General features: G+C 66.0%; 43 protein-coding genes. 35 read left to right on the forward strand and 8 right to left on the reverse strand.

All coding sequences use genetic code 11. The annotated features are described in order from the left end of the window. The 13 genes from HMPREF1136_RS07210 to miaB form a co-directional block, all read left to right on the forward strand. Nucleotides 1-200, forward strand: a 200-nt coding sequence (locus HMPREF1136_RS07210) for a dihydrodipicolinate reductase C-terminal domain-containing protein (RefSeq protein ID WP_034505335.1), incomplete at its 5' end; no start/stop codon positions are given. Beyond that, on the forward strand, nt 197-730 hold the full coding sequence (locus tag HMPREF1136_RS07215) for a GNAT family N-acetyltransferase (RefSeq protein WP_009648708.1): 534 nt from the start codon (nt 197-199) through the stop codon (nt 728-730). The genes HMPREF1136_RS07210 and HMPREF1136_RS07215, both read left to right, overlap by 4 nt. Nucleotides 731-832: 102 nt before the next feature. Then, nucleotides 833-1,729: a 4-hydroxy-tetrahydrodipicolinate synthase gene (gene dapA, locus HMPREF1136_RS07220; protein ID WP_009648722.1), complete on the forward strand. Its 897-nt coding sequence runs from the start codon at nt 833-835 to the stop codon at nt 1,727-1,729. A gap of 157 nt (nt 1,730-1,886) precedes the next feature. After that, a complete protein-coding gene (locus tag HMPREF1136_RS07225) occupies nt 1,887-3,578 on the forward strand; it encodes a ribonuclease J (protein ID WP_034505338.1) in 1,692 nt (563 codons plus the stop codon). 121 nt (nt 3,579-3,699) lie between these two features. Beyond that, nucleotides 3,700-4,599 (forward strand): PfkB family carbohydrate kinase, encoded by a 900-nt coding sequence (locus HMPREF1136_RS07230; RefSeq protein WP_034505358.1) that lies wholly within the window; start codon nt 3,700-3,702, stop codon nt 4,597-4,599. Between the two features lie 56 nt (nt 4,600-4,655). Further along, nucleotides 4,656-7,517 (forward strand): DNA translocase FtsK, encoded by a 2,862-nt coding sequence (locus tag HMPREF1136_RS07235; RefSeq protein ID WP_034505340.1) that lies wholly within the window; start codon nt 4,656-4,658, stop codon nt 7,515-7,517. Between the two features lie 16 nt (nt 7,518-7,533). Further along, nucleotides 7,534-8,232 carry a CDP-diacylglycerol--glycerol-3-phosphate 3-phosphatidyltransferase gene (gene pgsA, locus HMPREF1136_RS07240; protein ID WP_009648728.1) on the forward strand — a complete coding sequence of 233 codons (699 nt, stop codon included), beginning with the start codon at nt 7,534-7,536 and terminating at the stop codon, nt 8,230-8,232. A gap of 170 nt (nt 8,233-8,402) precedes the next feature. Further along, on the forward strand, nt 8,403-8,717 hold the full coding sequence (locus HMPREF1136_RS07245) for a helix-turn-helix domain-containing protein (protein ID WP_034505361.1): 315 nt from the start codon (nt 8,403-8,405) through the stop codon (nt 8,715-8,717). A 3-nt stretch (nt 8,718-8,720) separates the two neighbouring features. Continuing rightward, complete coding sequence (locus tag HMPREF1136_RS07250; protein ID WP_009648726.1) at nt 8,721-8,945, forward strand: DUF3046 domain-containing protein; 225 nt, start codon at nt 8,721-8,723, stop codon at nt 8,943-8,945. A 276-nt stretch (nt 8,946-9,221) separates the two neighbouring features. Next, nucleotides 9,222-10,319 (forward strand): recombinase RecA, encoded by a 1,098-nt coding sequence (recA, locus tag HMPREF1136_RS07255; protein ID WP_009648705.1) that lies wholly within the window; start codon nt 9,222-9,224, stop codon nt 10,317-10,319. A gap of 3 nt (nt 10,320-10,322) precedes the next feature. Then, nucleotides 10,323-10,952, forward strand: coding sequence for a regulatory protein RecX (locus HMPREF1136_RS07260; protein ID WP_009648692.1), 630 nt, complete (start codon nt 10,323-10,325; stop codon nt 10,950-10,952). A 2-nt stretch (nt 10,953-10,954) separates the two neighbouring features. After that, complete coding sequence (locus HMPREF1136_RS07265) at nt 10,955-11,449, forward strand: CinA family protein (protein ID WP_009648690.1); 495 nt, start codon at nt 10,955-10,957, stop codon at nt 11,447-11,449. A gap of 11 nt (nt 11,450-11,460) precedes the next feature. Then, a complete protein-coding gene (gene miaB / locus HMPREF1136_RS07270; RefSeq protein ID WP_009648710.1) occupies nt 11,461-12,999 on the forward strand; it encodes a tRNA (N6-isopentenyl adenosine(37)-C2)-methylthiotransferase MiaB in 1,539 nt (512 codons plus the stop codon). A 414-nt stretch (nt 13,000-13,413) separates the two neighbouring features. Here the strand turns inward: miaB and HMPREF1136_RS07275 are convergent, their stop codons facing one another. After that, nucleotides 13,414-13,974 carry a histidine kinase gene (locus HMPREF1136_RS07275; RefSeq protein WP_009648718.1) on the reverse strand — a complete coding sequence of 187 codons (561 nt, stop codon included), beginning with the start codon at nt 13,972-13,974 and terminating at the stop codon, nt 13,414-13,416. After that, on the reverse strand, nt 13,967-14,413 hold the full coding sequence (locus HMPREF1136_RS07280; protein WP_009648703.1) for a histidine kinase: 447 nt from the start codon (nt 14,411-14,413) through the stop codon (nt 13,967-13,969). Before HMPREF1136_RS07280 ends, HMPREF1136_RS07275 begins: the two co-directional genes overlap by 8 nt. 60 nt (nt 14,414-14,473) lie before the next feature. Here HMPREF1136_RS07280 and miaA point away from each other — a divergent pair, with 60 nt between their 5' ends. Further along, nucleotides 14,474-15,463 carry a tRNA (adenosine(37)-N6)-dimethylallyltransferase MiaA gene (gene miaA / locus HMPREF1136_RS07285; RefSeq protein WP_034505344.1) on the forward strand — a complete coding sequence of 330 codons (990 nt, stop codon included), beginning with the start codon at nt 14,474-14,476 and terminating at the stop codon, nt 15,461-15,463. Between the two features lie 47 nt (nt 15,464-15,510). Continuing rightward, complete coding sequence (gene dapF / locus HMPREF1136_RS07290; protein WP_034505346.1) at nt 15,511-16,434, forward strand: diaminopimelate epimerase; 924 nt, start codon at nt 15,511-15,513, stop codon at nt 16,432-16,434. A 62-nt stretch (nt 16,435-16,496) separates the two neighbouring features. Here the strand turns inward: dapF and HMPREF1136_RS07295 are convergent, their stop codons facing one another. Then, nucleotides 16,497-17,111: a class I SAM-dependent methyltransferase gene (locus HMPREF1136_RS07295; RefSeq protein ID WP_009648720.1), complete on the reverse strand. Its 615-nt coding sequence runs from the start codon at nt 17,109-17,111 to the stop codon at nt 16,497-16,499. A gap of 86 nt (nt 17,112-17,197) precedes the next feature. Between HMPREF1136_RS07295 and hflX the strand changes: the two genes are divergently transcribed. The 3 genes from hflX to HMPREF1136_RS07310 all read left to right on the forward strand — a co-directional run bounded on the left by hflX (nt 17,198) and on the right by HMPREF1136_RS07310 (nt 21,758). Then, complete coding sequence (gene hflX, locus HMPREF1136_RS07300; RefSeq protein ID WP_009648729.1) at nt 17,198-18,730, forward strand: GTPase HflX; 1,533 nt, start codon at nt 17,198-17,200, stop codon at nt 18,728-18,730. Next, nucleotides 18,727-20,667, forward strand: coding sequence for an ATP-dependent DNA helicase (locus tag HMPREF1136_RS07305; protein ID WP_009648716.1), 1,941 nt, complete (start codon nt 18,727-18,729; stop codon nt 20,665-20,667). The genes hflX and HMPREF1136_RS07305 overlap by 4 nt, the downstream gene beginning before the upstream one ends. A gap of 101 nt (nt 20,668-20,768) precedes the next feature. Further along, complete coding sequence (locus tag HMPREF1136_RS07310) at nt 20,769-21,758, forward strand: L-lactate dehydrogenase (protein ID WP_009648713.1); 990 nt, start codon at nt 20,769-20,771, stop codon at nt 21,756-21,758. Between the two features lie 65 nt (nt 21,759-21,823). Here HMPREF1136_RS07310 and lexA read toward each other — a convergent pair whose 3' ends face one another. Continuing rightward, nucleotides 21,824-22,504 carry a transcriptional repressor LexA gene (gene lexA / locus HMPREF1136_RS07315; protein ID WP_009648719.1) on the reverse strand — a complete coding sequence of 227 codons (681 nt, stop codon included), beginning with the start codon at nt 22,502-22,504 and terminating at the stop codon, nt 21,824-21,826. Nucleotides 22,505-22,689: 185 nt separating this feature from the next. Here lexA and HMPREF1136_RS07325 point away from each other — a divergent pair, with 185 nt between their 5' ends. Both HMPREF1136_RS07325 and nrdR read left to right on the forward strand, forming a co-directional pair. After that, nucleotides 22,690-23,154, forward strand: coding sequence for a LysM peptidoglycan-binding domain-containing protein (locus HMPREF1136_RS07325; RefSeq protein WP_009648721.1), 465 nt, complete (start codon nt 22,690-22,692; stop codon nt 23,152-23,154). A gap of 55 nt (nt 23,155-23,209) precedes the next feature. Then, nucleotides 23,210-23,767: a transcriptional regulator NrdR gene (gene nrdR / locus HMPREF1136_RS07330; RefSeq protein ID WP_009648689.1), complete on the forward strand. Its 558-nt coding sequence runs from the start codon at nt 23,210-23,212 to the stop codon at nt 23,765-23,767. 53 nt (nt 23,768-23,820) lie between these two features. Here the strand turns inward: nrdR and HMPREF1136_RS07335 are convergent, their stop codons facing one another. From HMPREF1136_RS07335 to HMPREF1136_RS07345, 3 genes are all read right to left on the reverse strand, one after another. Beyond that, complete coding sequence (locus tag HMPREF1136_RS07335) at nt 23,821-25,773, reverse strand: AMP-binding protein (RefSeq protein WP_009648725.1); 1,953 nt, start codon at nt 25,771-25,773, stop codon at nt 23,821-23,823. 87 nt (nt 25,774-25,860) lie between these two features. Continuing rightward, the gene (gene serA, locus HMPREF1136_RS07340) at nt 25,861-27,066 is read right to left on the reverse strand and encodes a phosphoglycerate dehydrogenase (RefSeq protein ID WP_009648691.1); all 1,206 of its coding nucleotides are present in this window, start codon (nt 27,064-27,066) and stop codon (nt 25,861-25,863) included. A gap of 60 nt (nt 27,067-27,126) precedes the next feature. Continuing rightward, the gene (locus tag HMPREF1136_RS07345; RefSeq protein ID WP_009648698.1) at nt 27,127-29,400 is read right to left on the reverse strand and encodes a HelD family protein; all 2,274 of its coding nucleotides are present in this window, start codon (nt 29,398-29,400) and stop codon (nt 27,127-27,129) included. 181 nt (nt 29,401-29,581) lie between these two features. Here HMPREF1136_RS07345 and HMPREF1136_RS07350 point away from each other — a divergent pair, with 181 nt between their 5' ends. After that, nucleotides 29,582-30,658: a PAC2 family protein gene (locus HMPREF1136_RS07350; RefSeq protein ID WP_009648711.1), complete on the forward strand. Its 1,077-nt coding sequence runs from the start codon at nt 29,582-29,584 to the stop codon at nt 30,656-30,658. Nucleotides 30,659-30,755: 97 nt separating this feature from the next. Here the strand turns inward: HMPREF1136_RS07350 and HMPREF1136_RS07355 are convergent, their stop codons facing one another. Further along, the gene (locus tag HMPREF1136_RS07355; RefSeq protein ID WP_198002826.1) at nt 30,756-31,577 is read right to left on the reverse strand and encodes a spermidine synthase; all 822 of its coding nucleotides are present in this window, start codon (nt 31,575-31,577) and stop codon (nt 30,756-30,758) included. 48 nt (nt 31,578-31,625) lie between these two features. Between HMPREF1136_RS07355 and dinB the strand changes: the two genes are divergently transcribed. From dinB to ftsZ, 14 genes are all read left to right on the forward strand, one after another. Further along, nucleotides 31,626-32,963: a DNA polymerase IV gene (gene dinB / locus HMPREF1136_RS07360; protein ID WP_009648695.1), complete on the forward strand. Its 1,338-nt coding sequence runs from the start codon at nt 31,626-31,628 to the stop codon at nt 32,961-32,963. Between the two features lie 67 nt (nt 32,964-33,030). Further along, nucleotides 33,031-33,450, forward strand: a complete 420-nt coding sequence (locus tag HMPREF1136_RS07365) for a DUF3040 domain-containing protein (RefSeq protein ID WP_009648723.1) — start codon at nt 33,031-33,033, stop codon at nt 33,448-33,450. A gap of 574 nt (nt 33,451-34,024) precedes the next feature. Beyond that, nucleotides 34,025-34,456, forward strand: a complete 432-nt coding sequence (mraZ, locus tag HMPREF1136_RS07370) for a division/cell wall cluster transcriptional repressor MraZ (RefSeq protein ID WP_034505352.1) — start codon at nt 34,025-34,027, stop codon at nt 34,454-34,456. A gap of 114 nt (nt 34,457-34,570) precedes the next feature. After that, nucleotides 34,571-35,596, forward strand: coding sequence for a 16S rRNA (cytosine(1402)-N(4))-methyltransferase RsmH (rsmH, locus tag HMPREF1136_RS07375; RefSeq protein WP_009648688.1), 1,026 nt, complete (start codon nt 34,571-34,573; stop codon nt 35,594-35,596). Continuing rightward, nucleotides 35,593-35,985, forward strand: a complete 393-nt coding sequence (locus HMPREF1136_RS07380) for a membrane protein (protein WP_009648709.1) — start codon at nt 35,593-35,595, stop codon at nt 35,983-35,985. Before rsmH ends, HMPREF1136_RS07380 begins: the two co-directional genes overlap by 4 nt. A gap of 17 nt (nt 35,986-36,002) precedes the next feature. Next, nucleotides 36,003-37,736 (forward strand): peptidoglycan D,D-transpeptidase FtsI family protein, encoded by a 1,734-nt coding sequence (locus HMPREF1136_RS07385; RefSeq protein WP_034505355.1) that lies wholly within the window; start codon nt 36,003-36,005, stop codon nt 37,734-37,736. A gap of 18 nt (nt 37,737-37,754) precedes the next feature. Beyond that, entirely contained in the window at nt 37,755-39,152 is a 1,398-nt protein-coding gene (locus HMPREF1136_RS07390; RefSeq protein ID WP_009648702.1) for a UDP-N-acetylmuramoyl-tripeptide--D-alanyl-D-alanine ligase, read from the forward strand. Further along, nucleotides 39,149-40,234: a phospho-N-acetylmuramoyl-pentapeptide-transferase gene (mraY, locus tag HMPREF1136_RS07395; protein WP_009648700.1), complete on the forward strand. Its 1,086-nt coding sequence runs from the start codon at nt 39,149-39,151 to the stop codon at nt 40,232-40,234. Before HMPREF1136_RS07390 ends, mraY begins: the two co-directional genes overlap by 4 nt. Beyond that, a complete protein-coding gene (murD, locus tag HMPREF1136_RS07400) occupies nt 40,231-41,676 on the forward strand; it encodes a UDP-N-acetylmuramoyl-L-alanine--D-glutamate ligase (RefSeq protein WP_009648694.1) in 1,446 nt (481 codons plus the stop codon). The genes mraY and murD overlap by 4 nt, the downstream gene beginning before the upstream one ends. After that, entirely contained in the window at nt 41,663-42,919 is a 1,257-nt protein-coding gene (locus tag HMPREF1136_RS07405) for an FtsW/RodA/SpoVE family cell cycle protein (protein WP_009648712.1), read from the forward strand. The genes murD and HMPREF1136_RS07405 overlap by 14 nt, the downstream gene beginning before the upstream one ends. 34 nt (nt 42,920-42,953) lie before the next feature. Beyond that, nucleotides 42,954-44,078: an undecaprenyldiphospho-muramoylpentapeptide beta-N-acetylglucosaminyltransferase gene (gene murG / locus HMPREF1136_RS07410; RefSeq protein ID WP_009648714.1), complete on the forward strand. Its 1,125-nt coding sequence runs from the start codon at nt 42,954-42,956 to the stop codon at nt 44,076-44,078. Continuing rightward, entirely contained in the window at nt 44,071-45,462 is a 1,392-nt protein-coding gene (gene murC, locus HMPREF1136_RS07415) for a UDP-N-acetylmuramate--L-alanine ligase (protein ID WP_009648686.1), read from the forward strand. The genes murG and murC overlap by 8 nt, the downstream gene beginning before the upstream one ends. After that, nucleotides 45,459-46,571, forward strand: a complete 1,113-nt coding sequence (locus tag HMPREF1136_RS07420) for a cell division protein FtsQ/DivIB (RefSeq protein ID WP_051023537.1) — start codon at nt 45,459-45,461, stop codon at nt 46,569-46,571. The genes murC and HMPREF1136_RS07420 overlap by 4 nt, the downstream gene beginning before the upstream one ends. 127 nt (nt 46,572-46,698) lie before the next feature. Continuing rightward, on the forward strand, nt 46,699-47,952 hold the full coding sequence (ftsZ, locus tag HMPREF1136_RS07425) for a cell division protein FtsZ (RefSeq protein ID WP_009648701.1): 1,254 nt from the start codon (nt 46,699-46,701) through the stop codon (nt 47,950-47,952). Nucleotides 47,953-47,955 lie beyond the last annotated feature (3 nt).

Below are 47,955 nucleotides of genomic sequence, written 5' to 3' on the forward strand. Positions count from 1 at the left end.
GCGTCCCGGTGCACGCCGTGCGCCTGCGCGGCCTGACTGCCTCCGAGGAGATCCTCCTGGGCAACGAGGGTGAGCAGCTGGTTATCCGCACAGACTCCTTCGACCGCGTGTCCTTCATGTCCGGCGTGCTCCTGGGTGTGCGCCGCGTGATTGGCCGGACCGGCCTGACGATCGGTCTTGATCAGGTCATGGGCCTGTGAACGCTGCCCCGGACCGTTCCGTGAGGCCTGCCCAGCGCGGCGACGAAGGTGCTATTGCTCGTCTGCAGGTCGGTGCCTGGCGTACCCTCATGGGAGAGGAAGCACTGGCATCCCAGGGCATCACCGAGGAGCTGCTCGCCCGCCGCTGGGAGGCCACCCTGTCCGCCCCCTCTCCCGCGGGCAGCGCGCTCCTCGTCGCGCTGCACGCCAACACCATCGTCGGCTTCGCCCTGGCAGGGCCGGACGAGGCCGTGGACACCTCCTCCGGGCACAGTCCCGCGGGGGAGGGGAGCGAGAGGGCGACCCAGGTGTACGAGCTTGTCGTAGACGCGAACTTCCGGCGCGCCGGACACGCCTCGCGCCTCCTGGCAGCCGTCGCGGACCTGACCAGCGGCGTGCTGCACGTGTGGATCGGCGCGGACGATGAGGAACGTCAACGTTTCTACACCTCGGCGGGCTTTGCCCCCTCGGGGGGCGTGCGTACGCTCGGTGATCGGGCCCAGCACATGTGGTGGGCGCGTCGCGACTAAGGACCCACGACGGGCGGGAGGCATGGCGAGCCTCCCGCATCGTGGACTCTCCTCACGAACCGGTGGAGGCCTCGTCACGTGGCGAGTGCGTAAGATGGGGGCATGACGAATATTCCTCCTCGCCGATTCGGTTCCCTGGCCGCCGCCATGGTCACCCCCATGACCGAGGCCGGCGACATCGACCTGCCCTCTGCCCAGCGCCTCGCGATCAAGCTCGTTGACGAAGGCTGCGACACGATCCTCCTGTCCGGTACGACGGGTGAGTCGCCGACGACACACCAGCCCGAAAAGAACGACCTCACCGACGCGGTTCGCGAAGCCGTCGGAGACCGCGCCTTCATCCTGTGCGGTGCCTGCTCCAACGACACAGCACACGCCGTGCGCATCGGTGAAGGTGCCCAGGAACACGGCGCGGACGGTCTGCTGGTCGTGTCCCCGTACTACAACCGTCCCTCCCAGGAAGGCCTGCGCGCCCACGTGCGCGCCGTCACCGATGCTGTCGACCTGCCCGTCATGCTCTACGACATTCCCGGCCGCACCGGCATCGCCTTCTCCGACTCCACCCTTGACATCCTCGCCCAGCACCCGCGCATCCTCGGGGTCAAGGACGCCACCGGCGACGTCGAGACAGGCGTGGAGCGCATGCACCGCACCGGCCTGGAGTACTACTCGGGCGATGACGGCCTGAACTTCGCGTGGATGACGGGCGGAGCCTCCGGCTTCATCTCCGTCGTGACCCACGTGGCCTCCGCCCACTACCGCCGCATGATCGAGCTGCTCGACACCGACCAGGTGTGGGAGGCCCGCGAACTCTCCTACTCCCTGCGCCCCCTCGTCCACGCCATCATGGGCGGCGGCCAGGGTGCCGTCATGGCCAAGTACGCCCTGTGGCTCCAGGGCGTCATCGACAGCCCCGCCGTGCGCCTACCGATGGTCGGCATCAGCGACGACGAGGTCTCGGCCCTGCGCCGCGCCCTGTGCGCTGCCGACCTACTGTAAAGCGTCTACTTATCCGACGCCCGTGCGGCGGGGGCCAGTCACGGCCTCGTCGATGAGACGGAACACGGTCCCCTCCACGCCCAAGTGTGAGGGGGCCGACCCGCCTCAGGGATCTCCCGATGCGGGGAAAAGCTCTCTGACGTGGCAGACTGGCACCATGAAGTCTTTGTACGAGAATCTCAGCGAACCCGCGCCCCTGGAAGAGGGCGCACTGCGAGTGATCCCGCTGGGAGGTCTTGGCGAGGTCGGCCGTAACATGAACGTCCTCGAGTACCGGGGCAAGCTCCTGGTCGTGGACTGCGGCGTCCTCTTCCCCGAGGAGAGCCAGCCCGGCGTCGACCTCATCCTCCCCGATTTCTCCTGGATCGAGGACCGCATGGACGACGTCGTGGGCATGGTCCTCACCCACGGCCACGAGGACCACATCGGTGCCGTGCCCTATCTGCTTAAACTGCGCGACGATATCCCGATCTACGGCTCCGACCTGACCCTGGCTTTCGTCGCCCCCAAGCTGCGCGAACACCGCCTGCCCGACCCGGGCCTCACCGTCGTCGCCGAGGGCGACCGCCTCAGCGTCGGCCCCTTCGACCTCGAATTCGTCTCCGTCACCCACTCGATCCCCGACGCGCTCGCGGTCTTCGTGCGCACGGGTGCGGGCAACGTCCTGATTACGGGCGACTTCAAGATGGATCAGCTGCCGCTGGACCGTCGCCTGACCGACCTGCGCGCCTTCGCCCGCATGGGTGAGGAAGGCGTCGACCTGTTCATGGTGGACTCCACGAATGCCCTGGTCCCGGGCTTTATCACGCCCGAACGCGAGATTGGCCCGGTCCTCGACCAGGTCTTCGGTGAGGCCTCCGGCCAGATCGTCGTCGCCTCCTTCGCCTCGCACGTGCACCGCGTCCAGCAGGTCATTAGTGCCGCTGCTCACCACGGGCGTCGCGTCGCGTTCGTGGGCCGCTCCATGGAGCGCAATATGCGCATCGCCGAGGAGAAAGGATACCTGACGATCCCCGAGGGCATCGTCGTGGACCTCAAGGGTATCGGTGAACTGCCGCCCTCCCAGCGCGTCTACATGGCGACCGGCTCCCAGGGCGAGCCGATGGCCGCCCTGTCGCGCATGTCGGTAGGGTCGCACCGTACGGTGACGATTGAGCCGGGCGACATGGTCGTGCTGGCGTCCTCGCTGATCCCGGGCAATGAGAACTCCGTGTACCGCGTTATCAACGACCTGACCCGCCTGGGCGCGCGCGTCGTGTCGAAGGAGAACGCGAAGGTGCATGTGTCGGGCCACGCGAGCGCCGGAGAACTCATCTACTGCTACAACATCGTCCAGCCCAAGAACGTCATGCCCATCCACGGCGAGGTCCGCCACCTGGTGGGCAACGGCCAGTTGGCCGTCAAGACAGGCATCGACCCGCAGCATGTGGTCCTGGCTGAGGACGGCGTGACGGTCGACCTCAAGGACGGCGTCGCGCGCGTGTCGGGCATCGTGCCGTGTGAGTACGTGTACGTGGACGGCCGCTCCATCGGCGAAATCTCCGAGGACGAGCTGGAAACCCGCCGTACCCTGGGGGCGGAGGGCTTCATCTCGATCTTCGCTGTGGTCGAGCACGATTCGGGTATGGTCCTCGCGGGTCCCGAGATCCGCGCGATCGGCATGGCTGAGGATGACTCGGTCTTCGAGGAGATACTGCCCGACGTCACTAAGGCCCTCAAGGACGCGGCTGCGCCCGGCGGCCAGGACCCCTACGTCCTGCAGCAGGCGATGCGCCGCGTCATCGGTCGCTGGGTCGCGCGACGTCTGCGTCGTCGTCCTATGATCGTTCCGGTGGTCACCGAGCAGTAGGAGCTCGGCAGTTTTCAGTGACGAGGCCGTGGCTACCCGGGTGGTAGCGCGGCACACAGGGGAAGGAAAGTCCGTGGCGGGTCGCTTCATTTCGACGCACTCGGTTGCTCTGGTCTTGCCAATGCACATCGCCTACATTCCCGAGCGCGGGGGATCGGTGCACGCCGATGCCGCGAGCTCTCGGCCCGGCGGTGGGTTCACGACCCTGTGCGCCGCGGCGGCCATGGGCGTCCCGGCGGCAGCGGCCTCGCCACTGGGCACCGGCCCGAACTCCTTCCAGGTGCGTCAGCAGCTGGTGGAGGCGGGCGTGGAGGTCCTGACCCCCGAGCTGGTCGGCGATATCGGTGTCGTTATCCAGCTGATCGATAAGGGCGGAACGATGTGCTCGGTCGTCACCGCGGGAGTCGAGTCCGAGCCCTCGCGTACCACCCTCGACCGTATTGAGCTGCGCGAGGGGGACGTCGTGCACGTGGCGGCCTCAGACATGACGAACGCGCACGCGGCAGTCGAACTCAGCGAATGGGCTGCGGCCCTGCCTCCCTTCGTTACCCTCGTCGTCTCCGTGTCGCCCGCGGTCGTGCAGGTGCCCGTCGAGGCATGGGAGACGATCCTGCCGCGCGCCGACGTGGTGACGATGAACGACTGGGAGGCCTCGGCCCTGGCTGACATCCTAGACCGCACCCGTTGCGGCTCCACGATCCGTTCCTACATGCGCCCCGACGCTGCCACCGTGCGCCGCGTGGGCAACCGAGGCTGCGAACTCCAGCTCGGCGCGGATGCCCCCATCATCACGATTCCCGCATTCGAGGTGGCCATCGCCGACACCGCGGGCGTGGGGGACACCCACATCGCAGAGATGTGCGCTGGCATCCTCCTGGGCCACGACCTGGAGACCGCATGCCTCATGGCGAACGCTGGCGGGGCACTCGCCGTCTCTCACGAGTCTGCCCTGCCCGTGCCCACGCGCGAGCAGGTTGACAACGTGCTCGAAACCGGTGTTGTTACGAATATCCTGCGCTGAGCGCTCGCGGCGCGCCTCCTGAGCGGGGCCAGCGCGGGCGATATCGTGGAGCAATCATGGCACAATCGTCTCCACGCTCTTCCTCTGGTAAAGGTCCTGCGCGCCCGCGCGCCAAGACGGGTAAGTCTCGTCCGGCCGCCAAGCCCGAGCCTATGCCGCCACAGCAGCCCACCCAGCCCGGTTTGCTGGCCCGCTTGTTCGCGGCCATTGCTCGTGCTGGAGCCAGCATGGTACGTGGCTGGAAAGCGACGGACCCCCAGGTCAAGCGCGACGCCGCGGCCTTTATCGCTCTTGCCGCCGCGATCGTCATTGCTCTGCGCGAATGGTTCCAGATTTCCGGTGAGGCTGGGGACGCCATCCACTACGCCTCGGCGGGACTCGTCGGAATCTTCTCCGTCGTTCTCCCCCTGCTCCTCGTGGCGCTCGCCTGCGAGCTTGTCTCCGCGCGCTCGGGCCGCTCCGCGCTGCCCCACCGCGTGGCTGGCGGTGTCGGTATTGCGATGGCCCTCACCGGACTCGTGCACATCTCGCGTGGTAACCCCAGCATGGGTTCCGAGCCGGGCATCGACACAGCCGGTGGCGTTATCGGCTGGTTCATTGCGCGCCCCCTCATACTCCTCGTTTCCTCCTGGGGAGCCGGTGCCCTCCTCGTCCTGCTGCTGGCCTACTCCATCCTCCTGGCTACCCGCACCGCTGTTGCCGACGTTCCGGCGCGCCTGCGCGACCTCGCTGCCCACCTGAGCGGAACAAACGAGAAGGACTCCGACGGTGTGCCCGGCGATAGGGACACCGCAAAGAAGGCGCGCCGCAAGTCCCGCAAGAACCTCGCGGCCGGAGACGATGATTTCCTCGACGAATACGACGGCGACGAGTCCTTCCGTCAAGCCGCTGAAAAGGAATCCGTTGAACGGACCCAGCTCCTGGAGTCCGGCGCTGTCCCCGTGGCCAAGTCCTTCGTGCCGACCAAGCCCAGGCCTCGTCCCTCCACGCCGGACGCACCCACCGAGATGATCACCAAGATGCGTCCCGTCGTGGCACCCCACCAGGTCCCCGCTCACGAGCCTGAGCCCGAACCGACACCCCCGCCGATCACCGACGAACCCGATGGTGCCTTCCAGCCCAACCTGGACGACTCGATCAGCTACACGCTGCCCTCACAGGACCTGCTCGTCTCAGGGCCGCCCCACATGACGCGCTCCGCCGTTAACGACCAGGTCGTCGCCGCGCTCGCCCAGGTCTTCGAGGACTTTAACGTCGACGCACGCGTCACCGGTTTCTCGCGCGGCCCGACAGTCACCCGCTACGAGGTCGTCCTCGGAGCCGGCGTCAAGGTCGATAAGCTCACCAACCTGTCGAAAAACATTGCCTACGCGGTGGCCTCCGCCGACGTTCGCATCCTCGCGCCGATCCCCGGCAAGAGCGCCATCGGCATCGAGATCCCCAACGCCGACCGCGAAAACGTGGCCCTCGGCGACGTCCTGCGTTCCGCTGCCGCTCGCCGCAACCAGCACCCGCTCGTCGTCGGCGTCGGCAAGGACGTCGAGGGCGGCTACGTCGTCACCAACCTGGCCAAGACGCCGCACATGCTGGTCGCCGGCCAGACCGGCTCCGGTAAGTCCTCCTTCGTCAACTCCATGATCACCTCGATCATGATGCGCGCGACGCCGCAGCAAGTGCGCATGATCCTGGTCGACCCCAAGCGCGTGGAACTCACGATCTACGAGGGCATCCCGCACCTCATCTCGCCCATCATCACCGACGCCAAGAAGGCCGCCGAGGCGCTCGAATGGGTCGTCAAGGAGATGGACGCGCGCTACGACGACCTGTCGGACTACGGCTTCAAGCACATCGACGACTTCAACAAGGCGGTGGCCGCCGGACAGGTGCAGGCCAAACCCGGCCTCAACCGCACCCTGCACCCCTACCCGTATCTGCTCGTGGTCGTCGACGAGCTCGCCGACCTCATGATGGTCGCGCCGCGCGACGTCGAAGCATCGATTCAACGTATCACGCAGCTCGCGCGCGCCGCCGGCATCCACCTGGTCCTGGCCACTCAGCGCCCCTCGGTCGACGTCGTCACCGGCCTCATCAAGGCCAACATTCCCTCGCGCCTCGCGTTCGCAACCTCGTCGCTGACCGACTCGCGCACCATCCTCGACCAGCCCGGTGCCGAAAAGCTCATCGGCCAGGGCGACGCCCTCTACCTGCCCGCCGGTGCCTCCAAGCCCATGCGTGTTCAGGGTGCCTGGGTCGGCGAATCCGAGATCCATCAGGTCGTCGCCCACGTCAAGAGCCAGATGGAAACGCACTACCGCGACGACGTCGTGCCCGACAAGAAGGAAGCGAAAGTCGCTGAAGATATCGGAGCCGACCTCGAAGACCTGCTCCAGGCCGCCGAGCTTGTCATCTCCACCCAGCTTGGCTCCACCTCCATGCTCCAGCGCAAGCTGCGCGTCGGCTTCGCCCGCGCCGGACGCCTCATGGACCTCCTCGAATCCCGCGACATCGTCGGACCCTCCGAAGGATCCAAGGCCCGCCAGGTCCTCGTCACCCCCGAGCAGCTCCCCGAGGTGCTCGCGATGCTGCGCGGCGAATCCACCTCCATCAGCGAACCCGAACCCGAGCCCGCGGCGGTTTCCGCCGCGCCCGCATCCCCCGCGCCCGCTTCCAGCGCACCCTCGGGGACGCCCAGCCCCGCCACCGGTGCTGCGAGCGTCCGCGCTGCGGGGAAGGGGACCTCGTCGATTGACAGTACGAAGGCCTCCTCTGGTTACGAATCGGGCACGGGACACGCTGGCGATTCGCGCGCGGGCGGGTTAGACCCGTACTCTGGACATAACTTTGGCGGTTCCTCACCTGATTGGGTTGATGAGGAGCCGGACAACGACGAGGACGCTTGGCAGCTCACCGGCCGCTAAGAGAGAGGTACCAGCAATGACTGATAACGTGTCGCGCGTTCAACGGGGCTCCGCAGTCCCCGTCGTGAACCTGCCGAACGTGCTGACCATGGCGCGCCTGGTCTTCGTCCCCGTCTTCATCATTTTGGCCCTACAGGACTCCTGGCTCGCGAAGTGGGTGGCCTTCGTCATCTTCGCGCTTGCCTCGATCACGGATCATCTCGACGGGCATCTGGCTCGTTCATGGAACCAGATCACCGACTTCGGGCGCATCGTCGATCCCATCGCTGACAAGGCTTTGACCCTGGGAGGTTTCGTTCTCCTGTCCTGGCAGGGGTTCTTGCCCTGGTTCGTGACGATCCTGATCGCTGTGCGCGAGCTCGGCATCACCGCGATGCGCGCCTTTTTCCTGCGCCGTGGCGTCGTTGTCTCGGCGAATTGGATGGGTAAGCTGAAGACCTTCTTCCAGATCATTGCGCTGGGGACGCTGCTCATCCCATGGGAGCACTTCTATGCGATCGACAGGGCTAACCAGTGGTGGGTTATTCTCGTGATTCGCCTCGGTCTCGCCCTGTCCGGTATCGCACTGGCGCTGACCCTCATTTCTGGTGTCGCCTACGTGGTCGAGGGCGTCACACTGATGCGCACTCCTGCCATCGTCGACTCTCATGAGGCAGACGGCGGGCACGCGGCTTCCGCGGACTCGTCTCCTGCTGGGCAGCCCATTCAGAGTTGAGTCTGGGTGACGCAACCCATACGCGAATTGAATGCCCGGTGGAATAGGCCGGTTTGGGTGCGCGTTGACAGAACATGACAATAACCCGAGGCGTGCGCGCGCCCGGTTACACCGGTCCGATGCGCGAACTAACGATGCGCCCGACGATCAAGAACGGCTACAGTAACGATATGGAAAAGACACTGAGCGAAACTCCGCTGCTGCGCAGCGAACTGGGCGATGTCCTGCGTGGCATCCGCCAGCGCCAGGGTCGAACCCTGCGCGAAGTCTCCTCCGAAGCACAGGTGTCCCTGGGCTATCTCTCCGAAGTTGAGCGCGGGCAGAAGGAGGCGTCCTCCGAACTGCTCGAGGCCATTACCTCCGCTCTGCGCGTTCCGCTGTGGTTCGTGCTGCGCGAGGTCTCCGAACGCATGGCGATCATCGACGGTGCTGTCATTCCCGACGCGGTGCCCGACGATCTCGTACCCGTCACGCTGATCTCCTGACGCGTGAAGCACTCCGAGTTTTACGAAGCGGTCGAGGCGACCTTCGGGTCGGCCCTCGGCCGCTCGTACGTTTCTGACCTCTACCTCGCCTCGCTGGGGGCCACAGCCCGCGACGCTCTGTCTGCCGGGGCGAGTCCTGACGAGGTCTGGGCGCAGCTGTGCGAAGAAACCGGGCGTGAGGATGCGCGCTGGATTCATCGCCTCGACCCGCGCGAACGGAGCCGCTGACTCCTTTATCGTTTTCCATGCGCGAACGCGCATTGCTGCGCGTTTGTGTTCTCGCATGCCCTGCCTGGTGTCTCGGCGTGTCGCCGCAGTATCGAACATCTGTTCCATCTAAGCTGATGGGCGACGAATCGTCCTCGCGTGTCGTCCACAGGGGTGGCGCGTGCGGGACGCAGATGACGATGGCCGGTCGCATACTCGTCATGGCGCCTCGGAGAGGGGCGTCATTGAGGCCAGGACACTCGCAGGCCGGAGAGGCCGCAGAACGAAAGGACCATCATGGCAGCCCGTAAGGCACCCGCGGCAAAGACCGTCACGAACGACCGCAATAAGGCGCTCGAAGTCGCCCTGTCGCAGATTGATAAGCAATTCGGCAAGGGATCCGTGATGCGCTTGGGTGACGACAATCGTCCTCCCGTTCAGGTGATCCCCACCGGCTCTCTTGCTCTCGATGTCGCGCTCGGCATCGGTGGCCTACCCCGCGGGCGTGTCATTGAGGTCTACGGTCCCGAATCCTCCGGTAAAACTACGGTTGCTCTGCACGCCGTTGCGAACGCCCAGAAGGCCGGCGGCAACGCGGCCTTCATCGACGCTGAGCACGCGCTCGACCCCGTCTACGCTCGCGCCCTGGGCGTGGACACCGATTCCCTGCTGGTCTCTCAGCCCGACACGGGCGAGCAGGCCCTCGAAATTGCCGACATGCTGATCCGCTCGGGCGGCATCGACATTATCGTCATCGACTCGGTCGCGGCCCTGGTGCCCAAGGCAGAAATTGAGGGCGAGATGGGCGACTCCCACGTGGGCCTGCAGGCCCGCCTCATGAGCCAGGCCCTGCGTAAGATCACGGGTGCCCTCTCGGCGACCGGCACGACCGCGATCTTCATCAACCAGCTGCGTGAAAAGATCGGCGTGTTTTTCGGTTCCCCGGAGACCACGACCGGCGGTAAGGCCCTGAAGTTCTACGCCTCGGTGCGCATCGACGTGCGTCGCATCGAAACTCTCAAGGAAGCGGGTTCGCCTGTCGGAAACCGTACGCGCGCCAAGGTGGTCAAGAACAAGATGGCTCCGCCTTTCAAGCAGGCTGAATTCGACATCGTCTACGGCAAGGGCATTTCGCGCGAAGGCTCGATCATTGACATGGGTGTCGAAGCCGGCATCGTGCGCAAGTCCGGCTCCTGGTTCACCTACGGGGATGACCAACTGGGTCAGGGCAAGGAGAATGTGCGCCAGTTCCTGGTGGATAACCCCGAGCTGGCTAACGAGATCGAGCAGAAGATCCTGATCGCGCTCGGCATTGCCGAGGAACCGGAGCCGGAGAAGGAGAAGGGGTCCAAGAAAGCACCTGCGGTTGACCCGGACGAGGATGCGGGCTTCTGAGTCGTGGTCCGCTATCTGGATCCGGAGGAGCATCCGGAGCTGGGGGAGGAGCGACGCCACCGCTCCTCCCCGGGGCAGCGGCTGGCCCGCGTCCGCGAACGTAACGCCGCCCTGACGGGTTCAGCCGCCATCGAGGCAGCGCGTGAGGTCGCACTGCGGAAGCTAGATGCGCGCGCCTGTTCGCGCGCGGAACTGACCAGTGCCATTGAGGGGCGCGGTTTTAGTGCCGATCTGGCCCTCCAGGTCGTTGATCGGCTTGAAGCTGTGGGCCTGGTCGATGACCAGGCCTATGCCGATGCTCTGGTGCGCTCGCGCTTTTCAGGCACCGGGGCATCGGGCCGCGCTTTGCGTGAGGTGCTCGTGCGTAAGGGGCTGGAACCGGGCATCATCGAGCGAGCACTGTCCCAGATCAGCCGTGATGACGAGGCCGAGAGGGCCGCCCAGCTCGTGGCGCGCAAGCGCCGATCACTGGCGGGTGTTCCTCGGCAGAGCGCGTACCGGCGCTTGTGCTCGATGCTGGCGCGCAAAGGCTATTCCCCATCCGTGGCCTCCAATGCGGTGCGCGATGCCCTGGATGAATGGCATGCTGGTAGCTCGGACGATGACGAAGGCTGGGGCTGGGAGGTGTCCTGAGAATGGATGACGCACAGGTGACGGACCTGATCGGGCAGATGACGCGCCGTGGGCTGACGGTTGCGACCGCAGAGTCGCTGACCGGAGGGGGCCTCGTTGCCCGCATGGTTGATGTGCCCGGCGCATCCCACGTCGTGCGCGGAGGGGCGTGTACTTACGCGGTGGATACGAAGGCCTCGGTCTTGGGGGTCTCTCGCGCGCGCCTCGATCAAACCGGTCCGGTGGACGAGCAGGTGGCCAGGCAGATGGCTGAGGGGGCTCGCGTGTTGTTCGGTGCTGCCATCGGCCTGTCGACGACGGGTGTAGCCGGTCCCGGCCCCGCCGATGGTTTCCCTGCCGGCACCGTTCACGTTGCGTGCGCGCACGAGGGCGGGACGGAGCACAGGTTGGTGCACCTGGAGGGGGATCGAGCCCGCGTGCGTACCGGAGCCATCGACGCGGCTTTGGCGCTGTTGCGTGACGTGCTCGACTCCTCTGGTGGCCGCGAGCACGACTAGACTGTTGTGCGATGAATACGACGACACCGCAGGTAAATGCCCTGCCTCGCACCTATGCGGTGCGAACGCTCGGCTGCCAGATGAACGAACACGATTCCGAGCGTATGGCGGGTCTGCTGGAGCAGGCCGGCCTCGTCCCTGTTGACACCGTCCCCGAGGCCGCCGCTCGCGCGACCGACGCGGGCGACATGGGTGCAGACGTTATCGTCATCAACACCTGCTCGGTGCGTGAAAACGCCGCGACCCGCCTGTTCGGCAACCTCGGGCAGTTGGCCGCCGTCAAGCGCGAGCGCCCGGGCATGCAGATTGCGGTTGGCGGATGCCTGGCCCAGCAGATGCGCGACGGCATCGTCTCCAAGGCTCCGTGGGTGGACGCTGTCTTTGGCACCCACAACATCGATGTGCTCCCGGCGCTGCTGCGCCGCGCCGAACATAATCGCAAGGCCGCCGTCGAAATCGAGGAATCACTCAAGGTCTTCCCCTCGACGCTGCCTACTCACCGCGAGAGCGCGTTCGCGGCGTGGGTGTCGATCTCGGTGGGGTGCAACAACACGTGCACGTTCTGCATCGTGCCTCACCTGCGCGGCAAGGAACGCGATCGTCGCCCTGGCGACATCCTGGCTGAGGTCGAGGCTGTCGCCTCGCAGGGGGCCATTGAGGTGACGCTGCTGGGGCAGAACGTGAACTCCTACGGCGTGGGCTTTGGTGAGCGCGGTGCGTTTGCTGACCTGCTGCGGGCCGTCGGTCGCGTGGAGGGCATCGAGCGCGTGCGTTTCACCTCGCCTCACCCTGCCGCCTTCACGGACGACGTCATCGCGGCGATGGCGCAGACGCCTACGGTGATGCCGAGTCTGCACATGCCGCTCCAGTCGGGTTCTGACGCCGTGCTGCGCCAGATGCGTCGCTCCTACCGCCGCGAGCGTTTCATGGGCATTCTGGACCGTGTGCGCGCCGCGATTCCTGAGGCCGCCATCACGACCGATATCATCGTGGGCTTCCCCGGTGAGACGGAAGAGGACTTCCAGGCGACCCTGGACGTCGTGGAACAGGCGCGTTTCACGTCGGCCTTTACCTTCCTGTACTCGCGTCGCCCGGGTACGCCCGCTGCCGACCGCGAGGACCAGGTTCCCGATGACGTTGCTCTCGAGCGCTACCAGCGTCTCGTGAGGCTTCAGGAGCGTATCTGCGCTGAAGACAACGCAGCGTTGGCGGGTACCGAGGTCGAAATCCTCGTGTCCGAGGGGGACGGCCGTAAGGATGGTACGACCCATCGTATGTCGGGTCGTGCTCGTGATAATCGCCTCGTGCACGTCGCACTGCCCGAGGGCCTCGCTGAGGCCGACCGTCCCCGTCCTGGCGACATGATTCGTGCGACGGTGACCTATGGCGCTCCGCACCACCTGATTGCTGATTCTGGTGCTCAGGGTGGCCTCTTCGAGGTGCGCCGTACGCGCGCCGGTGACGTGTGGCAGGCCCGTCAGGCGTCGCCGGAACCCGACACTGCTGTATCGCTTGGTATTCCGACGCTACGCGTGGGTGCCTCGCGCTGACTCTCGTGTTGTGATCGGTCACCGCCCAGATGGCGCGTCATCTGGGCTGACCTGCATCGATGGGAGAGAAGGTGCGGGGAGCGCCTTCGTCGTCGTGGTGCGCTGCACATTTGCCCACGATTTTGGGGAGAAAATCGGGAAAATGTCCCATCTGAAACTCACATGAGACGAGCGTCGCAGCGTTACCTTTGAGTCGTGGCGGTCGTCACGATGTTGAGGCGGCCGACATACGGGAGCACTCTCGGTAGTGCGGGTCGATTCGAGCCCCCCTATGCGACCCGTGGCCCCCGCCGCGCAGGCGGTTCACGCTGCGCCGTCGCATGTAGTCGGCGCACACTCACCGAGAGTGCCCCGTTCCTCCGGCAAGGAGGAACGGGGCACTGTTGTGTGGATGCTCGAAGAGGGTGTGTCCGCCTACTGCGCCGAGGCCTCGGACCCCTCGAAGTAGGAGGGCAGCTCCTCGGCGGCCTGCAGGCCGATGATGAGGCCGCGGCGCGCCATCGCGTGAATCTGGCGATCTGACAGGCCTTCGCCCACGAAGAATCGGGAGGCTGCCACCAGGACCCAGCTCTCGCCATCCTCGACGGGGAAGACGGTGGGCTGGAGGTGCCCGACGTTCCAGCGGTTCGCGATCTCCTGCAGGGAGACCTCCGTGTGGCCCTCGCCCGGGGGCACGATCCGCGTTTCGACCTGTAGCCAGGGGGCGTCGGCGGGTTCACGGTGAATCTGGAGGGGCACGTCGTTGAGCTGGGTGGCGACGATGAACTCGTTGGAGCCGTGCGGCAGTCCGTCGCCGTCGAGGACCTTGGAGATACGCTCGATGGTGACCTTGGAAACCTCGGTGCCCCACTTGGCGGCGTACTCATCGGGTTCCATCGCAGACTTGGTGGGCGCAGCGGCATCGGGGGCGCTCTGCTCGGGGGCGAGGGTCGCCTCCCCGTCCTCGCCGAAGGTGAAGCTCTTCCACTCAGGCATTGTCGGCCTCCTTAGCCCACTGGTCGGTAAACATGATGTCGAGCTGGTTCATCATGGAGATGGCAGCCATGATGAACTGGTGGACCTCCGCCTTGACCTGGGCGTCGGACGCGCCGACAACCCAGTTGAAGGTGTGCTGCATCTGGATGGCGATAGCGCCGGAATCTGTGGTGGTGGAGGTGACCTTGGGCAGGTAGGTGGAGGCGTTGAGTCGGCGGACCGCGGAGGCAATCACATCGGCGTGGGCGGGGTCGAAGAAACGCGGGTAGTCGGCGACGCCTTGCGCGGGGCGGCCCTCGGGTGCCGCGATGCGCACGGTGCGGTTAGGCAGAATCGCCGCGACCTGTCCCGTGGAGGACACGAAGGGGATGAGTCCCACGGCCTCGACGGCTTCAATGATCCGGTCGAGGGTGACCGGGGGAGTATCTGTTGTGCTCATGGTGCTAAGCCTAGCCGTACTTGGGTGGTATCGGGGGGAGGCACCCGTACACTGGTGGGCATGGAATCTACTGTGACGTGTGCGTCGAACCTCGTCTGCGCGGTGGTGGGGCCCACGGCCTCGGGCAAGTCGGACCTGGCCCTGGAGTTGGCCTGTCGCCTGCCCGGAGCACTGGGTGCGCCCGGGGCGGGCGAAATTGTTTCCGCTGACGCGCTGCAGCTCTACCGGGGTATGGACGTGGGCACAGCGAAGACGCCGGTCGAGGAACGTCGAGGGATTGCCCACCACCAGATCGACGTGCTGGAGGTGCGCGACGAGGCCTCGGTGGCCGCCTATCAGAAGCATGCGCGCGCGGACGTGGCCGGTATTCACGCGCGCGGAGGCGTCGCGGTGGTCGCGGGCGGTTCGGGCCTGTATCAGCGCGCCCTCTTGGATGTCATCGAGTTCCCGGGGACGGACCCGCTCCTGCGTACCCGCCTGGAGGAGGAAGCTGCTGGTCCGTTGGGGTCGCGCGGCATGCACGAGCGTCTGAAGGCTCTAGACCCCGTGTCGGCCGAGCGCATCGACCCGCACAATGCGCGCAGGATCGTGCGTGCCCTGGAGGTCATCGAGCTGACGGGGCGTCCCTATTCGGCGTCCATGCCCCGCCATGAATTCGTGACCCCCGCCCTCATGGTGGCGCTGCGCCGACCGATGGAGGAGCTTGACGAGCGCATCGCGCTGCGCACGCGCGCCATGATGGACGGCGGACTCATCGAGGAAGTACGCGCGCTCATCGATGTCGGCCTGCGCGAAGCGAAGACCGCGTCCCGAGCGACGGGCTACGCGCAGGCGCTCGCGGTCATCGATGGAACCATGAGCGAGGACGAGGCCGTGGAATCCATCGCGCAGGCGACCCGTCAGTTGGCCCGTCGCCAGGTCAAGTGGCTGCGCCCGGACCCGCGCGTACATTGGCTGGACGTGGAGGAGTTCGCCTCGGACGAGGCCGTGGCCGCCCACGTGGTCGAGCTCGCCGAGCGTGAGGCGGAGGCGTCGCTGCGACGCTCGTAACGCGGTTCGTGGCTGCGGGGCCAGGGCGTGGGCGCTACCGTGGAGGCATGATGAACTCGCAGCTGCCCTCCCACGCCCGTGTCGTGAAGGCTCACGGTGCCGGTAATTCTTTCGTCGTCGCCACGGACCGCTACGACGACTATGACCCCAGCGAGGCCGAGGTCGCGACTCTGTGTTCCCCCGCGTTCGGGATTGGCGCGGACGGCTTCATCCGGGCCGTTGAGAGGGATGGAATGTGGTTCATGGACTACCGCAACGCGGACGGGTCGAAGGCAGAAATGTGCGGTAACGGCGTGCGCGTCTTCGTCGATCACCTGCGCCGCGAGGGCCTCGTGGACCTGCCCGTGGGTGCCCCGTTGGACGTGGCGACGCGCGGCGGTATCAAGCGTGTGACTCCTGAGGCTGAGGATGAGGGCGCGGGCGTGCGCTACCGCGTCGACATGGGTCCTGCCGCCTCACCTGCGCGCGAGACCATTGAGGTGAGTATCCCCGGTATTGAGGGGACCCTGGGCGGCATCTGGGTGGATATGCCCAACCCGCACACGGTCGTTGAACTCGCGGACCAGGACACCCTGCGCAACGTGTTCCTGCCGACTGTTGACGTCTCCCTGATTCCGCCCGCCGCGCGTCCCTCGTATGATCCCGCGCCGCACTCCGGCACGAACCTGGAGCTGGTTGTGGACCTGAGCGTGCCGGGACAAGCCACCGGACACATCGCGATGCGCGTCCTCGAACGCGGCGTGGGGGAGACCCAGGCGTGCGGTACCGGATGCTGCGCGGCTGCCCTGGCCACCGCTCTGCGACGCGGCCCCGGTGCCCCCACCCGGTGGGTCGTCGACATCCCCGGCGGCACGGTGAGCGTGGGCCTCGACGGCGTCATCGATTGGACGGGGGAGAACCCCCGCATCACTGACGCCTCCGTGTTTCTGACGGGTCCGGCCACGCGCGTCGCCGACATCCGACTGTCCTAACCCGGGCGGGAGAACACACTCCCCGGGGCGAGGCCACGGCCTCGTCACGGGGAATGAACCCCTCAGGCGGGCCGAACCTCGATGATGCGGTAGCCCTTCTTCGACGCGAACTTCGAGGCCTCAAAGCCCTGGCCGTTCAGCCACGTGATGAGAGAATCCGCGCCCAGGTTGCGCTGGACGACCAGGTAGGCGATGCCGCTAGGGGCAAGCCTGCCCAGCCACGACGCCAACATCTCGTGCATCGCCTCCTTGCCGATGCGCACGGGCGGGTTCGACCAGATGACATCAAAGCGCGTGTCGGACTCGACCGAGGCGGCCAGCGCCTCGTCGGCCTTGAGTACGCGCACGCCCTGCGCGCCATGTGCCTGGGCGTTACGAGCCGTCAGATCCAGAGCACGCGAGTTAACGTCGACCGCCCACACCACGGCTCCCGGTGCCTCCAACGACATAACCGTCGCGATCGGACCCCAGCCGCAGCCCAGATCCAGGAAGGTCCCCTCCTCGGGCAGATCGGGCGCAACCGACAGCAGCTGACGGGTCCCCAGATCCAGCTTAGAACCCGAAAAAACGCGCGAGGACACGCGCATCGACAGATCAAAGCCGCGCGCGCTCACATCGATGACGTGAGTCTCGTCGGCGCTCGCGGGGGCAGAGTCGGTGAAGTACTGTTCGTCCACGGAAGAAAGCCTATCGCGCCCGCGCGCGCAGGCGCAGATGAGGGTCCGCCGTGCGACACTGGAAGCCCCCCACGTGAAGGACGGACATGGACACGACCCCCACCGAATCGACCGCTTCTGCGCAGGAACGCGACCAGCGCGTCAACGACGTCGTCGCGCGCATCCTCGCGCGCTCGGGCACGGCGCTCGCCTCCACCGAAGGTCAGGACAACTCGGGGGACGCCGGAGCGCTCGAGCGCGAGGCCCGCGCAGGCACGCGCCGCGTCGACACGGGTGCCTCCGACCGCGAGGACATTTCCGAGGTCGAATACCGCCAGGTGCGACTCGAAAAGGTCGTCCTCGTGGGACTGCGCACCACCCAGAGCGAAGAAGAGGCCGAAAACTCGCTGCGCGAGCTGGCCGCGCTCGCGGAAACCGCCGGTTCGCGTGTCCTGGACGGCATCATCCAGCGCCGCATGAAGCCCGACCCGGCGACCTACCTGGGGTCGGGCAAGGCACGCGAGCTAGCTGACATCGTGCGCAGCGTCGAGGCCGATACCGTCATCGTTGACGAGGAGCTGGCTCCCTCCCAGCGCCGCGGGTTGGAGGATGTCGTCGACGCTAAGGTCGTTGATCGCACCGCCCTCATCCTCGATATTTTTGCTCAGCACGCCAAGTCTCGTGAGGGTAAGGCGCAGGTGGAGCTGGCCCAGCTTGAGTACCTGCTGCCGCGTCTGCGCGGCTGGGGCGAGTCCATGTCCCGTCAGGCCGGTGGCCGCGTTGCGGGCGGCGCGGGTATCGGATCGAGGGGTCCCGGTGAGACGAAGATTGAGCTGGATCGCCGCCGTATCCGCACGCGTATGGCGAAGCTGCGCGCGGATATCGCGCGCATGGAACCCGCCCGACGCACGCAGCGGGGTTCGCGTCGTCGCGGGGCAGTACCATCGGTGGCCATCGCCGGGTACACGAACGCTGGCAAGTCGACGCTGCTGAACCGTCTGACGGACGCGGGAGTCCTCGTCCAGGACGCGCTCTTCGCGACCCTCGACCCGACCGTGCGTCGGGCTCGCGCCGCCGACGGGCGCGAGTACACGCTCACCGACACGGTCGGCTTCGTGCGCAACCTGCCCACCCAGCTGGTCGAGGCCTTCCGCTCGACCCTGGAGGAGGTCGGCCAGGCGGATGTGATCCTGCACGTCGTGGACGCCGCGCACCCCGACCCTGTCTCCCAGGTGCAGGCCGTGCGCGCGGTCATCGACACGATTGAGGGGGCCTCGGACATCCCCGAGTTGATCGCCCTGAATAAGGCGGACCTGGCCTCGCCCGAGCAGATTGCCCTGCTGCGCACGGTGTTCCCCGGCGCGGTGCCGCTCAGCGCCCACACGGGCTGGGGCGTGGACGCGCTGCGCGCCGCTTTGGAGGACATGCTGCCGAGGCCCCGTGTAGCCATCGATGTGATCCTGCCGTATTCGGCGGGTTCGCTCGTCCACCGCGTCCACGAGGAGGGCGAGGTCGACCGCGAGGAGTACGTGGAGACCGGAACCCGGATCGTGGCCCGCGTCGACGAGGCCCTGGCTGCGCTCATCGCCCGTGAGGCGGTGGGTGGAACCGTGGGCGACCCGGCGGGGAGCGGGCAGTGAGCGAGGGCTTGGTCGAGGCCTCGTGCCGTGTCCTCGACACGGTTGTCGCCGGCATGGGCGGAACCGCGCGCGAGGGACAGGCCTCGATGGTCGCTGAAGGTGCCGCCGCGCTCGAGGACCGCGAGCACCTGCTGGTCCAGGCGGGCACGGGAACGGGCAAGTCGCTGGGCTACCTCGTGCCCCTGTTGACGCACTGCGCGACCAATGGAGTGCGCGGGGTCGTTTCGACGGCGACGCTGGCCCTCCAGCGTCAGATCCTGGTCAAGGACGCGCCGGTCGCCGTCGACGCGGTCGCCTCGGCGACGGGTGTGCGCCTGAAGGTTGCGGTGCTCAAGGGATGGTCGAACTACGCGTGCCTGCACAAGCTGGACGGCGGGTATCCCACCGAGGGAACCCTGTTCGATGATCGAGACATGAGCGTCGGCCCGACGGGTGAACTCGGCAAGGAGATCCTACGTATCCGCGAGTGGGTCGGTGACACCACGACGGGGGACCGCGACGACCTGGTGCCCGGCGTCTCGGATCGTGCCTGGCATCACGCGTCGGTCGCCAAGCCCGAGTGCCTGGGTAAACACTGCCCACTCATCGACGAATGCTTCGCCCAGGCAGCCCGATTGGAAGCATCTGAAGCCGACGTTGTCGTCACGAATCACTCCCTTTTTGGCATCAACGCATGCGGCGAGGGCGAGTTCTTCGGCGAGTACGACGCCGTCGTCGTCGACGAGGCCCACGAGCTGGCCGACCGCGTGCGCTCCCAGGCCGCGGCCGACCTGACGGTGGCACGCGTGAGCCGCGTGGCCCGCTCCCTGCGCTCGAACCTGTCCATCGACTCCACCGACCTGGACGAGGCCGGAGCCGGGCTGGGCGCTGCGATGGCACCTCTGCAGGAGGGCTTGCTGGAGTACAGGCCGGGGGCGCTGGTCGACGCGATGCTCATCCTGGACGACGCCGCGCGCCGCGCCAGCCACGAGGTGTCCGAGACGCAGGGAGAACCCGCCGCCAAGCTCCTGGCACGCGCAGCCGTCGACGAGCTGATCGGCGCGCTCGACGCATGGGGGCGCGACCCCGACCAGTCGATCACCTACATCACGAAGGACGAGTCCGACAACGCCCGGCTGACGGTGGGACCCCTCGACGTGTCCGCAGCAATCGGCGGCGTCGGCATCGGCGAGCGGGGCGCGATCCTCACCTCGGCGACGCTGGCCCTCGGTGGCAACTTCGACGTCATGGCTGCCGCCACCGGCATGGCGGTTTCCGGCGTACCCTGGCACGGCATTGACGTAGGTTCTCCCTTCGACCACGCCCGTCAGGGCATCCAATACGTGGCAACCCACCTGCCCCCACCTGGGCGCGACGGTCCTTCCGAGCAACTGCTCGACGAACTCGTTGACCTCGCCCAGGCCTCGGGCGGGGGGATGCTGGCTCTCTTCGCCTCGCGGCGTGGGGCGAACGCCGGAGCTCAGGCGCTGCGCGAACGAACCGATCTGACGGTCTACTTGCAGGGCGAAGAAACCCTCGCCCAGCTGATCCAGCATTTCCGCGACGAACGTGACTCGTGCCTGGTGGGGACCATGTCCCTGTGGCAGGGCGTCGATGTTGCCGGGGACGCGTGCCGCCTCGTCGTTATCGACAAGATTCCCTTCCCGCGCCCCGACGATCCGGTCTCGCGCGCCCGATCAATGGACGTGGAGCGCCGCGGCGGCAACGGTTTCATGTCCGTGTCCCTCACCCACGCCGCCCTCATGATGGCACAGGGCACAGGGCGTCTCCTGCGCTCGACGACCGACCGTGGCGTCGTCGCGATCCTTGACCCTCGGGTGGTGACAAAACGCTACGGATCCTTCATCATGCGCTCGCTTCCGCAGATGTGGCCGACCACGGACCCGCGTGTCGTTCGCGGCGCGCTTCGGCGTCTGAGCAAAGCAGAGGGCCAGTAGGTGGCAAGTGGTTTTCAACACGTGAAAAGTCGTGTAAATTAACCATTAGGCGTCCCGTGACCTGTCGCAAGGGAAACGCCTGCTCACACTAGGAGAGACACGTGGAAAACAAAGCGCAGACCCTGTACCCCTCAAAGTCCTCTGGACGTCCTTCGAAGATTGCCATCATCGGTGCCGGTGCCGTTGGTACGGCCGTCGCTTACGCGTGTGCGATGCGCGGCGACGCTCGTTCGATCGTCCTTCAGGACATTAATAAGCCTAAGGTCGAGGCCGAGGCCCTCGACATGGCCCACGGCATTCAGTTCACCCCCGCCGGATCCATTGAGGGTTCCGATGACGTCGAAATCGTTCGCGGTTCCGACCTCATCATCGTGACGGCCGGTGCGAAGCAGCAGCCCGGTCAGTCTCGCCTAGAGCTGGCTGGCTCGACTGTCAACCTCATGAAGAAGATCGTTCCGAACCTGCAGAACGTGGCACCCGATGCCCGTTTCATGTTCGTCACCAACCCGGTGGATGTCGTCACCTACGTGGCCCTGAAGCTGACCGGCCTGCCCCGCAACCAGGTCTTCGGTTCGGGCACGGTGCTCGACACCTCGCGTCTGCGCTACCTGGTTTCGCGCGAGACCGGCGTCGCCACGCAGAACATCCACGCGTACGTTGCCGGCGAGCACGGTGACTCCGAGGTTGCCCTGTGGTCCAGCGCCGAGATCGGCAACGTTCCGCTCTCCCAGTGGGGTCCGACCCTGTCCGGCGGCGTCTTCGACTCCGCTCTTCGCAACTCCATCGCTCAGGAAGTCGTCCAGAGCGCCTACAAGATCATCGAGGGCAAGGGCGCGACCAACTACGCGATCGGCCTGTCCGCCGCGAACATCGCCGGCGCGGTCCTGCGCGACGAGCAGCGCGTCCTGACCATCTCGACGCTGCTTGAGGATTGGGAAGGCATTTCGGACGTCGTCATGGCGGCCCCGACCATCGTGGGCCGCGACGGTGCCGGACGTGTCCTGAACCCGCCGCTGACCCTCAACGAGCGTGACGGCCTGACCGCCTCGGCGGAGCGTCTGCGCCAGGTGGCCCGCGACCTGGGCTTCTGATCCTGTCATAACGACGTCAATGGTGCCGACCCCGCGGGGTCGGCACCATTGCTATAAGCGGGGAATCAGAGGGATCGGATAACGGTGACGACCTTGCCGAGGATGGTGGCCTCGTCGCCGGGGATGGGGGAGTAGTCCTTGTTGTGGGGCAACAGCCACACGTGTCCATCCGTGATCGACAGCTCTTTCACGGTGGCCTCGCCGTCGATCATGGCTGCCACGAACTCACCATTGCTGGCGTCGTTTTGGGCGCGGATGACGACGTAGTCTCCGTCGAAGATGCCCGCGTCGATCATGGATTGGCCGGAAACCTCGAGCATGAAGAGGTCGCCGTGACCCGTCATGGAGGTGGGCAGGCGGAAAACCTCTTCGATGTGCTGCTCGGCGGTGATGGGAGAACCCGCGGCAATGCGGCCGACGAGCGGGATGGCGCTGCCCTCCTCCTCCACGTGGGACATCGGAATTTCGATGGGCACGATGGGGGACGAGGCCGGACCAGGCAGGGTGACGCCGAGCGCGCGTCGCGCCTTGTCTGTCAGGTCGAGGGCGCGCGGCAGCCCGGGTTCGCGCGCGAGGTAGCCCGAGGATTCGAGAGCATCAAGGTGGTGTTTGACAGTCGAGGGTGAAGCCAGCCCGACAGCGGATGCGATCTCTCGCACAGAGGGAGGGAAGCCGCTGGAGGTCAGCTTGTCGTTGATAACGCGCAGGATCGCGCGGTGTCGCTCACTGATCGCTCGCTCGCTCATGGTCCCTCCTTCGTGGGTGTGGACGCAGATGTGCATGGGTGGCCGTCCACTGGATACGTCAATTTTAAGCCGACAACGCGCAATATGAAACATATGTTCGAGTGGGTCTCGACATTTGCGGCGGTGCATGCTATCGTACAGGTGTTCGACGAACATATGTTCGATATCGTTGTTTGGAGGTTGTCATGAGTGTCTCGTACTCTCCCACGCCTGCCGTCTTCTTCCCCGCGCGTCGCTCGCCGATACGCCCGGCGCAGGATGCGCCCCTGGCGACGGTTCGTGACATTGCGTCGGCCCCGTCCGTCCGACGGCGCATCGAGGCGCAGCGGGCGGACGATCCCGCTTTCCTGCGACCTCCTGCGCCTCCTCGTCGGCCTGAGAAGCCTTCGCGCCGGGGCATGGTTGCAGGCACTTTCGCTACCCTCGCGCTCTCCGTGGGTGCGGGCATCCTGGGGCTGGCCCTCCAGCCCGATACCTATGACGGTCCGACCGTCATTAAGGCTGCCGTCAGTGGGGACTCCGTTTGGTCGATGGCGCAAAACGTTCGCAGTGAGCGTCCGCTCGAAGAGATTGTCGCGGATATCGAACGCCTTAATGACATCAGTGGTGCCATCCATCCCGGGCAGCGCGTCGTCGTGCCGGTTCGATAGGGGTGAGCCTGGGACTCCTGGGACAGGGGAGGGGGTGAGCGTGTACCGTTGAGGGGTGCACTGCCCTTTCTGTCATAACCCTGACTCGCGCGTCGTCGATACGCGCATCGCCGATGACGGTGCCTCGATCCGGCGCCGTCGCGAGTGCACGCACTGCAAGAAGCGTTTCACAACTCTGGAGACATCGTCGTTCCAGGTGGTGAAGCGTTCCGGTGTGGTCGAATCCTTCTCGCGCAACAAGGTCGTGTCCGGCGTGAAAAAGGCATGCCAGGGCAGGCCCGTCTCCGACGATCAGCTCGCGATCCTCGCCCAGCAGGTGGAGGAGCAGCTGCGCTCCACCGGTGTCTCCAACGTCTCCACGAACGAGGTTGGCAAGGCTATCTTGCCGTTCTTGCGCGACCTCGATGTCATCGCCTACCTGCGCTTCGCCTCCGTGTACCGGGCCTTCGACACCCTCGAGGACTTCGAGGAGGCCATTCAGGCGCTGCGTGAACGCTCGCAGGCGGGCGAGAGTGCATCTCCTGAGCAGACGCCGGTGGCCTCGAAGAAGGCGCGTAAGCCTCGTACTAGCCGCAAGCGTACTGCGGGGCAGGCGCTGCTCGGAGACGAGTAGCGCCCGCACCCCACGCCCTGCTGGTGACTCATCACTGCTGCGATGAACGAAGCCTACTTCTCGTCCTGATTGGCGCGGCCGCTCGTTGTCGTGGTCAGGCGGCGCATGGCTTCGCTCGACGCTTCGGCCACCGATTCGCGTGCCCCGGCCACGGCCTCGGACATGGATTCGCGGGCAACGGCGACCTTTTCGGACATCGTGTCGCGCGCTCCGGCTACGGCCTCGGACATGGATTCGCGGACGACGGCGACCTTTTCGGACATCGTGTCGCGCGCTCCGGCCACGGCTTCAGACATGGCCTCGCGTGCCCCGGCAACGGCCTCGGTCGCGGCTACCTGCGCGCCCATGATCTGCTCGCGTACCTTTTTGCGCATGACCTTGCCCAGCTGCGAGCGCGGCAGCTCGCTCATGACGACGATCTGGCGGGGCAACGCGTAGTGGGCGAGAGACTTTTCAGCCCACTTGCGCAGCTCAGCGAGCGTTACCGAGGCGCCGGCCTCGAGAACGATGGCGGCGACAACGTCTTCACCTCTCTCTCCAGCGGGCACGCCGACGGCGGCGACGTCGGCCACGCCCGGCATGGAGCGCACGGCGTCCTCCACCTGGGAGGGGTAGACGTTGAAACCGGAGGAATTGATCATCTCCTTGCGGCGGTCCGCCATGTAGATGAAACCGTCGCGCACCTGGACCAGGTCGCCGGTGCGCAGCCAGCCGTCGGAGGTGAAGACTTCGGCGGTTTCGTCGTCCTGGTTCCAGTAGCCGGAAAAGACCTGAGGACCCGATGCGATGAGTTCGCCGACGTCGCCGTCGGCAACGTCGCGGGTGGGATTCTCGGGATCGACGATACGCACGCGCGTGGAGGGGAAAGGCAGGCCGAGCGCCCCGCGTGCGCGCGAGGAAGCCAAGGGCGAGCCGAGGAGGACCGGAGAGGCCTCGGTCATGCCATAGCCCTCGATCATGAGACCGCCGGTCGCTTCCTCCCATTTCTGGGCTAGCGGTGCCGACAGAGGCATCGCGCCGGACAGGGAGAAATGGATGGAAGATAGGTCGGCGTCCGTGCCTTCGGCTGCTGCCAGAAGGCGTTCGTACATGGGGGGAACGCCCAGGAAGAACGTGCAGGGGAGGCGGCGCTGGGCGGCGAGCACGAGCGTCGTGTCGAACTTCGGGAACATGGCGATGGTTGCGCCCAGGCGCAGGCCAGCCAGGAAGCTCGCCGTGAAACCGAAGGCGTGGAAGAGGGGGAGGATGCAGTAGAAGACCTCGGCACCCTCGTGGAGGACGGATACCCACGCAATGCACTGTTCCACGTTGTCTTGTAGATTCGCGTGCGTGAGCGCGGCCGCCTTCGGTATGCCCGTCGTGCCGCCGGTGTGGATGAGGAGGGCGATGTCCTCCACGGAGGAGGCGCAGGGGTCCTCCCACGGCCTCGCGGCGCGCATTGCGCGCGTCCACGAGCGTGCCCACGCCGGGCGCGGGCTGCCGAGTTGATCGCGCTTCTCGCGCGCCGCCTTCAACGGCAGCTTGAGTGCCAGGCGTGAGGCAGCGGGTAGTGCGCTGGCCAGGTCCACGGAGAAGGTGGTGTGGCCTCGTCCGAGGAAGGTGAGCTTCTCCAGGGTCTTGGACCAGGCGATGGTGACGCGGGCACCGTGGCGCTTGTATTCGTTCTGGAGTTCGCCCGAGGGAGCTAGGGGGTTGTGTTCGACGACGATGGCCCCCAGTAGCATCGTGCCGAGGACGGCGACCGCATGCTGAGGACAATTCGGCATGACGAGGGCGACACGGTCGCCGGGGCGCACGCCCGCCTGATGCAGCGCGCCCGCGCATCGACGCATGTCCTGGGCCAGCTCGGAGTAGCTGAGCTGACGGGCGAAAAAGTCGATGGCTGCGCGAGTGGGGTAGCGGGAGGCGACCTCCAGGACCATGTTCGGGATCGGTTGATCCGGAGTTGCGATTTCGTAGGCGACCCCGGGCGCGTAGAACGCTCGCAGCCGTGACGTCAGATCCATCTCTGCTCCTTCGGTGATGCTGCCCCTACGATACCGTAAGTTAGGGCCGCATTTGACCAGCTGGCAACGCGACGAACGTGACAGTCTTTACAGCGGAGTCGCAATCAGTCGGATGGTCTCGGGCAGGTGGCTCAGCTCTTCGAGGGCCTCGCGTCCCAGACCCGCTGAGATGTCGGTGAGCACGTAGCCGACCTCGTCCATGGTGGCCAGAATCTGCGCGTCGACGTTGGCCTCGGAGGAGGCGAAGATCTGGTTGACGCGTGCCATGACGCCGGGCACATTGCGGTGGATGAGGCGCACGCGGTAGCGCGAGCGCTTGCCGATGTTCATCGTCAGGTTCGGCAGGTTGACGCTCATGTCGGTCGAGCCGCTGGCTTGGTACTCGCCGATCTTCGCGGCGACGAATCGGCCGATGTCGTACTGCGCTTCCTCAGTGGATCCGCCGATGTGGGGGGTGAGGATGACGTTGTCGAGGGTGGCCAAGGGGGACGTGAAGGGGTCGCCGTTGGCGCGTGGCTCCTCCGGGAACACGTCAATGGCTGCACCACCGAGGTGGCCGGAGACGAGTGCGGCGTGCAGGGCGTCCACGTCGACGACGTGTCCGCGCGAGAGATTGATGAACAGGGCACCGGGCTTCATGAGTTCGAATTCGGTGCGACCGATCAGGTTGGTGTTGGACTCCTGGCCGTCCACGTGCACGGAGATGATGTCGGCTTCGCGCAGCACGGCCTCCATGGTGGGCATCTGTGTGGCGTTGCCCAGGGCGAGGCGCTCGGCGGCGTCGTAGAAGATGACGTTGAGGCCCATGGCCTCGGCGAGGACGGAGAGCTGCGTGCCGATGTTGCCGTAGCCGATGATGCCGAGAGTGTGTCCGCGCACCTCGTGGGCACCGTCGGCGCTCTTGTCCCACACGCCGCGGTGCAGGCGCGAGTTCTTGACGGTGACGCGGCGCGACAGATCGATGATCTCGCCGATGGCTAGCTCGACGACGGAGCGCGTGTTGGAGTAGGGGGCATTGAACACGGCGATGCCCATCTCGGTGGCCGTAGCCAGGTCGATCTGGTTGGTGCCGATGCAGAAGGCACCGATAGCCTTCAGGTTCGGGCGAGCGCGCAGCACGCGCTCGGTGACCTCGGTCTTGGAACGCAGGCCCAGGTAGTCCACGCCGTCGAGCGCGTCAATCAGGTCGTCCTCGGACAGGGCACCCGTCACGCGGGTGACCTCAATGCCAAACTTCGCGAAGATGTCGTCGGCGATTGAGTGAGGATTTTCCAAGAGTAATGCTCGTGTCATGACTCCATCATGGCAGATGAAAGCGCAGTTAGTACGCCGTTGTCACTGTGTGGTCACTGATTACCACTCTTCCATGCCGGCGGGTAGCTGGCCGGCATGGACGACGTGAACGTCGTGGGTGGCGCGCGTCAGGGCGACAAACAGGTCGCCGATGCCGTCGCTCATGATCTCACCGGGTTCCACGAGGACGACGGAGTCAAACTCGAGCCCCTTTGACGCATTGGCGGACAGCAGGGCGACGCGCTCGGACAAGGCGGTCTCCCCGTCCACGTCGGCCCCCCACGCGCGGGCGCGCTGCGCGCCGACGATGATGGCGACGCGTCCGCGGGAAGCACCCGCCTCACGGTCAAGGCGTTCCTCGGCGACCTGCTGGGCCTGGTGCGCGGCCTCCCACAGGGGATCGGTGCTTCGGGACGAGGCCGTGGCATCCTCGGGTGCCTCCACGTGGGTGACGCGGTAGCAACCCTCGACGTCGCGCACGGCGGTCATAGGGTAGAGGACGGGTGCCCCCGCACGTGCCACGACGCCCTCAGCGAGGGTCGTGAGCGTCGCGGGGGTACGGTACGACACGGTGAGCGCATACTCGGCGGCGAAGGCTCGGGCCGCGGGACCCAGAGCCTTCTCCCACGAGCCGGGACGCTTTGAGCCGCGGCGCTGATCGAGGTCGCCGACGACCGTGAAGGAGCGAGACGGGCAGCGGCGCAGCAACGCACGCCACGCCATGGGGGAGAGCTCCTGCGCCTCGTCGACCACAATGTGGCCGTACGCCCACGCACGGTCCTTGGCCGCACGCTCGGCCAGGGGAGTCCACGTTTCCTGGACGGCCGTATGCTCGGCGAGCATCTGCGCGGTGACGATGCCGCCACCGAGGTTTTGCCCCTCAATCGCGGCGCGCGCACGCTCGATCTCGGCCGCGTCCGCCTTCTGCGTGGGTGCCGACGTGGTCGGCATGGGCCCCAGGAGTTCCTCGCACTCGTCCAGGATCGGAACATCTGAGATCGTCCAAGGCGCTGAGCGCGGGCGCACGAGGAGGGCCAGCTCGTCGGGCCGCAGAGGGGACTTCGCACGCCGATTCGCGGACGCCAGCACCTCCGGGCGGGCATACAGGCGACGCAGCAGCGTCTGCGCGCTGGTCGGCATCCACGCCGTGTTGATTGCACGGCGGCAATCCACCGAGTCACGGATCTCGATGAGCCACGAGCGCTTGACATCGGGATCGACGTGGCCTTCCGAGTCCGCGTCCCCGGCCTCGCGCGCCAGACGCAGCGCCAGCACGTCCATGAGTTCGCGTGCGAAAAACTCGCGCGCCACGTTGTGCGGGCGCCCCGAACGCTTGGCGCGCCGACGCGCCCCTTCGACGTCCGCCTGCGTCAGCGTCACCGTCCGGTTCCACACGCGCAGCTCCTGGTCCCCCTTGGGGAGCTTCGCGAGCTGACGCACCGCCTCCTTAATGATCGCCGCCCACGCCGGCAGTCCCTTAATCCGAGCCACGGCCTCGTCCTCAGACGCACGCGCGTGCACGCCCGGCACGAGGTCTCCCATCGTCACCGATACGACGCCGGTTTCACCCAGGGATGGAAGAACCTGCTCAATGTAGCGCAGGAATAGACGCGAAGGCCCCACCAGGAGGACACCCGAGCGCTCCAGGCGCTCGCGGTGCGCGTACAGCAGGTAGGCGATGCGGTGTAGCGCGACCGCAGTCTTGCCTGTGCCTGGGCCGCCCTGGACGACCAGGAGGCCTTTGTCGGAGGCGCGGATGATGCGGTCCTGCTCAGACTGGATGGTGGCGACGATGTCGCCCATACGGCCGTCGCGCGCCTCGCTCAGGGCGTGCATGAGAGCGCCCTCGCCCTGCAGTTCCAGGCCCTCGGCACCCGAGGCGTCGAGGAGTTCGTCCTCCAGGGCAGTCACGCGCCGGTTCCGGGTCGAAATGTGGCGCCGACGCACGACGCCGTCTGGTTCGGCCGACGTCGCCTGGTAGAAAGGGCGCGCGGCTGGGGCGCGCCAGTCCACGAGCAGGGGAGTGCCGTCCTCACGCGACAGCGATAGGCGACCCACGTGGCGCGTCGAGGCGTCCACCATGTCGAGTCGGCCGAACACGAGACGCTCCTCCACGCCCTCGAGGCGTGCCGCCATCTCACCCAGATGCGCGGACAGGGCCTCGCGCTCCGTCCAGGCTTGCGCGTTGCCAACCCCGTGCGTCGAATGGACGCGGCCCTGGCGGTCCCGATAGGAAGCGCGCAGAGCGTCCAGGCGCTCGTAGGCGGCGTCGACGAAGTCCTGTTCGGGCAACGGAAGATCCGCGTGTGAGTGCTGGCGTGCGCCCGTAGTCATGGGTCCTCCTCGATTTTGGTGGCCTTCTATTGTCGCTCACTTTTCGTCGTTATGCTGTGAGCAGCCGATATTCGAATCGCTGCCCTACGCCCCCAGCTCAAAACGCGTCCCCGCATGACGCGAAGGGGGCCACGCGGGTACGTTAGACATGAGGCGCTAGATCGAGCATGAGGAGGATGACGTGAGCATCACCGCGACCGACCTTTACAAGGACGGGCCCGCCGCAGGCGCGAAGGCCAAGATTCTCCTCATCCATTTCGATGGGGCGATTGACGCAGGTGCCGCCGGACGCCTGGCGATTGGGCAGATGCTGCGCTCCCTGCACAATGAACGCGTTGCGACCTTCGACGCCGACGCGCTCATGGACTATCGGTCCCACCGGCCGATCGTGACCGTCAATGACTGGGTGTCGTCCCCGGACATGGTGATGCCCGAAACCGTCCTCGACCTGGTGGAGGACGACATGGGTAACCCGATCTTGGTCCTGCACGGTGCCGAGCCGGACTCACACTGGGAGTCCTTCACGAACGCTATCAACGACATTTGCGAGCGCGCGGGCGTCGAGATCACTTTCTCGCTGCACGGCGTGCCCTCGGGCGTACCCCACACGCGGCCGACCCCCGTCCATGTCCAGGCGACCGATGCCTCCCTGCTGCCTTCGGGCGGAACCAAGATTGCGAACCACATGCAGTTCCCCGCGCCCCTTTCCACCTTCGTGCAGATCCGTCTGGGTCAACGAGGCATTGGCGGACTCGCGCTGCTCGGTGCCGTCCCGTACTACATGTCGGACACCGGCTATCCGGCGGCCTCTTCGGCGCTGCTCACCTCGTTCGCGAAGTTCGCGGACCTGTCCCTGCCCGTTGGCGACCTCGAACAGGGCGCTGCGCAGGACCAGGAGAACATCGAGAAGCTCGTCGAATCCAACCCCGAGATTTCCCACACCGTCTCCAACCTCGAGGAACACTTCGATGCGTGGAGCGGCGGGGACGGCGCGATCCCGCTGGCCGGCATGGCTACGCCTGCCGCAGCCCGGGATGAGGATAAGTCCACCAAGGACATCGGCGACGTCATCGAGGCCTATCTGGCGCAGGTCTCCCGCGCTAAGGCCGAAGAGCTGGAATCCGTTCAGCGCGCGTCCCTCGTCGATGACTCGGAGACCCCTCCCAAGCCTGACACCCTCGAAGATGTGCTCGCCCGCGTCGAAGCTCGCCGCAAGGGCAAAGGCCCCGGCCCCGCCACGCCGCGTCATCGCGCCTGAGCGTCAGGGCAACCGCAGGCAGTGCCCCTGAGCACCCGCGTCGTGCCCACGGTTCCACGTGCCCGGGACGCCGACCGGCGAACGGGGGCAGGCCTCGTCAGTGAGCCGGGGGATAGCCGACCTGCTCGTCTGTGAGTGCGGGGCACCCCGCCACCCAACGCTCCAGCTCGCGAGGCCTCGTGATGCGCGCGGGCAAGGCCAGCATGCGCAGAGCCCGGTCGATGTCATCCACGTTCACGACACCCTCATTGCACGCCACGGCAACCACATTGCCGCGCCGACCGCTGCGGCCCACCTTCGGATCCTGAATCGAGGCGACGAAAGGAAAGATCTCCTGCAGCGCCGCCACATCCTGGCGGGCGTTAGCCGCGCCCCCATGCGCGCAATTCACCAGGTACACGCCCCTACCCGTCAACGCGCGACGAACAAGCCGAGCGCACTCGAGCGTACGCAGGTGAGCGGGCGTCACACCCGAGGCAAACGCATCGCGTACGATCACATCGAAAGAACCCTCGCGCGTCGCCTCCACGACCGAGCGGCCATCACCTACGCGGATCTTCACCTGCGGGGCCTTCGGGATCGGGAAATGCTCGCGCACCTGCTCAGCCAAAAGCCGATCCACCTCCACGGCCACGTGTCGGGAGGACGGGTACGAGGCCGACCACGCGCACGCCAGAGCACACGCCGCGCCACCCACATGCAACGCACGGAAACGATCCTGCGCACCCCACACGGCGCGCACAACCGCGCTCATGTGCTGCATGTACTCAAACTCCAGGTAGGTCGGATCCGACGTATCCACCGCCGAAGACTCAACCCCGTCCAAGAACAACGTCGCGCGCGGACCATCCCAACGGATACGCGCCGCCCCGGCATCCGTCTCGAAGGAGATGTCGCGTGACGAAGATAAGCGTGCCATGGTGGACACTGTAACCACGGGATTGCGCTCGCTGCTTCAGGAGGTGACATGTCAAACGCTCCCAGGGACGCGCGCGCCAAACGCGACTGGGGATCCGACGACTCCGCCACCCCGATCCTCCACGTCGACATGGACTCTTTCTTCGCACAGGTCGAGATGCGCGAAGACCCCTCCCTGATCGGACGCCCCATCGTCGTCGGCGGCACCTCCGGCCGCGGCGTCGTCACATCCGCCACCTACGAAGCCCGCGCCCTCGGCGTACGCGCCGGCATGCCCACCTCACGCGCCCGCGCCCTGTGCCCCACAGCCGCGTTCATCCCCGGCAACCACGCCCTCTACCGGCACTACTCCCACCAGGTCATGGGGATCCTCGCGACAATCACGCCCGCCCTCGAACAAGTCTCCATCGACGAAGCATTCCTCGACGTAGCTGGTTCACGCCGTCGTCTCGGCTCACCCACCCACATCGCCCGCCTCATCCGCACCCGCATCCGCGAGGCCGTCGGCCTCCCCGCATCCGTGGGCATCGCCGCCACCAAATCCGTCGCCAAAATCGCCTCCTCACACGCCAAACCAGACGGCCTCCTCCTCATCCCCAAGGACGCGACAGTCGAGTTCCTACACGGCCTCCCCGTCGGAGCCCTCTGGGGAGTCGGCGGCAGAACCGGTGCCATCCTCGACCGAGAGGGCATCGACACCATCGGCGACCTCGCCCACACACCCATCACCCGCCTCACCAAACTCCTCGGCGTCGCATCAGCCCACCACCTCCACGACCTATCCTGGGGCATCGACCCACGCGCCGTATCAACCTCTCGCCCCGAAAAATCAGTCGGCATGGAACGCACCTTCGAAGACGACGTGCGCTCGCGGACGCAGATCGAGCAGTTCATCCTGGCTGCCTCCCACGACTGTGCGCGCAGGCTGCGCTCCGGCGGGGTCGTCGGATGGACCGTCGGTATCAAGATGCGTGGCGCTGACTTTCATACGATCACGCGCAGCATCAGCCTGGTCGCACCCACCGACACCGGACGCGATATCGCCCGTGCTGCGCAGTCTCTGTTTGCTCGGGAGGACATGCCCATCGGGGGAGTGCGCCTGTTCGGCGTGCGCGTCGAGGGATTGCAGTCCCGCTCCGACGGCGTCGCCGTGACCCTGGACCGAGACGAAAAACCAGCGGCCTCCGAACGTGCGATGGATCAGATTCGCTCCAAGTTCGGTGCCGGTGCCCTGGCACCCGCGACCCTTCTGGGTACTCATGTTCCCGCTCGCCGTTCGTTCGGCGGTGACGCTGCGCAGGCTGGTCAGGGTTCTCGCAGTGCCGAGGCATCGGCCCGACAGGGCGGTGACGCGCGGGGCCGTGGCGAGCAGGGGACGCTCCTGTGAGCTGGTTCGTCGCAGGCACCGGGTGCACGCTAAGCTTGAATCAGTAATCGTCCGAAAGGGGCAGGCAATGGCTCTCACCGAGTATGAGAAGAAGATCCTCGAGCAGATGGAAGCGTCTCTGCGCGAGGAAGATCCCGCGTTGGCCTCGCAGATGTCTTCCCCGACCCTCGACGAAGATGACAACGAGTCCGCCCGAGGACCGAGGACCCCTCGTCGCATTGCTCTCGGTTTTGCTGGGGCCGTCCTGGGCATGGTCGTCCTGGTCGTCGCAGTCTCGCTGGGCTACTCGATCATCTCGATCCTCTTGGGTGTCGCGGGCTTCGCCCTCACCGTCGCCGGGATCCTGTACGCGCTGTCTCGCCCGGAGGCTGCGTCCTCTGACCGCTCCCGTGCCCCCAAGCAGAAGAAGAACAACGAGAGCGGTGGCTGGGATTCGTTCATCCAGGATCAGGAGCGTCGCTGGGACGACCGTAAGAACGACGACTGAGTCGACCGACACGGCAAGAAAGAGCGGGGGAGCGCGGCGCGCACCCCCGCTTCGCGCTGCGTGGGGAGTAGTCCCCACCCCGCTCCCCACTGTGCTCTACGGGGCAGCTCCACCTTGCTCCCCGCCGTGTCCCGCGGGGTCGCTCCACCCCGCTCTCCACTGTGCTCCCCGGGGTCGCTCCACCCCGCTCCCCACTGTGCTCCCCGGGGTCGCTCCACCCCGCTCCCCACTGTGCTCCATGGTCTGCTCCATCTTGCTCCCCACTGTGTTCCCGGGGGCCTCTCCACTTTCCACCCCGAGATGGCTCAGTTCCCTGTCGTTAAACCTCGGCCTCGTCCCCGAGAGCTGAATAATCCCCAAAAGATCAGTTTTGGGGTTTGTTAGCGCTGTATCACTCCAGTCATGCGCGGCATGATATGTGTCATATATTTCCCCACTTTTCTCCACAGCCTATTTTCGTTGCTAACTCGCCAAAAAGGCGCAAAGTATTGAGCGCCACGCCGCCCCTTTCCCTGTAAATATGGTGCGAAGTGGGTTAAAGTGGGGGAAAGTTCCGAACAAGGGAGGGGGTGACATGTTCCTTGGTACGTACGAACCTAAGCTCGACGACAAAGGGCGCATGTTTCTGCCCGCGCGATTTCGCGAAGACATGCAGGGCGGGATTGTCCTCACTCGCGGACAAGAGCACTGCATCTATGCATTCCCCGCCGCGGAATTCGAGAGTATGACCGAGGAGCTGCGTCGCGCCCCCCTGACCTCCAAGCAGGCCCGCGACTGGATCCGCGTGATGCTCTCGGGAGCCTATAAGGAAGTTCCTGACAAACAGGGACGCATTAGCGTCCCGGCAGATCTGCGTGCGTACGCCGGTCTGGATCGCGAACTCGCCGTCATCGGCGCGGGATCGCGAGCAGAAATATGGAATGCCTCGGCCTGGCGCGAGTATCTCGCGGTCCAGGAGGAGGTGTTCTCCAATACAGCAGAAGAAATTATCCCCGGGATGTTCTGACCCGTACTCCGAGGTCTCCGCCCGCTGTTCCGACATCACTTCCCCGATGGCGGAGCACGGTGGGGGACCTGGGTGGACGGATCGAACACGAGTGAGCGTGGAAGGAGGCGCGACATGACTGATGCACCTGAGACGGTGCGCGATTCGTCGCGCCGCTCCGATCTCGGTCGCCCCGCCGCCGAGCGTCACGTCCCGGTCCTTCTCGCCGAGTGCCTCGACATGCTGGCCCCCGCGATTGAGGGACCCGGTGCGGTCCTGGTCGACGCCACCCTGGGCATGGGCGGGCACACGGAGGGCGCGCTCGAAAGATTCCCCGAACTGACCGTCATCGGCATTGACCGAGACCCGCAGGCTATTGACCTGGCCTCGGCCCGCCTCGAGCGCTTCGGGGATCGCTTCCGCGCGGTGCACACGACCTACGACTGCATTGACGAGGCCGTGGCGCGCCAGTGTGGCGTGGGAGCGCGGGTGGATGGTGTCCTCATGGATCTGGGCGTCTCGTCCCTGCAGCTGGACGAGGCCGAGCGTGGCTTCGCCTATTCCAAGGATGCACCGCTTGACATGCGGATGGACGCCACGAGCGGACCCAGCGCAGCGGACCTGCTGGCCACGGCCTCGGAAGGCGAACTGATCCGTATCTTGCGCACCTACGGCGAGGAGAAGTTCGCACCGCGCATCGCGCGGCTGATCATCCGGCGTCGGGACGAAGCGCCGATCACGCGCACTGGAGAACTCGTCGACATTATTCGTGAGGCCATTCCCGCGCCGGCCAGGCGCACGGGCGGTAACCCCGCCAAGCGCACGTTCCAGGCGCTGCGCGTGGCCGTGAACGACGAGCTTACGATCTTGGAGCGGGCGCTGCCCAAAGCCCTGGCGAGCTTGCGAGTGGGAGGACGACTGGTCGTCGAGTCCTACCAGAGCTTGGAAGATCGAATAGTCAAGGATGTGCTGCGGCGCGGATCCAGCAGTGCCGCCCCTCCCGGGCTGCCGATTATTCCCGACGACATGGCTCCCAGCCTGCGGCTTCTCACCAAGGGTGCAGGAAGAGCCGACCGAGCTGAACAAGACCACAACCCACGATCTGCTTCCGTGCGACTGCGCGGAGCTCAACTCATCCGCGACTGGAAGGATCTCTCATGAGTGCAGCAACCGCCAAAGCCCGCCCCGCGGCACGTCCGGAGTTGCGCCGTGAGGAGGTCCGCGAGTTTCACGTCGTCGAGGGGACTCGCCCGCGTCGATCAGTCGTGGCCATCCTCATGCTGGTGGTGACCGTCGCGCTGGCCTCCGTGCTGGCGTCGATGGTCCTGAACACGCGTATGGCTCAGACATCCTTCGCGATTCGCGAGCAGCAGCTTCAGCTCAACGAGCTGGAGGCTCAGGCCTGGACGATGCGTGCCGAGCTGGACCGTAAGGCCTCGCCGACGGAACTCGAGAAGGCAGCGAAGGCGAACGGTATGGTGCCTGCGGGTGCCTCGGGCTTCATCACGCTTGAGACGGGAACCGTTGAAGGCGGGACCCCCGCGAAGTAAGACAGACCCCAGTGCCTATGGATAGCGTTATATCGCGCTCGCGCTGGATCCTCGTGATCCTGATCGGCGCGATGTGTCTATGCGGCGTGCGTTTAGTGCAGCTTCAGATCATTGAAGGGCCGGTGTTGGCCGCCCAGGGGCAGCGCGTGCGCACGTCGTCGACCGCTGTTGCCGCAGCGCGCGGGTCGATCACGGACGCGACGGGCGTCGTGCTGGCGAACTCGATCCAGACCTACGACATTGCGGTGAACCAGGTGAACATTCGTTCCTACGTTCACTACGATGACGACGGCAACGAGGTCGGTCGTGGCCCGGCCGAGGCCGCCCATCAGCTCGCCCCTCTCCTGGGCGTGGATGAGGCGGAACTGGGCGGCATGATGCTGGGGGAGTCAACCTACGAGTACATCAAGCGCAACGTTGACGCGGTGACCTACCGAGAGATCCGCAAGCTCGACATTTATGGAATCGAGTGGGAGTCGGTCTTTGAGCGTGAGTATCCGAATGGGAACGTCGCGGCCCCCGTTATTGGTACGGTGAATGCCGAGGGGCATGGGTCGTCGGGTATGGAAGCTCAGTTTGACCAGCTGCTGACGGGTACCCCGGGCGCGCAGGCCTTCGAGATCGCTCCCAATGGCGCGGTCATGCCGGGCGGTAAGCGCACCACGGTCGAGCCGAAGAACGGCGGATCGGTGGAGCTGACGATCCACGCTGATCTGCAGCATCAGGTTCAGGACCTGTTGGATGTGCGTGTCGCGAAGCACCAGGCGGACTGGGGAACGGTCGTTATCGAGGACGTCGCGACGGGCCATATTCTGGTAATAGCCGACTCGAACTCGAAGGAGCCGGACAATGCTCACCCGCAGAAGGTGCATGCCGTGCAGGACACCTTTGAGCCGGGTTCGGTGGGAAAGCTCATTACCGTGGGTGCTGCCCTGAACCAGGGGACGATTACGCCGACCAGCGTGTTCCAGGTTCCCTACTCGCTGAATCTGCCGGACGCGGGCGGCCCGATCACGGACTTCCATGAACATGGTGGTGAGAAGCTGACGGCGACGGGCGTGCTGGCCGAGTCGTCGAACACGGGTACCGTGCTGATTGGTCAGACGATGACGGATGATCAGCGCTATTCGATGATGCGTGCCTTCGGCTTTGGCCAGGAGACGGGTATCGAGCTGCCCGGTGAGTCGGCTGGCCTACTGCGCAGTTCCGACGAGTGGCAGGGCCGTGACCGTTACGTGACGATGTTCGGTCAGGCGTACGCGATTACGGCGGTTCAGGAGGCGTCGGCGCTCGCGACGATCGCAAACGGTGGCGTGCGTATCATGCCGCACATCGTGAAGTCGTGGACGAACGCGGATGGCACGGTCGAGGTTCCTGAGGGGACCCAGCCGGTGCAGGTCCTGGAGGCGACGACTGCCTCGCAGCTGCTGACCATGATGGAGTCCGTCGTCGAAGATGACTTGGGTACCGCAGCCGCCTCGAAGGTTCCGGGGTATCGCGTCGCCGTGAAGACGGGTACCGCGGAGACCATTATCGACGGTTCGTCAGGCCTTGTGTCAACGACGGCCGGCATCGTCCCGGTTGATGCTCCGCGTCTGGCCATTGCCGTGGTCCTCTATAATCCGAGGGTGGCGTCGGTGTCGTCTGAGTCGTCGGCGCCTCTGTTCGGTGACATAGCACGTTCTGCCGTTGGTAACTTGGGTATTCCGGCCTCGTCTGGGTCGGCTACCCTGTACCCGACGACTCCGTGAGCCTGAAGGAGAAGAAGCATGCGGACATCAGCGCAGTGGATTGCTGAGGCGGTTTCTGGCCGCCTCGTGGGAAACGACGTGGGCGTCACCGGAAGCGTGGTGACCGATTCCCGAGAGGCGCAGGCGGGGTCGCTGTACGTCGCGCGTCGCGGTGAGAGTGCCGACGGGCACGCCTTCGTGGCCGGTGCCGTGGAGCGCGGAGCGGTCGCCGTCATCGTCGAGCATGAGGTTGACGAGGCTGTGGCACAGATCGTCGTCGAGGATTCGACTGAGGCGCTGGGTGCCCTTGCTCGCGCGCACGTCGAGGCGCTGCGATCCACTGGGGCGCTGGACGTCATCGCGATGACGGGGTCCGTGGGCAAGACGACCACGAAGGACTTGCTCTTCCAGATCATGAGCGCTGACGGGCCGACGGTGGCTCCCAAGCTGTCGTTCAACAATGAGGTCGGGCTGCCCCTGACTGTCCTGCAGGCTGACGAGACGACGCGACACTTGGTCCTGGAGATGGGTGCGTCGGGTCCCGGCCATATCACGTACCTGACGGATATTGTTTCCCCGGACGTGGCCATTGAGCTGTGTGTGGGCCATGCTCACGTGGGTGGCTTCGGCGGTTTCGAGGGCGTTGCTGCCGCGAAGGCCGAACTCATCAAGGGCACCCGTCCCGGCGGGCCTGTCATTCTCAACACCGACGATCCGAACGTCGAGGCGATGGCTCCTCTGGCGACTGGCACGATTGTTCGCTTCTCTGCTTCGGGCAACGAGCGCGCGGACGTGCGCGCGTGCGACGTGCACATGGACCGCGCGGATCGTGCGTCCTTCACTCTGGTGACGCCTGAGGGCAGTGCCGAGGTTTCGCTGGCAATTGTTGGCCGCCACCACGTGGCCAATGCGTTGGCGGCCGCCGCGGGTGCCCTTACCCTGGGCGTGGACCTGGAGACCGTGGCCAAGGTGCTCTCGAACGCCCGCGCCCTGAGTCCCCACCGCATGGATGTGCATGAGCTCGCCGTGGATGGCTGCGAGCTCACTCTCATCGACGACTCCTACAACGCGAACCTCGACTCGATGCGCGCGGGGATCGCCGCGCTCGCATCGATCGGCGCTGAGTCCCGGAAGATCGCGGTCCTGGGGGAGATGCTCGAGCTGGGGGAGGACTCTCAACCTCTGCATGAGCAGGTTGGCGCGATGGTTGCCGAGGCGGGCGTAGAGACGCTTATTGGCCTGGGTGCCGACGCGCACTACTATCTGGAGGGAGCCAGCGCGGTGACCAACCGTGTGGTTGCGGAAGATCCTGCCGACGCAGCCCGCCTGGCTCTGGAATTCGCTGCGGACGGTGCCGTCGTCCTGGTGAAGGGTTCTTTTGGTTCATATTCATGGCAGGTGGCTGACATCCTGCGGGAGAAGGGAATGACCCGGTGATTGGTCTTATCGCTGCGTTCATCATCGCGATGGCGCTGTCTGTGATGGGCACACCGCTGCTCATCCGTTTCCTGGTGCTGCATCACTACGGCCAATTCATCCGCCAGGATGGGCCGACGCAGCACCTGACGAAGCGTGGAACGCCGACGATGGGCGGCGTTGTGATCATCCTGGCGACCGTGGTCGCCTGGCTGATTGGTGCGCTCGTCGCGGGTGCTGGCCCCTCGTGGTCGGGCATCCTGCTGGCCTTCCTCTTTGTGGGCCTAGGAACCATTGGTCTCCTTGATGACGGCATCAAGATCATGCGTCAGCGCTCGCTGGGCTTGCACCCCTCGGGCAAGATTGTCGGCCAGGTCGCCGTCGCCTCCCTGTTCGCGGGTGGCACTCTGATCCGGCCCAACGAGTTCGGTGAACTCGCGGGTACGCTGGAGATCTCCTTCGCCCGTCCGACGCCGCTGACTCTCGGATTCGCCGGCATGGTCATCGGTGTCATCCTCTACCTCATCTGGACGAACCTCATCGTCACGGCCTGGTCGAACGCCACCAACCTGACGGACGGCCTGGACGGCCTGGCGGCGGGTGTGTCGATCTTCGTCTTCGGTGCCTACACCTTCATCGCCTACTTCCAGCGTATTCAGGCGTGCACGCAGCCGGACGTGAACCGTGCGGCCTGCTATTCGACGCGTGACCCGCTGGACCTGGCGATCTTCTGCGCCGCTCTCATCGGTGCGCTCGCCGGCTTCCTGTGGTGGAACGCGTCCCCCGCGCAGATCTTCATGGGCGACACGGGTTCCCTGGCCCTCGGTGGTGCCGTGGCCGGCCTGTCGATCCTCACCCAGACGCAGCTTCTTGCCATCGTCGTCGGTGGTCTGTTCGTGGCAGTCGTTCTGTCCGACGTCATTCAGATCAGCGTCTTCAAGGCGACGGGTAAGCGGGTCTTCCGCATGGCACCCTTGCACCACCACTTCGAGCTTATGGGCTGGAAGGAAGTCACCATCGTCATCCGCTTCTGGCTGATCGCCGCGATTATCGCTGTCACCGGCGCGGGTATCTTCTACGCCGAGTGGGTGTCTGCTCGATGAGCCGCAGTGCTGCTGTTATCGGCTGGGGTAAGTCCGGCCAGGGTGCCGCGGGCGCTCTTCTGTCCCGCGACTGGTGCGTGAGCGCTTTTGCGGCTGGCCCCGCCGCGACGCTGTTTTTCGACGAGGTCGCGGACGTTTGCGTCCACGTTGAGGAGGACGCAGACGCCTTGGTGCGCGCGGTGCTGGAGGCACGCCCCGACCTCGTCGTCGTTTCCCCCGGTATCCCCGCGCATCACCCCGTGTTCGAGGCCTGCGCGCAGGCGGGAATCGACCTGTGGGGCGAGGTGGAGTTGGCCTGGCGTCTCCAGGAGGAGGGGCCTCACGCCGGTCGCCCGTGGTTGACTGTGACGGGCACGAACGGCAAGACGACGACGGTTGGCATGCTGGGGGAGATCCTGCGCGCATCGGGTGTCAAGGCCGAGGAAGTCGGCAATATCGGCACCCCGATCACGCGCGCGATTGACTCCGACGCCGAGGTATTCGCCGTTGAGCTGTCGAGCTTCCAGCTGCATACCGCCTACACGGTACGCCCGCTTGCTTCCATCTGCCTGAACGTGGACGCCGATCACCTCGATTGGCACGGCAGCGTCGAAGCGTATGCGGCCGACAAGGCGCGCGTGTACGAGAACACGGTGCGCGCCTGCGTGTACCCCGCTGCGGATCGCACGGTTGAGGCCATGGTGGAGAACGCGGACGTCGTGGAGGGGGCTCGGGCGATTGGCCTGACGCTCGGTGCCCCGACTGTCTCGCAGTTTGGCATCGTTGAAGGCCTGCTGGTGGATCGCGCGTTCGTCGACGACCGTCACCGTCACGCGATCGCTCTGGCCCATATTTCCGACCTGGCGGATGCATACGGAGACCATCCTTCGCCCGCAGTTCTCTCGGACGCGCTGGCTGCAGCGGCCCTGGCGCGGGCCTACGGCGTTGAACCCGAGGCCGTGGAGGCGGGCTTGCGAGCCTTCCGCCCCGCCGGTCACCGCCGAGCCGTCGTCGCGCGCGCTGCAGACCTGACGTGGATCGACGACTCGAAGGCGACGAACGCCCACGCTGCCCGTGCCTCGCTGGCCGGGTTGCCCCCGCGCAGCGCCATCTGGATCGTCGGCGGCGACCCGAAGGGGCAGGATTTCGCGGAACTCATTAGCCAGGTCGAGCCGACCCTGCGTGGCGTGGTTGTGATCGGCGCGGATCGCAGCGTGCTCGTCAAGGAGCTGGCGGCCTGCGCCCCCGACGTTCCTTTCGTCGAGGTGGACGGCCACGAGGATTGGATGTTCTCCGTCGTCAACGAGGCCGTGGCTCTGTCACGTCCGGGTGACACCGTGGTGCTCGCCCCGGCCTGCGCGTCGTGGGATCAGTTCGACAACTATGGTCAGCGCGGCGACGTCTTCGCCGACGCGGTGCGGCGCCTGGCGGCCCAGTGGGGGAGCGCGGGTGGCGACGAATAAGCGCGGTTGGCACATTCCGACGGTGAACGTTCCCCGAATCCGTTTCGGGTCGGGGCAGGAGCACCAGGCGAATCCGGTGATGACTTATTTTCTGGTCATCATTCCGGCTCTGATGCTCTCGTTTTTCGGTCTCGTCATGGGCTTTTCCGCGCAGACGGTGACGTCGATCGCCGAGGGGGAAAATCCGTATACGGCGTACGCGCGTCCGCTCCTTATCATTGTGTCATCGCTTGTGATTGCGGCGATTGTTCAGCTGATTCCGCAGCGCGCGCTGATGACCATGGCCGCCCCGTTGTTTCTGTTTGCGCTTGTTTTTCAGAGCCTCGTTATTACTCCGCTCGGGCGCTCGGAGGGCGGCAACGCGAACTGGGTGAAGATGGGGCCGATCATGGCTCAGCCGTCAGAGCTGCTGAAACTGGCGCTCGTCGTTTTCCTCGCGTGGATTGTCGCGAAGTCCGCGTCGAAGCGCTCGGATGTGAAAGCAATGAGTATCGCGGTTGTACTGCCCATTCTCGTTGCGCTGGGCGCGGTCATGCTGGGTCGCGACATGGGCACGGCGATGGTTGTCGCCATGGGTGCGCTGGGGGCCGTGTGGGTCGCGGGCCTTCCCAAGCGTTGGTTTGGTGTCCTCCTGATGCTGGCGATTCCGACTCTGGTTCTGCTCGTGTTGTCGAATCCGACGCGTATTCGTCGCGTCCTCGCAGTGCTGCCGGGTACGTCGAAGGGGCCGGACGAGTCCGCGCCCGAGCAGATCGACCACTCGCTGTGGGCGCTGGGTTCGGGTGGCCTGACGGGCCTTGGGCCGGGTGCATCGCGTGAGAAGTGGAACTACCTGCAGGCGGCGCACACGGACTTCATTTTCGCGATCGTTGGCGAGGAGTTCGGCCTGCTCGGCACGTTTGCGGTGCTGCTGTGTTTGGCGCTGCTCGTGTGGGGTATGTTCCGCGTGGCGCGCGAGGCCGAGGATCTTTTCGTGGTGATTGCGGCCTCTGGTGTCGGCACGTGGATTGGCGTGCAGACCGTTATTAATGTCTTGTCGGTGACGGGCGTGGGTCCGGTCATCGGCGTGCCCCTGCCGCTCGTGTCTTACGGCGGCTCGTCTTTCCTGTTCACGATCACCTCAGTGGCGGTCGTGGCGTCCTTTGCGCGTGCGCGCGCGGGGATGTGGATGATTGGGAGGCCGGACGAGGCCTCGGCTGGTCGCGACCCGCGGGTGGCACCCCGCAGGCGCTCCGCTCGATAAACTTTCAGCTCACGCTTGCGTTAAGGAGACGCTTATGGTCAAGGTTGTGATGGCTGGCGGCGGAACCGCCGGCCACGTGAATCCTCTTTTGGCGACGGCCGCGCAGCTGCGCGACAGTGGCGCCGAGGTGGTTGTGCTGGGCACGAAGGCGGGCCTGGAGGCGGACCTGGTTCCGGCCGCAGGGTTCCCGCTTGTGGAGATCCCGCGCGTACCGCTCCCGCGTCGCCCCTCGCTGGCTTTCTTCACGTTGCCCTCTCGCTTCTCGGATGCGGTCACGCGCTGTGAGCAGGCGCTTGAGGGCGCGGACGTGCTGGTGGGCTTTGGCGGCTACGTGTCGACCCCCGCCTATATCGCTGCGAAGCGCGCTGGCGTTCCGATCGTCATCCACGAGCAGAACGCGCGTCCGGGCCTGGCGAATAAGGTGGGTGCGCGCAACGCGCGGGTCGTCGCTCTGACGTTCCCCTCGTCGCCGCTGGCTGCTCGCGTGGGTGAGACGGTTGTGACCGGCTTGCCGCTGCGTTCCGCCATTGCTGATCTGGCGAACCGTCGCGCAACCTCCGAGGGGGCTGCGCAGGCGCGCCGCGAGGCCGCTGAACGCCTGGGGGTTGACCCCGAGGCTCCGACCCTGCTTGTGACCGGTGGATCGCTGGGGGCGCTCCACGTGAACGAGTCGATGACGGGCGGCGCGGATGCGCTGCCCGAGGGCGCGCAGGTCGTGCACCTGACGGGTCGCGGCAAGGACGAGCCGGTACGCGCCGCCGTTGAGGCCGCCGGTGTTTCGGATCGCTGGCACGTCATTGATTACCTGACGACGATGGAGGACGCGCTGGCGGTGGCGGACCTGGTCGTGTGTCGTTCGGGCGCGGGCACGGTCGCCGAGATGGAGGCCCTGGGGCTTCCGTGCATCTACGTGCCGCTGCCGATTGGTAACGGTGAGCAGCGCCTCAACGCTAAGGACCACGTTGAGGCGGGTGGCGCGCAGCTCATCGATGACAAGGATTTCACCGCCGACTTTGTGCGCAGCAACGTCTTCCCGCTGCTGGGGTCGACGCGTCTGGCGGAGATGGCGGCTGCGTCGCAGTCGCTGGGGCGTGCGGGCGCGGCTCGCGCGCTGGCGGATCTGGCATTGGCACAGGTGAAGGAGGACGGCCATGAGTGAGCCGACGCTGCAGGATCGTTTCCATCTGATTGGTATCGGCGGCGCGGGAATGAGCGTCGTCGCGGAGCTGTTGGCCTCGCGCGGCGCGACGGTTGAGGGGTCGGATCGTGAGGATTCCGCTGTCCTCGAGCATCTGCGTTCGGTAGGCGTGCGAGTCTACGTCGGTCATGATGCCTCCCACGTGGACCCGACTGCCGTCGTCGTGGTGTCCACGGCGATCCGCGAGAGTAACCCGGAGCTGGCGATCGCGCGTGAGCGCGGACAGCGGGTTATCCACCGCTCGCAGGCACTGGCGCTGGCCGCGTCGGGCATGCGTTTCGTCGGCGTGGCGGGCGCGCACGGCAAGACGTCGACGTCGGGCATGCTGGCGATTGCACTGGCGGTGTGCGGGCTGGATCCGTCCGTGGCGGTGGGCGGCGTTTTGCCGCAGCTGGGGACGGGCGCGCACCTGGGTGCGGGTGACGTGTTCGTCGCTGAGGCCGATGAGTCGGATGGCTCGTTCCTGAACTATTCTCCGTCCATCGAGATCGTGACAAACGTGGAGCCCGATCATCTGGATCGCTACCACTCGCGCGAGGAGTTTGAGCAGATTTTCGTCGAGTTCGCTCGCCGCATGGTGCCCGGGGGCCTCCTGGTGACCTGCGCGGAGGACGAGGGCGCGGTGCGCTTGGCGTCCGCGGCTCGGGCCGAGGGCCTGCGCGTCGTGACCTACGGACGTGCTGGTCGTGCGCTGCACACGCCCGATGTCGTGATCTCCGACGTACGTGTCGAAGCTCGTGGTGCCACCGCTTCGCTGGCGTGGGGGGACCGCAGCGCCGAGCTGGTCATGGGAGTGCCGGGCGAGCATAACGTGCTCAACGCTGCGGGCGCGTGGGTGGCTGGTATCGAGTGTGGCCTGGATCCGCAGGCCGTTGCCGACGGACTGGGTCAGTTCACGGGCGCGGCTCGCCGGTTTGAGGCCCGCGGCCAGGTGGGTACCCGCCGTCTCTTCGATGACTACGCGCATCACCCGACCGAGGTGGAGGCAGCGATCCGTGAGGCTCGCGTCGTCGCGGACGGGGGAGCGGTCACGGTTGTCTTCCAGCCGCATCTCTACTCGCGCACGCGTATTTTTGCGGAGCGTTTCGCCGCCGCACTGTCCGGCGCAGACCACGTTGTACTCGCGGGGATCTATGGTGCCCGCGAGGATCCGGAACCCGGCGTCGATTCGACGTTGATCTCCTCTCGCGTGCCCGGTGCTGCCTACGTTGAGGACATGCACGAGGCTGCGCGCCTCGCAGCGTCCCTGACGCCCGAGGGCGGCGTGTGTGTGACGATGGGCGCGGGGTCAATCACTCGCTGCGGCACTGACGTTCTTGACGAGTGGAAGCGGATGGAGGTATGAGGCCTCCCTCCCCGAGGCGACCGGGGGGCAAGCGTGAGCGGCCCTCCGCCGTCACCAACGCTGTGGGCGACGAACCCGATGTCGGCGAGGCAGCCCCGGCCTCGTCGCGGCGGGTGCGCTCCGGGAAGGGGAGCGAGGAGCGCAGCCCTCGTGAGGGAACCCAACGCAGCGCTCGGGAGGGTTTTGCTCAGCGCAGGACTCGTGAGCGCGGAGGCGAGAAGAGTTCCCGGGAGGAGGCGCGCGAGCGTCGCGCTCGTGCGCGTGCTGAGCACGCCGCCCGCGAGCAGGGCGAGGAACGACACTCGCGCGCCGTTGAACGCCGCACGACGCGCGGTGTACTCGCGACTCCCGTTGCGGCGGCTGACGCGGCCACGCTGCTGGGCAGCGAGGAAGCGACGGACCTGGGGGATCGGCTGCGCGAGCGCACGCGCGCGCGGCGCATGCTGTTACTGCGCCGTATCGCGGTGTCCGTGGTGACGGTCGCGTTCGTGGTTGGCGTGGGATGGCTGGCGTTCTTCTCGCCGCTGTTTGCCTTGTCGACCGGGAATATTCAGGTGACGGGTGAGGACGGCACGCTTGTGACCGTCGACTCGGTGCGTTCGTCAGTATCCCCTTTCGAGGGTGTGCCGCTCACGCGCCTGGACACGCAGGCGGTCTCGCGTGCGGTTCAGGAGAACGTGGCCGTCAAGTCGGCGTCGGTGTCTCGTCGGTGGCCGACGAGCCTCAAGGTGTCCGTGACGATGCGCGCGGGCATCGCGGTTGAGGCTGCCGAAGGAACCTACTGGCTGGTCGACGATCAGGGTGTGCGCTTTGAACGAGTGAGCAGTGTTGGCGGATATCCGCTTGTCACCCTCTCGGGGGATCGCGCCGCGGGAGCCTCTGATGTGGCTTCCATGTTGGGTGCGTTAGACCAGTCGACGCGTTCGCAGGTTTCCGCGATTACCTCGACCGGAACGCAGGTGAATTTCACCCTGCGTGGAGGGCAGACTGTCAAGTGGGGAACCAGCGGAGATGCGCCCCAAAAGGCTCGGGTTCTCGCCACTTTGCTCGCGAATGTGAAGGCGACGACCTACGACGTATCGGCGCCCAATCATCCTGTGACCAGTTAGGTCTTATCCATTGTCCGCGTGTTGGCTTGAAGGATTGCGCGCGGACCCCTAATTTCTTTCCGACACGAAGCACATTAAACATCAACCTTCAACTAAAGGTTGAGGGTCTGATGCAAGGGAGACATCCATGGCGACACCGCAAAACCACCTGGCAGTGATCAAGGTCGTCGGCGTCGGCGGCGGCGGAGTTAACGCCGTGAACCGAATGATCGAGGTCGGCCTCAAGGGCGTTGAGTTCATCGCGGTCAATACTGACGCGCAGGCTCTGCTCATGTCCGATGCCGAAACGAAGCTTGACATCGGCCGCGAACTGACGCACGGCCTGGGTGCCGGCGCGGATCCTGCCGTCGGTCGCAAGGCCGCCGAGGATCACATTGACGAGATTGCCGCCGCGCTTGAAGGCGCGGACATGGTCTTCGTGACCGCTGGCGAAGGCGGCGGCACCGGGACGGGTGCTGCTCCCGTGGTCGCCCGCGTGGCTCGCGAGGCCGGCGCGCTGACCGTGGGAGTTGTGACTCGTCCCTTCTCCTTCGAGGGTAACCGCCGCGCGGCGCAGGCCGAAGGCGGTGTGACCACGCTGCGCGAAGAGGTTGACACCCTGATCGTCATTCCGAACGACCGTCTCCTGGAGATCTCGGACGTCTCCATCTCCGTGCTCGATGCATTCCGCGCTGCCGACCAGGTCCTGCTCTCGGGCGTCCAGGGCATCACCGAGCTGATCACCACCCCGGGCCTCATCAACGTCGACTTCAACGACGTCAAGTCCGTCATGAAGGACGCCGGTTCGGCGCTCATGGGTATCGGCGCGGCTACGGGCGAGGATCGTGCGCTGCGCGCTGTTGAGAGCGCCATCTCCTCCCCGCTGCTTGAGGCGTCGATTGACGGTGCCCACGGCGTGCTCATGTTCTTCCAGGGTGGTTCTGACGTTAGCCTGCAGGAGGTCTTCGCGTCCTCGCAGCTGGTGCGCGAAGCCGTTCACCCGGAGGCGAACATCATCTTCGGCGTGGTCGTCGACGATACCCTCGGCGACGAGATTCGTGTCACGGTCATTGCGGCTGGCTTCGACGATGTCGCGGAGGTTCCCCCGGCGCTTCCTGCTGTTTCTCGGGTGTCTGCCTCCGTCGCTCAGAAGCGTTCTGCCGCCCCCGGGGCGAAGGCTCCGGCTCCCGAGACCTCTCGCATCACGCAGCTGTCGACTCGTCGCCCGCAGCATCGCCTGGATGTGGCTGCGCCCGTGCGCGAGTCCGCTTCGGCTGTGGTTGAGCCTCTGGCCGCCGTCGAGTACGAGGAGAACGAGTCTGATCGTTCCTTCGAGGTGCCTCGCGTCTACCCCGAGGCGCCGGAGAAGGAAGAGCTGGATATTCCTCCCTTCCTGCGCTGATGG

This window comes from Actinomyces sp. ICM47 (assembly GCF_000278725.1).
Lineage (GTDB): Bacteria > Actinomycetota > Actinomycetes > Actinomycetales > Actinomycetaceae > Pauljensenia.

Excerpts from the sequence above, each read along its gene's own strand:
- dapA (WP_009648722.1), top strand. The coding sequence starts at position 833 with ATGACGAATATTCCTCCTCGCCGATTCGGTTCCCTGGCCGCCGCCATG.
- HMPREF1136_RS07225 (WP_034505338.1), top strand. The coding sequence starts at position 1,887 with ATGAAGTCTTTGTACGAGAATCTCAGCGAACCCGCGCCCCTGGAAGAG.
- HMPREF1136_RS07230 (WP_034505358.1), top strand. The coding sequence starts at position 3,700 with ATGCACATCGCCTACATTCCCGAGCGCGGGGGATCGGTGCACGCCGAT.
- HMPREF1136_RS07235 (WP_034505340.1), top strand. The coding sequence starts at position 4,656 with ATGGCACAATCGTCTCCACGCTCTTCCTCTGGTAAAGGTCCTGCGCGC.
- pgsA (WP_009648728.1), top strand. The coding sequence starts at position 7,534 with ATGACTGATAACGTGTCGCGCGTTCAACGGGGCTCCGCAGTCCCCGTC.
- HMPREF1136_RS07245 (WP_034505361.1), top strand. The coding sequence starts at position 8,403 with ATGGAAAAGACACTGAGCGAAACTCCGCTGCTGCGCAGCGAACTGGGC.
- recA (WP_009648705.1), top strand. The coding sequence starts at position 9,222 with ATGGCAGCCCGTAAGGCACCCGCGGCAAAGACCGTCACGAACGACCGC.
- HMPREF1136_RS07265 (WP_009648690.1), top strand. The coding sequence starts at position 10,955 with ATGGATGACGCACAGGTGACGGACCTGATCGGGCAGATGACGCGCCGT.
- miaB (WP_009648710.1), top strand. The coding sequence starts at position 11,461 with ATGAATACGACGACACCGCAGGTAAATGCCCTGCCTCGCACCTATGCG.
- HMPREF1136_RS07275 (WP_009648718.1), bottom strand. The coding sequence starts at position 13,974 with ATGCCTGAGTGGAAGAGCTTCACCTTCGGCGAGGACGGGGAGGCGACC.
- HMPREF1136_RS07280 (WP_009648703.1), bottom strand. The coding sequence starts at position 14,413 with ATGAGCACAACAGATACTCCCCCGGTCACCCTCGACCGGATCATTGAA.
- miaA (WP_034505344.1), top strand. The coding sequence starts at position 14,474 with ATGGAATCTACTGTGACGTGTGCGTCGAACCTCGTCTGCGCGGTGGTG.
- dapF (WP_034505346.1), top strand. The coding sequence starts at position 15,511 with ATGATGAACTCGCAGCTGCCCTCCCACGCCCGTGTCGTGAAGGCTCAC.
- hflX (WP_009648729.1), top strand. The coding sequence starts at position 17,198 with ATGGACACGACCCCCACCGAATCGACCGCTTCTGCGCAGGAACGCGAC.
- lexA (WP_009648719.1), bottom strand. The coding sequence starts at position 22,504 with ATGAGCGAGCGAGCGATCAGTGAGCGACACCGCGCGATCCTGCGCGTT.
- HMPREF1136_RS07325 (WP_009648721.1), top strand. The coding sequence starts at position 22,690 with ATGAGTGTCTCGTACTCTCCCACGCCTGCCGTCTTCTTCCCCGCGCGT.
- HMPREF1136_RS07335 (WP_009648725.1), bottom strand. The coding sequence starts at position 25,773 with ATGGATCTGACGTCACGGCTGCGAGCGTTCTACGCGCCCGGGGTCGCC.
- serA (WP_009648691.1), bottom strand. The coding sequence starts at position 27,066 with ATGACACGAGCATTACTCTTGGAAAATCCTCACTCAATCGCCGACGAC.
- HMPREF1136_RS07345 (WP_009648698.1), bottom strand. The coding sequence starts at position 29,400 with ATGACTACGGGCGCACGCCAGCACTCACACGCGGATCTTCCGTTGCCC.
- HMPREF1136_RS07355 (WP_198002826.1), bottom strand. The coding sequence starts at position 31,577 with ATGGCACGCTTATCTTCGTCACGCGACATCTCCTTCGAGACGGATGCC.
- dinB (WP_009648695.1), top strand. The coding sequence starts at position 31,626 with ATGTCAAACGCTCCCAGGGACGCGCGCGCCAAACGCGACTGGGGATCC.
- HMPREF1136_RS07365 (WP_009648723.1), top strand. The coding sequence starts at position 33,031 with ATGGCTCTCACCGAGTATGAGAAGAAGATCCTCGAGCAGATGGAAGCG.
- mraZ (WP_034505352.1), top strand. The coding sequence starts at position 34,025 with ATGTTCCTTGGTACGTACGAACCTAAGCTCGACGACAAAGGGCGCATG.
- rsmH (WP_009648688.1), top strand. The coding sequence starts at position 34,571 with ATGACTGATGCACCTGAGACGGTGCGCGATTCGTCGCGCCGCTCCGAT.
- HMPREF1136_RS07380 (WP_009648709.1), top strand. The coding sequence starts at position 35,593 with ATGAGTGCAGCAACCGCCAAAGCCCGCCCCGCGGCACGTCCGGAGTTG.
- HMPREF1136_RS07385 (WP_034505355.1), top strand. The coding sequence starts at position 36,003 with ATGGATAGCGTTATATCGCGCTCGCGCTGGATCCTCGTGATCCTGATC.
- HMPREF1136_RS07390 (WP_009648702.1), top strand. The coding sequence starts at position 37,755 with ATGCGGACATCAGCGCAGTGGATTGCTGAGGCGGTTTCTGGCCGCCTC.
- murD (WP_009648694.1), top strand. The coding sequence starts at position 40,231 with ATGAGCCGCAGTGCTGCTGTTATCGGCTGGGGTAAGTCCGGCCAGGGT.
- murG (WP_009648714.1), top strand. The coding sequence starts at position 42,954 with ATGGTCAAGGTTGTGATGGCTGGCGGCGGAACCGCCGGCCACGTGAAT.
- murC (WP_009648686.1), top strand. The coding sequence starts at position 44,071 with ATGAGTGAGCCGACGCTGCAGGATCGTTTCCATCTGATTGGTATCGGC.
- HMPREF1136_RS07420 (WP_051023537.1), top strand. The coding sequence starts at position 45,459 with ATGAGGCCTCCCTCCCCGAGGCGACCGGGGGGCAAGCGTGAGCGGCCC.
- ftsZ (WP_009648701.1), top strand. The coding sequence starts at position 46,699 with ATGGCGACACCGCAAAACCACCTGGCAGTGATCAAGGTCGTCGGCGTC.